Origin of the sequence: Flavobacterium sp. CG_23.5, assembly GCF_017875765.1 — a bacterium.
Classification (GTDB): Bacteria; Bacteroidota; Bacteroidia; order Flavobacteriales; family Flavobacteriaceae; genus Flavobacterium.
The window spans coordinates 2,920,757-2,978,427 of record NZ_JAGGNA010000001.1 but is presented as its reverse complement, the minus strand read 5'-3'; the positions used below and the strand labels follow the sequence as shown (position 1 = coordinate 2,978,427).

56 protein-coding genes and 1 tRNA gene (1 of these 57 cut by a window edge) are annotated in these 57,671 nt (G+C 33.9%); 19 read left to right on the top strand and 38 right to left on the bottom strand.

The window, feature by feature from the left end; all coding sequences use genetic code 11:
* Positions 1-99: 99 nt before the first annotated feature.
* The 7 genes from miaB (at position 100) to groL (ending at position 6,856) form a co-directional block, all read left to right on the top strand.
* Positions 100-1,545 carry a tRNA (N6-isopentenyl adenosine(37)-C2)-methylthiotransferase MiaB gene (gene miaB, locus H4V97_RS12910; protein ID WP_209549913.1) on the top strand — a complete coding sequence of 482 codons (1,446 nt, stop codon included), beginning with the start codon at positions 100-102 and terminating at the stop codon, positions 1,543-1,545.
* Positions 1,546-1,630: 85 nt separating this feature from the next.
* Positions 1,631-2,890 (top strand): sigma-54 interaction domain-containing protein, encoded by a 1,260-nt coding sequence (locus H4V97_RS12905; protein ID WP_196849829.1) that lies wholly within the window; start codon positions 1,631-1,633, stop codon positions 2,888-2,890.
* A 71-nt stretch (positions 2,891-2,961) separates the two neighbouring features.
* On the top strand, positions 2,962-3,465 hold the full coding sequence (locus H4V97_RS12900; RefSeq protein WP_209549912.1) for an LptE family protein: 504 nt from the start codon (positions 2,962-2,964) through the stop codon (positions 3,463-3,465).
* A gap of 81 nt (positions 3,466-3,546) precedes the next feature.
* Positions 3,547-4,398, top strand: a complete 852-nt coding sequence (locus H4V97_RS12895) for a tetratricopeptide repeat protein (protein WP_209549911.1) — start codon at positions 3,547-3,549, stop codon at positions 4,396-4,398.
* A 3-nt stretch (positions 4,399-4,401) separates the two neighbouring features.
* Complete coding sequence (secG, locus tag H4V97_RS12890) at positions 4,402-4,746, top strand: preprotein translocase subunit SecG (RefSeq protein WP_196849826.1); 345 nt, start codon at positions 4,402-4,404, stop codon at positions 4,744-4,746.
* A gap of 137 nt (positions 4,747-4,883) precedes the next feature.
* Complete coding sequence (gene groES / locus H4V97_RS12885) at positions 4,884-5,159, top strand: co-chaperone GroES (protein ID WP_035670228.1); 276 nt, start codon at positions 4,884-4,886, stop codon at positions 5,157-5,159.
* 68 nt (positions 5,160-5,227) lie between these two features.
* On the top strand, positions 5,228-6,856 hold the full coding sequence (gene groL / locus H4V97_RS12880; RefSeq protein WP_209549910.1) for a chaperonin GroEL: 1,629 nt from the start codon (positions 5,228-5,230) through the stop codon (positions 6,854-6,856).
* 78 nt (positions 6,857-6,934) lie between these two features.
* Here groL and H4V97_RS12875 read toward each other — a convergent pair whose 3' ends face one another.
* From H4V97_RS12875 to xrtF, 8 genes are all read right to left on the bottom strand, one after another.
* A complete protein-coding gene (locus H4V97_RS12875) occupies positions 6,935-7,615 on the bottom strand; it encodes a DedA family protein (RefSeq protein ID WP_209549909.1) in 681 nt (226 codons plus the stop codon).
* Positions 7,616-7,912: 297 nt separating this feature from the next.
* Positions 7,913-8,254 carry a heavy-metal-associated domain-containing protein gene (locus tag H4V97_RS12870; protein WP_196849823.1) on the bottom strand — a complete coding sequence of 114 codons (342 nt, stop codon included), beginning with the start codon at positions 8,252-8,254 and terminating at the stop codon, positions 7,913-7,915.
* Between the two features lie 63 nt (positions 8,255-8,317).
* Positions 8,318-10,327: a TonB-dependent receptor plug domain-containing protein gene (locus tag H4V97_RS12865; protein WP_209549908.1), complete on the bottom strand. Its 2,010-nt coding sequence runs from the start codon at positions 10,325-10,327 to the stop codon at positions 8,318-8,320.
* Positions 10,328-10,399: 72 nt separating this feature from the next.
* The gene (locus H4V97_RS12860) at positions 10,400-10,801 is read right to left on the bottom strand and encodes an HYC_CC_PP family protein (protein WP_209549907.1); all 402 of its coding nucleotides are present in this window, start codon (positions 10,799-10,801) and stop codon (positions 10,400-10,402) included.
* 53 nt (positions 10,802-10,854) lie between these two features.
* Positions 10,855-12,210 (bottom strand): MBL fold metallo-hydrolase RNA specificity domain-containing protein, encoded by a 1,356-nt coding sequence (locus H4V97_RS12855; protein ID WP_209549906.1) that lies wholly within the window; start codon positions 12,208-12,210, stop codon positions 10,855-10,857.
* A 41-nt stretch (positions 12,211-12,251) separates the two neighbouring features.
* The gene (locus tag H4V97_RS12850; protein WP_209549905.1) at positions 12,252-13,082 is read right to left on the bottom strand and encodes an ATP cone domain-containing protein; all 831 of its coding nucleotides are present in this window, start codon (positions 13,080-13,082) and stop codon (positions 12,252-12,254) included.
* A gap of 60 nt (positions 13,083-13,142) precedes the next feature.
* Positions 13,143-13,583, bottom strand: coding sequence for an exosortase F system-associated membrane protein (locus tag H4V97_RS12845; protein WP_209549904.1), 441 nt, complete (start codon positions 13,581-13,583; stop codon positions 13,143-13,145).
* Positions 13,561-14,109 (bottom strand): exosortase family protein XrtF, encoded by a 549-nt coding sequence (gene xrtF, locus H4V97_RS12840; RefSeq protein ID WP_209549903.1) that lies wholly within the window; start codon positions 14,107-14,109, stop codon positions 13,561-13,563. The genes H4V97_RS12845 and xrtF overlap by 23 nt, the downstream gene beginning before the upstream one ends.
* Positions 14,110-14,183: 74 nt before the next feature.
* Between xrtF and H4V97_RS12835 the strand changes: the two genes are divergently transcribed.
* The 5 genes from H4V97_RS12835 (at position 14,184) to rpe (ending at position 19,492) form a co-directional block, all read left to right on the top strand.
* On the top strand, positions 14,184-14,645 hold the full coding sequence (locus H4V97_RS12835) for a GAF domain-containing protein (RefSeq protein ID WP_209549902.1): 462 nt from the start codon (positions 14,184-14,186) through the stop codon (positions 14,643-14,645).
* 128 nt (positions 14,646-14,773) lie between these two features.
* Positions 14,774-15,040 (top strand): 30S ribosomal protein S15, encoded by a 267-nt coding sequence (gene rpsO / locus H4V97_RS12830; RefSeq protein WP_196849815.1) that lies wholly within the window; start codon positions 14,774-14,776, stop codon positions 15,038-15,040.
* Positions 15,041-15,189: 149 nt separating this feature from the next.
* On the top strand, positions 15,190-17,331 hold the full coding sequence (locus H4V97_RS12825) for a polyribonucleotide nucleotidyltransferase (RefSeq protein ID WP_209549901.1): 2,142 nt from the start codon (positions 15,190-15,192) through the stop codon (positions 17,329-17,331).
* A gap of 164 nt (positions 17,332-17,495) precedes the next feature.
* Positions 17,496-18,359, top strand: a complete 864-nt coding sequence (locus H4V97_RS12820) for an RNA polymerase sigma factor RpoD/SigA (protein ID WP_007137700.1) — start codon at positions 17,496-17,498, stop codon at positions 18,357-18,359.
* Positions 18,360-18,829: 470 nt separating this feature from the next.
* Entirely contained in the window at positions 18,830-19,492 is a 663-nt protein-coding gene (rpe, locus tag H4V97_RS12815) for a ribulose-phosphate 3-epimerase (protein WP_196849813.1), read from the top strand.
* Positions 19,493-19,600: 108 nt separating this feature from the next.
* Here the strand turns inward: rpe and H4V97_RS12810 are convergent, their stop codons facing one another.
* The 16 genes from H4V97_RS12810 to mraZ form a co-directional block, all read right to left on the bottom strand.
* Entirely contained in the window at positions 19,601-20,407 is an 807-nt protein-coding gene (locus H4V97_RS12810; protein ID WP_196849812.1) for a zinc-dependent peptidase, read from the bottom strand.
* Positions 20,408-20,530: 123 nt separating this feature from the next.
* Positions 20,531-20,604 (bottom strand) — tRNA-Arg (locus H4V97_RS12805).
* Between the two features lie 49 nt (positions 20,605-20,653).
* Positions 20,654-21,103, bottom strand: coding sequence for a GatB/YqeY domain-containing protein (locus H4V97_RS12800; protein WP_196849811.1), 450 nt, complete (start codon positions 21,101-21,103; stop codon positions 20,654-20,656).
* 344 nt (positions 21,104-21,447) lie between these two features.
* Positions 21,448-23,394: a cell division protein FtsZ gene (ftsZ, locus tag H4V97_RS12795; RefSeq protein ID WP_196849810.1), complete on the bottom strand. Its 1,947-nt coding sequence runs from the start codon at positions 23,392-23,394 to the stop codon at positions 21,448-21,450.
* Between the two features lie 91 nt (positions 23,395-23,485).
* Positions 23,486-24,871, bottom strand: coding sequence for a cell division protein FtsA (ftsA, locus tag H4V97_RS12790; RefSeq protein ID WP_196849809.1), 1,386 nt, complete (start codon positions 24,869-24,871; stop codon positions 23,486-23,488).
* A gap of 6 nt (positions 24,872-24,877) precedes the next feature.
* A complete protein-coding gene (locus H4V97_RS12785) occupies positions 24,878-25,600 on the bottom strand; it encodes a cell division protein FtsQ/DivIB (RefSeq protein WP_209549900.1) in 723 nt (240 codons plus the stop codon).
* On the bottom strand, positions 25,587-26,936 hold the full coding sequence (murC, locus tag H4V97_RS12780; protein WP_209549899.1) for a UDP-N-acetylmuramate--L-alanine ligase: 1,350 nt from the start codon (positions 26,934-26,936) through the stop codon (positions 25,587-25,589). Before murC ends, H4V97_RS12785 begins: the two co-directional genes overlap by 14 nt.
* Before the next feature lie 36 nt (positions 26,937-26,972).
* Positions 26,973-28,061: an undecaprenyldiphospho-muramoylpentapeptide beta-N-acetylglucosaminyltransferase gene (gene murG / locus H4V97_RS12775; RefSeq protein ID WP_209549898.1), complete on the bottom strand. Its 1,089-nt coding sequence runs from the start codon at positions 28,059-28,061 to the stop codon at positions 26,973-26,975.
* A gap of 56 nt (positions 28,062-28,117) precedes the next feature.
* Entirely contained in the window at positions 28,118-29,407 is a 1,290-nt protein-coding gene (locus H4V97_RS12770) for an FtsW/RodA/SpoVE family cell cycle protein (RefSeq protein WP_209549897.1), read from the bottom strand.
* Positions 29,408-29,477: 70 nt separating this feature from the next.
* On the bottom strand, positions 29,478-30,809 hold the full coding sequence (gene murD / locus H4V97_RS12765) for a UDP-N-acetylmuramoyl-L-alanine--D-glutamate ligase (RefSeq protein WP_209549896.1): 1,332 nt from the start codon (positions 30,807-30,809) through the stop codon (positions 29,478-29,480).
* A gap of 1 nt (position 30,810) precedes the next feature.
* Positions 30,811-32,040: a phospho-N-acetylmuramoyl-pentapeptide-transferase gene (gene mraY / locus H4V97_RS12760; RefSeq protein ID WP_209549895.1), complete on the bottom strand. Its 1,230-nt coding sequence runs from the start codon at positions 32,038-32,040 to the stop codon at positions 30,811-30,813.
* A 22-nt stretch (positions 32,041-32,062) separates the two neighbouring features.
* Entirely contained in the window at positions 32,063-33,526 is a 1,464-nt protein-coding gene (locus H4V97_RS12755; protein WP_209549894.1) for a UDP-N-acetylmuramoyl-L-alanyl-D-glutamate--2,6-diaminopimelate ligase, read from the bottom strand.
* Positions 33,523-35,526, bottom strand: a complete 2,004-nt coding sequence (locus H4V97_RS12750) for a penicillin-binding protein (protein ID WP_209549893.1) — start codon at positions 35,524-35,526, stop codon at positions 33,523-33,525. The genes H4V97_RS12755 and H4V97_RS12750 overlap by 4 nt, the downstream gene beginning before the upstream one ends.
* Positions 35,517-35,864, bottom strand: a complete 348-nt coding sequence (locus H4V97_RS12745) for an FtsL-like putative cell division protein (protein ID WP_209549892.1) — start codon at positions 35,862-35,864, stop codon at positions 35,517-35,519. The genes H4V97_RS12750 and H4V97_RS12745 overlap by 10 nt, the downstream gene beginning before the upstream one ends.
* Before the next feature lie 14 nt (positions 35,865-35,878).
* Entirely contained in the window at positions 35,879-36,787 is a 909-nt protein-coding gene (gene rsmH / locus H4V97_RS12740) for a 16S rRNA (cytosine(1402)-N(4))-methyltransferase RsmH (RefSeq protein WP_209549891.1), read from the bottom strand.
* Positions 36,762-37,235: a division/cell wall cluster transcriptional repressor MraZ gene (gene mraZ, locus H4V97_RS12735; protein WP_209549890.1), complete on the bottom strand. Its 474-nt coding sequence runs from the start codon at positions 37,233-37,235 to the stop codon at positions 36,762-36,764. Before mraZ ends, rsmH begins: the two co-directional genes overlap by 26 nt.
* 372 nt (positions 37,236-37,607) lie before the next feature.
* On the opposite strand from mraZ, the gene H4V97_RS12730 reads away from it, so the two are divergent.
* The 3 genes from H4V97_RS12730 to H4V97_RS12720 are packed head-to-tail and all read left to right on the top strand — an operon-like array spanning position 37,608 to position 39,694.
* On the top strand, positions 37,608-38,384 hold the full coding sequence (locus H4V97_RS12730) for an alpha/beta fold hydrolase (RefSeq protein ID WP_209549889.1): 777 nt from the start codon (positions 37,608-37,610) through the stop codon (positions 38,382-38,384).
* Positions 38,385-38,408: 24 nt separating this feature from the next.
* Entirely contained in the window at positions 38,409-39,029 is a 621-nt protein-coding gene (yihA, locus tag H4V97_RS12725; protein ID WP_209549888.1) for a ribosome biogenesis GTP-binding protein YihA/YsxC, read from the top strand.
* A gap of 20 nt (positions 39,030-39,049) precedes the next feature.
* A complete protein-coding gene (locus tag H4V97_RS12720) occupies positions 39,050-39,694 on the top strand; it encodes a hypothetical protein (RefSeq protein ID WP_209549887.1) in 645 nt (214 codons plus the stop codon).
* 128 nt (positions 39,695-39,822) lie between these two features.
* Here H4V97_RS12720 and gldC read toward each other — a convergent pair whose 3' ends face one another.
* Complete coding sequence (gldC, locus tag H4V97_RS12715; protein ID WP_073204010.1) at positions 39,823-40,158, bottom strand: gliding motility protein GldC; 336 nt, start codon at positions 40,156-40,158, stop codon at positions 39,823-39,825.
* Entirely contained in the window at positions 40,158-41,114 is a 957-nt protein-coding gene (gldB, locus tag H4V97_RS12710) for a gliding motility lipoprotein GldB (RefSeq protein WP_209549886.1), read from the bottom strand. Before gldB ends, gldC begins: the two co-directional genes overlap by 1 nt.
* A 97-nt stretch (positions 41,115-41,211) precedes the next feature.
* Between gldB and nadE the strand changes: the two genes are divergently transcribed.
* Both nadE and H4V97_RS12700 read left to right on the top strand, forming a co-directional pair.
* Entirely contained in the window at positions 41,212-42,003 is a 792-nt protein-coding gene (nadE, locus tag H4V97_RS12705; protein WP_209549885.1) for an NAD(+) synthase, read from the top strand.
* A gap of 101 nt (positions 42,004-42,104) precedes the next feature.
* Positions 42,105-42,734 (top strand): response regulator transcription factor, encoded by a 630-nt coding sequence (locus H4V97_RS12700; RefSeq protein ID WP_196849793.1) that lies wholly within the window; start codon positions 42,105-42,107, stop codon positions 42,732-42,734.
* A 1-nt stretch (position 42,735) separates the two neighbouring features.
* On the opposite strand, the gene dnaG is transcribed toward H4V97_RS12700, so the two are convergent.
* From dnaG to H4V97_RS12675, 5 genes are all read right to left on the bottom strand, one after another.
* The gene (gene dnaG, locus H4V97_RS12695) at positions 42,736-44,712 is read right to left on the bottom strand and encodes a DNA primase (protein ID WP_209549884.1); all 1,977 of its coding nucleotides are present in this window, start codon (positions 44,710-44,712) and stop codon (positions 42,736-42,738) included.
* A 131-nt stretch (positions 44,713-44,843) separates the two neighbouring features.
* Complete coding sequence (locus H4V97_RS12690; protein WP_196849791.1) at positions 44,844-46,439, bottom strand: hypothetical protein; 1,596 nt, start codon at positions 46,437-46,439, stop codon at positions 44,844-44,846.
* Positions 46,440-46,487: 48 nt separating this feature from the next.
* Positions 46,488-47,228, bottom strand: coding sequence for a hypothetical protein (locus H4V97_RS12685; protein ID WP_196849790.1), 741 nt, complete (start codon positions 47,226-47,228; stop codon positions 46,488-46,490).
* Positions 47,215-47,775, bottom strand: coding sequence for an RNA polymerase sigma factor (locus H4V97_RS12680; protein ID WP_196849789.1), 561 nt, complete (start codon positions 47,773-47,775; stop codon positions 47,215-47,217). Before H4V97_RS12680 ends, H4V97_RS12685 begins: the two co-directional genes overlap by 14 nt.
* 256 nt (positions 47,776-48,031) lie before the next feature.
* A complete protein-coding gene (locus H4V97_RS12675; RefSeq protein WP_196849788.1) occupies positions 48,032-49,009 on the bottom strand; it encodes a polyprenyl synthetase family protein in 978 nt (325 codons plus the stop codon).
* A gap of 227 nt (positions 49,010-49,236) precedes the next feature.
* On the opposite strand from H4V97_RS12675, the gene H4V97_RS12670 reads away from it, so the two are divergent.
* Positions 49,237-50,121 carry a hypothetical protein gene (locus tag H4V97_RS12670; RefSeq protein ID WP_196849787.1) on the top strand — a complete coding sequence of 295 codons (885 nt, stop codon included), beginning with the start codon at positions 49,237-49,239 and terminating at the stop codon, positions 50,119-50,121.
* Between the two features lie 53 nt (positions 50,122-50,174).
* Here H4V97_RS12670 and rlmN read toward each other — a convergent pair whose 3' ends face one another.
* The gene (gene rlmN / locus H4V97_RS12665; protein ID WP_196849786.1) at positions 50,175-51,218 is read right to left on the bottom strand and encodes a 23S rRNA (adenine(2503)-C(2))-methyltransferase RlmN; all 1,044 of its coding nucleotides are present in this window, start codon (positions 51,216-51,218) and stop codon (positions 50,175-50,177) included.
* 80 nt (positions 51,219-51,298) lie between these two features.
* On the opposite strand from rlmN, the gene H4V97_RS12660 reads away from it, so the two are divergent.
* Complete coding sequence (locus tag H4V97_RS12660) at positions 51,299-51,940, top strand: O-methyltransferase (RefSeq protein WP_196849785.1); 642 nt, start codon at positions 51,299-51,301, stop codon at positions 51,938-51,940.
* Between the two features lie 156 nt (positions 51,941-52,096).
* Here H4V97_RS12660 and H4V97_RS12655 read toward each other — a convergent pair whose 3' ends face one another.
* From H4V97_RS12655 to H4V97_RS12630, 6 genes are all read right to left on the bottom strand, one after another.
* Entirely contained in the window at positions 52,097-52,666 is a 570-nt protein-coding gene (locus H4V97_RS12655) for a phosphatase PAP2 family protein (RefSeq protein ID WP_196849784.1), read from the bottom strand.
* Positions 52,666-52,992, bottom strand: coding sequence for a twin-arginine translocase TatA/TatE family subunit (locus H4V97_RS12650; RefSeq protein WP_196849783.1), 327 nt, complete (start codon positions 52,990-52,992; stop codon positions 52,666-52,668). Before H4V97_RS12650 ends, H4V97_RS12655 begins: the two co-directional genes overlap by 1 nt.
* 110 nt (positions 52,993-53,102) lie before the next feature.
* Complete coding sequence (locus tag H4V97_RS12645; protein WP_196849782.1) at positions 53,103-55,346, bottom strand: M1 family metallopeptidase; 2,244 nt, start codon at positions 55,344-55,346, stop codon at positions 53,103-53,105.
* A 65-nt stretch (positions 55,347-55,411) separates the two neighbouring features.
* Positions 55,412-55,915 (bottom strand): DUF6702 family protein, encoded by a 504-nt coding sequence (locus tag H4V97_RS12640; RefSeq protein ID WP_196849781.1) that lies wholly within the window; start codon positions 55,913-55,915, stop codon positions 55,412-55,414.
* Positions 55,916-56,217: 302 nt separating this feature from the next.
* Positions 56,218-56,973, bottom strand: a complete 756-nt coding sequence (locus tag H4V97_RS12635; protein ID WP_231385425.1) for a carboxypeptidase-like regulatory domain-containing protein — start codon at positions 56,971-56,973, stop codon at positions 56,218-56,220.
* Positions 56,963-57,671, bottom strand: partial view of a carboxypeptidase-like regulatory domain-containing protein gene (locus H4V97_RS12630; RefSeq protein WP_196849780.1) — the 3' portion only. The gene runs 20 nt beyond the window's last position; only the last 709 of its 729 coding nucleotides appear in the window; its start codon lies beyond the right edge, outside the window; the stop codon is at positions 56,963-56,965. The genes H4V97_RS12635 and H4V97_RS12630 overlap by 11 nt, the downstream gene beginning before the upstream one ends.

Genomic DNA, 57,671 nt, shown 5'->3' with positions numbered 1-57,671 from the left:
AATACAACTGCGCAGAATGCCTAAAACAATGTTAAATCTTAGTCTGACATCTTGTCATATTTATTGGAATTGCGTTATCTTTGCACTTTAAATTAAGTAATGGAGAAGATTATTGAAGAAAGCAAACAAGGCGAAAGTCTCGTTCTAGAACATAAACCCGAGAATACAAAGAAACTTTTTATCGAGAGTTACGGCTGTGCAATGAATTTTTCGGACAGTGAAATTGTAGCTTCTATATTATCCGGAAACGGATATAATACGACGCAAATTCTGGAAGAAGCCGATTTAGTTTTGGTGAATACCTGCTCGATTCGCGACAAAGCAGAGCAAACGATTCGTAAACGTTTAGAAAAATACAATGCTGTAAAACGTATTAATCCAAAGATGAAAGTTGGGGTTTTGGGTTGTATGGCAGAACGATTGAAAGACAAATTCCTAGAAGAAGAAAAAATTGTAGACCTTGTTGTAGGTCCTGATGCCTATAAAGATTTACCGAACTTATTGGCGGAAGTCGAGGAAGGACGCGATGCCATCAACGTGATTTTGTCGAAAGATGAAACCTATGGTGATATATCGCCGGTTCGATTGATGAGCAACGGAATTACGGCATTGGTTTCTATCACGCGTGGTTGTGATAATATGTGTACGTTTTGCGTGGTGCCTTTTACCCGCGGACGGGAGCGCAGCCGGGAACCACAAAGTATAATGAAGGAAATTCAGGATTTATGGGATAAAGGTTTTAAGGAAATTACCCTTTTAGGTCAAAATGTCGATAGTTATTTGTGGTACGGTGGCGGATTGAAGAAAGATTTCGAAAATGCCTCTGAAATGCAAAAAGCTACTGCAGTTGATTTTGACCAATTACTAGAAATGGTAGCGGTTGGTTTTCCAAAAATGAGAATCCGATTTTCGACATCCAATCCTCAGGATATGCACGAAAGCATTTTGCATGTTATCGCTAAACATCCAAATATTTGCAAGCACATTCACTTACCGGTACAATCAGGAAGCAATAGAATCTTGAAGGAAATGAACCGTTTGCATACGCGCGAAGAATACATGACTTTGATTGATAAAATTAGAAGCATTGTTCCCAATGGTTCTATTTCGCAGGATATGATATCGGGTTTTCCTACCGAAACGGAGGAAGATCATCAAGATACGTTGAGTTTGATGGAATATGTGAAATATAATTTTGGTTATATGTATTCGTATTCAGAACGCCCGGGAACTTTGGCAGGAAGAAAAATGGAAGATGATGTTACGGAAGAAACCAAAGCCAGAAGATTGCAGGAAATTGTCGATTTACAGCAAAAACATGCTTGGTTGCGTTCTGAGGAATTCATCGGGCAAACGGTTGAAGTTTTGGTAGAGAAAGTTTCAAAAAAATCAACTGAAGAATTTTCCGGAAGGAATTCACAAAGTATCACTGTGGTTTTCCCAAAAGAAAATTATAAAATTGGGGATTTTGTGAATGTAAAAATTATAAGTTGCACTTCAGGCACACTTAAAGGTTTGGCTGTTGGATTATCTGAAATGAATTAAAAAAGTGTAAAGTTTAAAGTTTAAAGTTTACCTCAATTGGCTGACTTTAAAATTTAAACAAAAACAACTTTAAACAATATAGAACATGGATACAGTTCAAAACATAAAACAACGATTTGAGATTATCGGGAATGACCCGAAGCTCAATCGTGCAATAGAAAAAGCCATTCAGGTTGCTCCTACTGATATTTCAGTATTAGTGGCAGGGGAAAGTGGTGTTGGGAAAGAAAACATTCCCAGAATTATTCATTCGCTTTCGCATAGAAAACACGGAAAATATATCGCTGTAAACTGCGGGGCCATTCCGGAAGGAACTATTGACAGTGAACTTTTTGGACATGAAAAAGGAGCATTTACAGGAGCAACCGGAACACGTGAGGGGTACTTTGAAGTGGCTGACGGTGGAACCATTTTTCTTGATGAAGTAGGTGAATTGCCTCTGACCACTCAAGTTCGATTGTTGCGCGTATTAGAAAATGGCGAATTTATAAAAGTCGGTTCTAGTCAGGTACAAAAAACGGATGTTCGAATTGTAGCTGCGACCAATGTCAATTTATTTGATGCTATTCAAAAAGGGAAATTTAGAGAAGATCTGTATTATCGATTAAGCACGGTGGATATTAACTTACCGCCTTTGAGAGATAGAAAAGAAGATATTCATTTGTTGTTTAGAAAGTTTGTTGCAGATTTTGCTCATAAGTACAAAATGCCTCCTTTAAAATTAGATGAAGTTGCCATTCAGTTGTTGCAAAAATTCCGTTGGAGCGGAAACATTCGTCAATTGAGAAACGTAGCGGAACAGATTTCCGTTTTGGAAACTAATCGTGAAATTACGGCGGCAACATTGCAGTCTTATCTACCACAAGAAGGAACTAATTTACCATCTGTGATAAAAGATAAAAAAAGTGATAGTGATTTTAGTAACGAAAGAGAAATTTTGTACAAAGTGCTTTTTGACATGAAAAGTGACTTGCATGATTTAAAAAAACTTACTTTAGAGTTGATGGAAAACGGCAGTTCTAAAGTACAGGAAACCAATAAAAAACTAATCACTAAAATTTACGGTTCTAAAGAAAATGACAGTGAGATAGATTTTGAAGAAGAACCTAGAACCAATCTGATTACAGCACAAAATAAAGAAGAACAATATCAGGAGAATGACGATAATTACTTGTTTGCAGAAACTATCGAAGAGGAAGAAGAAATATTGAGACTGGAGCAAAAAGAAATTGAAATGATTAAAAAATCATTGGAAAAAAATAAAGGAAAACGAAAAGCTGCAGCTGATGAATTGGGAATTTCCGAAAGAACTTTATACCGAAAAATTAAACAATTTGATTTGTAATTTTTTCAATAAGTTATAAAGTCACGAATGATTTGCCTAAAATGAATATCTTTGGTTTTTTAAAATATAAAATGAGACACTTACATTACATCTTCGCTATTACAATTATTTTCACATTAAACAGTTGTTCGGTTTATAACTTTACTGGGACCGGAAAAATTGACGCCAAAACTTTTCAAGTCAATTTTTTTCAAAATAATGCTGAAATAATTGAACCTGGAATAGACAGAACATTTACCCTCGCCTTACAAGATTTAATTCAGAATCAAACCAATCTAAATTTGGTGAAAAACAGTGCTGATTTAACTTACGAAGGGGAAATCATAGATTATCGAATAAGTCCGATGACGGCTACCGCCGACCAAAAAGCGGCACAAAACCGTTTAAAAATCAGAATAAATGTCCGTTTTACCAATAAAAATAAAGAAAAGGATGATTTTGAAAAAACATTCGAATTTTACTATGATTATCCTGCTGAACAACAACTGGTAGGATCTACTTTAAACAATGCTCTAAAAGAAATTTTTGACCGAATTACGCAAGATATCTTTAATGAATCTTTGGCCAAATGGTAAATAAGGTTTTGATTCAGTCATTTGTTGATTCCGTTAATCGAAGAACAAATAAACGAATAACCAAATAAACGAATAACCTTTATGAATGTAACCGATTATACTTATTTGATTAATAAACCAAATGCTGTTAATGAGAAGCAAACGGTCGTATTGGAAAAAGTACTAGATGAATTTCCTTATTTTCAAAGCGCCAGAGCATTACAATTAAAAGGGCTTTATAACCAAAATAGTTTCAGGTATAATTTTGCTTTGAAAGTTACTGCAGCGCATACAACAGATAGAGCAGTGCTCTTTGATTTCATTACATCAGATACTTTTACTGCGATACAAAAAGAATTCTACGATAAAAAAACGCTTGAACTTCTCGAGATCAATGTAATCGATAGTGAAATAATTGTTCACGAAGAAAAATTGGAACACAAAACAAATACATTAGAGCGCTCCATTCTTACTTCTATAAGGGAAGCTTTACCATTAGAATATGATGACACTAACAAAACTGCAGAAGAAAAATTAGCTATCGGTCAACCTTTGGATTTTTCTGTAAATGAACAACATTCTTTTCAAGAATGGCTACAACTATCGCGAACGCTACCTATTAATAGAGAATCTGAAAATAAGATTAGCCCAAAAACGCTGCCAATAGATGAGAACAAAAAGAAAAAAGCGGAATTAATCGACAAGTTTATAGAAACTAGTCCTAAAATTTCGCCAGTGAAACATGGCGTTCCCTCTACCGTAACTTTCGACCTAAATAAAGATGACAACTCCTATTTGATGACCGAGACTTTGGCGCGAGTTTATTTGGAACAAAAAAAATATCTAAAAGCGATTCAAGCTTATCAAATATTAATTTTGAAATATCCAGAAAAAAGTAGTTTCTTTGCAGACCGCATAGCGGATATTAAGATTTTACAACAAAATAATAATTAAACAATGAGCACATTTTCAATTTTTTTAGTTTTAATAACAATAGTTTGTTTTCTATTAATCGTAGTTATAATGGTTCAAAACCCTAAAGGTGGTGGATTGTCTTCTACAATAGGTGGCTCTCAAATGTTAGGTGGTGTACAGAAAACAACTGATTTTTTAGACAAAAGCACATGGACACTTGCTACTATTTTAATTGTACTGATACTTCTTTCAAGTTTAAGCTTTACTGGAGCATTAAGTGATAACGATTCAAAAATTATTGAGCAAACAGAAACTACTGCACCAACTACTGCTGCTCCAGCTTCTCCAGTTCAAAATACACCTGCTGCAACAAATCCAGCAAAATAAATTATTTCCCCTTATTCTAAATGCCAGCCTGTCAAAGCTGGCATTTTTTATAAGAAAATGTGTCAGTTTTAATAGGCTGGCACAATTTCTGAAATCCTATTAGCATTCATTAAAAAAATAATTTAAAACATAAAATCATGGCTTTAAACATCAAACCTCTTTCAGACAGAGTTCTTATCGAACCAGTTGCTGCTGAGACTAAAACTGCATCAGGGATTTTTATTCCGGACACAGCTAAAGAAAAACCACAAAAAGGAACTGTTGTTGCTGTAGGAAACGGTACAAAAGACCATACAATGACTGTTAAAATTGGAGATTCTGTCCTTTATGGAAAATACGCTGGAACAGAATTGAAATTGGAAGGAAAAGATTATTTGATAATGAGAGAAGACGATATTCTTGCAATTATATAATTAGAATTAAGATAAAAAAGTATTAAGTATTAAGATTTTAAAACCTTAAACACTAAACAAAATTTAAAATGGCAAAAGATATAAAATTCGATATAGAAGCACGTGACGGATTAAAACGTGGCGTAGATGCATTAGCAAATGCTGTAAAAGTAACCCTTGGACCAAAAGGTCGTAATGTAATTATTGGAAAAGCATTTGGTGGACCAACCGTTACTAAAGACGGTGTTACAGTTGCAAAAGAAATTGAGTTAAAAGATCCCTTAGAAAATATGGGTGCTCAAATGGTTAAAGAAGTTGCTTCAAAAACTAATGATTTAGCTGGAGATGGAACAACAACTGCAACTGTTTTAGCTCAAGCTATCGTAAAAGAAGGCTTGAAAAATGTAGCTGCAGGTGCAAATCCAATGGATTTGAAACGCGGTATTGACAAAGCGGTAGAAGCAATAGTAGCTGACTTAGCTAAGCAGGCAAAAGTAGTAGGAAGTGATTCTGAAAAAATAAAGCAAATTGCTTCGATTTCAGCTAATAATGACGAAGTAATTGGTGAATTAATCGCTGCTGCTTTCGCAAAAGTTGGAAAAGAAGGTGTCATCACTGTTGAAGAAGCCAAAGGAACAGATACCTATGTAGATGTTGTGGAAGGAATGCAATTTGACAGAGGATATCTTTCTCCTTATTTTGTTACCAATCCAGAAAAAATGGAAGTGGAATTGGAGAATCCTTACATACTTTTGTACGACAAAAAAGTATCTTCATTAAAAGAATTATTGCCAGTATTGGAACCTGTTGCACAATCGGGTAAACCTTTATTGATAATTGCTGAAGATGTTGATGGTGAAGCGTTATCTACATTGGTAGTAAATAAATTACGTGGAGCATTAAAAATTGCTGCAGTAAAAGCACCTGGTTTTGGAGACAGAAGAAAAGCAATGTTAGAAGATATTGCCATCTTAACAGGTGGAACTGTAATCTCAGAAGAAAGAGGTTATACTCTTGAGAACACTACACTAGAAATGTTAGGAACTGCGAAAAAAGTTACTATCGACAAAGACAACACGACTATTGTAAGTGGTGCTGGTGAAGCTGATATGATCAAAAATCGTGTGAACCAAATCAAAGGTCAAATGGAAGCTACCACTTCTGATTATGACAAAGAAAAATTACAAGAACGTTTGGCTAAATTAGCTGGTGGTGTAGCTGTACTTTATGTTGGAGCTGCTTCTGAAGTGGAAATGAAAGAGAAAAAAGACAGAGTGGACGATGCGCTTCATGCAACTCGTGCTGCTGTTGAAGAAGGAATAGTTGCTGGTGGTGGTGTTGCGTTATTAAGAGCCAAAAACGTACTAAGCGCTATTAAGGCTGACAATGCTGATGAGGCAACAGGAATTCAAATTGTTTCTCGTGCTGTAGAATCTCCTTTGAGAACTATTGTTGAGAATGCAGGTCTTGAAGGTTCGGTAGTTGTTGCAAAAGTGGCTGAAGGAAAAGGTGACTTTGGATACAATGCTAAAACAGATGAATACGTTGATATGCTAAAAGCTGGTATTATTGACCCTAAAAAAGTAACTCGTGTAGCATTAGAAAATGCAGCATCGGTTGCGGGGATGATATTAACTACTGAATGTGCTTTGATCGATATTAAAGAAGAAAATGGTGGCGGAAACCAGATGGGTGGTGGTATGCCAGGAATGATGTAAAATCTGTTCCAAGTTAAATAAAAAACTCCGTCTCGTTATTGCAACGAGACGGAGTTTTTTTATGATTAGGATTCAGGATTATTTTAAATGTATATTTTTTTTCAAAAGCTTGAATAAAACGGGAACCGTAGTTATCAAAACAATTATTATTATAATATATTCTATATTCTTTTTTAAGTCAATTCCAAATTCATCCAAAAAGATGCCATACAAATAATGACCTGAAAAAATTAAAATGAATGACCATAAAAAAGAACTCAAAATATTAAAAAACATGAATTTGCTCTTATCCATAGATACTATTCCGGCAACAATAGGTGCGAAGGTTCTAAAAATAGGTAGGAAACGGGCAAATATTATAGCTTTTCCTCCATACTTCTCAAAAAAATCTTTGGACTGTATCAAGTATTTCTTCTTAAACCAGAAAGTATCTTCTTTTTTAAATAAATAATAGCCACTTTTCGCTCCAAACCAATAACCGACCGTATTCCCAAAAATCCCTGCTATTGCAACCAAAAGAGATAATATGGTAACATTTATGAAATCACTATCGATAGATATTAAATTTTGAACTAAATCTCTACTGTAGATTCCCGCAAGAAAAAGCAAACTGTCTCCAGGAAGAAAAAAACCGGCGAAAAGACCAGTTTCGGCAAAAATTATAAATAAAACTATATATAAACCTATTTGAACTCCTCCTATTTGAAGGGTAATATAAAATTCTGGATTAAGTAATTGTGTCCAATCAAAATTATTCATAGAGCAGCTTTGTAATTAAATTTATTGGTCGTGAAAGTAAGAATAATTTACCTTAACCGCAATTTATTGATATACTTTAAAGTTTAATTAACGCTCGAAAGCATTATAGCGACGATCATAATTAACAACATAATCCAAATATAGCTTTCAATTCATATGTAATTTGCCGATGGTAGATTTAGTCAAAAAAAATATTTATTAGAAACGCTACCTCTTGTCAGTAATAAAAAAATTCACTTTAAATTCCATCTAAATAACAAAATTAAAAGCCCAAAGCTTTCACTTCGGGTTTCAAAATTATTTGCGCTCATATAAGCAGCAACTATGAAGACTTTCATAATCTTCTTTTGTTGCCTTCACTTCATCAGTATCATGGCCAACTTTTGCAATCGCTTTTTTTACATCTAAAGGAGTAGTTTTCTCTTCATTCATAATCAAAGCCAATTGATGTGTTTCTATACTCCAAACTGCCGATTTCACTCCGACCACTGAATAAGCTGCTTTTTGAATTCGCTTCTGGCATTGTTCACAATTGCCGTTTACTTCAGTAACGTACTTAGCGTTTTTATTCTTTTTATCTTGGGCATGAGCCGAAAACCCAATAAATGTTACAAGGAGAACTACAATTATATTTTTCATATTTTCTTTTTTAATATTTATATTTTTGACCTTTGAAATTGATTTTTGAAACTGACTTTTGAATTATTTTATTTTAAATCGCAATCCTGCATAATACATTTGTCCAAAAACTGGTGCATATACAATTGATGCATCAAAATTAGAGCCAAAAGGGTTTTCACTTCCAAGAATAGCTTTTTCTTGGGTATAATTTCCAATATTCTCTCCTCCAATATACATTTCAAATGTAGAAGAAAAAGTTTTGGTAATTTGCGCATTCATTAAAGAATACGATTTTGAAAATTCAGGTAATCTATCATTTACAGGATTTGAAGCTGTAGTAGGCAATTGTTGCTGACCAATCCAATTGAAAGTGTAATCAAATTTCCACTGATTTCCATTTTCACCAATGTGTGTCTCATATTCTAAATTACCAAAAAAACGATGTTTCGCCTGTAATGGCTTTTGGTAATTCCCAGAAAGATAATCGGTTCTCACATCATAAAATTTATAGGCTGAACGTAAATTTAAATGTTCCACAAGTTCATAATTGAATTCCAATTGCAAACTATTGGCAAAAGATTTTCCTTTCAAATTATAGAACAAAACCTGTTGAGCACTTTGCATCACATCGACCACAGCCTGATTTTGAAAATCGGTTCTGTAGAAATCAAATCCAACATCAGCATTTTTACCAAAGAGAGAGAATTTTTGCGCAAAGCTAAAACCGTAATTCCACGCAATTTCAGGATTCAAACCATAAATTTTTCCGTTGGAATCTAAAATGTCAAAGGTTCTCGAACTGGCAAACAGCGGTTGGTTTTCGGCAAAAATATTCGCTGAACGCTTTCCTCTTCCTGCTGAAAATCGCAAAACTCCTTTTTCCCAAGGATTGTATCGAACATGTAATCGTGGTGTTAGAAATGTACCTAAACGATTATGATTATCAACTCTTCCGCCAAGAATTATACTAAAATCATCTGCGTTATCATAAGTGTATTCAAAAAAAGCACCAACTGAATTATCAATTCTGCTATAATCGTTTATATTAACAAATTCTTGGTATTTGTCATAGGTAAAATTCAAACCCGCCGAAAATTTATTCATGGTATTATTGATAATCGAATTGAAAATCAAATTCGAATAATAACTGCTTTGCTTTATATTATATTGGTTTAAACCAAAGTAAGAACGTTGATCATGACTGTTAAAAGCATTTTGAAAACCAATACTTTGATATGGTAAATCTTTAAAAACATATCCTACTTTTGTGGAAACATCTAAACGTTCGGTATTGATTTCAGAACCCCAATAATTGGTTGTTCCTTTATCTCTTTCGGGACTGAAATTTAATTCTCCTGTTTGTTTTTTATCATTCATATATCTGAAATTGATAAAACTTACCCAGCCTTTTTCCGCATTATAATACTGGTATCTATTGAGAATATTAATTTGTTTTGCCAACGGATTATCCAGAAAACCATCGTCATTCATATCGAGTTTAGCCAAGCGCGCATTCCCGTGAAGAAACAAACTACTACTCCATTTATCCGAAAGTTTAGTATTGAAATGGGTATTTAACTCAAATCGGGAATCAGTCGAACCATAAGCATTCAAGAAAAATGGAATGTCGTTAATGGGTTTGATTAACTCCGTATTAATTTGACCAGAAATACTTTCGTATCCATTGACCACACTTCCTGCACCTTTTGTGATTTGGATACTTTCAACCCAGGTTCCAGGTGTAAATGACAAGCCATACGCTTGTGAAGCTCCTCGAACCGAGGGAACATTTTCTTCGGTTATCATTAAATACGGACTTGTCAATCCGAGCATTTTGATTTGTTTTGTTCCTGTTAAAGCATCCGAAAAATTGACATCGATGGATGGATTTGTCTCAAAACTTTCGGCGAGATTACAACAAGCAGCTTTCAGCAGTTCTTTGCTCGTAATGAGTGTAGTGTTTCCTGTTACTGTAAATGATTTTTGAATTCCTTTTCGTTTGTTTACGACTTTGACCTCTTGTAGATTTTCTTGCGAAAAAACAGGAACCGACATCAAAATCGCTAGAAAAAGTATTATTATTTTATGCATGATGAAATATTTAATGTTTATAAAAAGTATATTCAAATCACAAGAAATGATTTGACTTTTAAAACATTAATATCAGGCGTAGAAAATATATTGGTTGTACAGCTTAAAAAGTGGCGGCGCATTAGCATCGCAGAAAAAAGAAGTAACTTGGGTAGTTTTGAAATTTCTATTTGAAGAAATTACAATCGTTTGCCATTCCTGTATCAGAAAAGAAAAATGGGAATCAAAGGAAAATGCTTTAGCGGTTGCGTTATCCGATTTTTTTTGAAAGTTAACTACTTTATCTTTACAACAACTATCCTTTTTGGCAACGATTTTTTCGCAACAGCCTTTATCTGATTGTTGAGAAACAATTGTATTTAAGGAAACCGAAGCAATTTCTTTTCCACAATAATGCACATTAAAAGCCAACCCTACATTGGAAACCAATAGTAGAAAGGCCAAAAATAAACTAGTGCATTTTTTAATATTCATGACACAAAATTAGTTAATAAAGTGACTCTTAAATCTAAAAATAGTGTTAAAAATCACAATTCAAATTCTTGTCCCATTAAAGGAATTTTACAATCAAAATGATATTGTTCATTAATTTTTATACGAAGTTCATCCAGCGGCTCATTTTCGCCATGAACCAAAAATACTTTCGTAGGTTTATTTTCTAATGCCGATAGCCAGTTAAGCAAATCCTTTTGGTCTCCATGAGCCGACAAACTTTCAATTTCGACAATATTTGCCAATACCGGATAATATTTACCATGAATTTTAATTTCTTTGGCTCCTTCCAATAATTTTCTTCCACGCGTTCCTTCGGCTTGAAAACCAATAATAATTACAGTAGTTTCCGGCAAACCTATATATCGTTCTAAATAACTCAACACTCTACCGCCAGTAATCATTCCGCTGGCAGCAATTACCACTTTAGGTTGTTTATTGTAGATAGCTTCAATAGTTTCCTGATAATCTGTAATCATGGAAAACATTTTACACATGGCAATGTATTCATGCTCGGGCAATTTATGCCATTTTCTATTGTTTTCGAAAATTTCCAAAACACTTATTCCCATTGGTGTATCAATAATGTAAGGAATATTAGGAATTCTATTTTCTTCTTTAAGTTGCCATAATAAATACATAACGGTTTGCGCACGCTCTACAGCAAAACTGGGAATAATGATGGTTCCGCCTTTCTCAACCGTATTGTTAATATACATTTCCAGTTCCGCTTTGACATCCGTATCAGGATGAAGACGATCTCCGTAGGTGCTTTCCAAAAATATATAATCGCCTCTTTTGGGCTTGGTTGGCGGATACATTAGCACATCATTATCACGGCCAATGTCTCCTGAAAAAACTAAGATTTTATTTTCAAGCTGCAATTCAATGGTACATGCTCCAAGGATGTGTCCAGCATTCGTATAAACCGCAGTAATTTCGGCATCCAAAGGAATTGATTCGTTCGTTTTTATAACTCTAAAAAGAGGAAAAACTTTTTCGGCTTGAGCAACATTATAAAGCGGTTGGGCAATTTCGTGTTTAGAAAATTTTCCTTTATTGGCTATATTTGCTTCTTCCTCTTGAATTTTAGCACTGTCCAATAGAATCAGTTTTGTTATATCTTTAGTGGGACTCGTGCAATAAATTTTACCTTTAAAACCCTGATCAACTAATCTGGGCAACCAGCCACAATGATCTAAATGCCCGTGAGTCAGCAAAACAAAATCTATTGTGGATGGCAAAATGGGCAATGGCTCCCAATTGAGCTCTCGCAAAGGTTTAATCCCTTGAAATTGTCCACAGTCTATCAATATTCTAATCCCATTGCTTTCAATTAATGTTTTCGAACCGGTAACGGTTCCCGCTCCACCAATAAATTTGACTTTCATTTTCCCAGATTTAAAATTAAACAAATCAGTAATCTCTATTTCTAAATGTATCTACATAATTCAGAAGCTTCTTTTAAAACATTCTTTATGCGATTTGAACTCAATCCAATTCTTTCCAAAGAATCAGGATTATTTACTATTTCTTTTACCAAAATCACATCCAATATCAATAATTTATCTTTTTCGGCGAGGGTTAAAGTGGTTAAACAAGTTACTGGATAAAGAAAATTATTGTCGTTTTTTGTTTTTAAATTATTGTCCGCCGGATAATTCCAACTTAACAAATTTAAGCCAGAACATTTTGCAAAATCAACTGCATCGGACGTAAATCGGTTATTAGTGACAATCCAACAACTGGAAACCATATCTTTCATTGTAAAAATAGGATGCTTTCTATCTTTCAAATCATTAAATCGAGATAAAATATACATGGGAATTTTCACATCGGTTGCCAAATCTCTTCCTACGTGAAACTTACACTCCACCATCGAAATAACATCATTCTTTTTTATCAATACATCAATTTCATGGGACACGCACTTTCCAAACAAAGTCAAATTAGTCACTGTAGTATAATGCTCTGAGGCGAAAAGTCGGGCAATATATTTTTCAAAGAAAAAACCTGCAGGACCTAATAATCGGATTGCTTCCCTTAAATTATAACGTGCTGCATGAGAATTAGCCGTTTTTTTCAATAATCCAAAAGCCATTTTGTAAATTTGCTTAGTGGAAATTCCTTCGTAGATCTCGTTTTGAATCGATTGCAGAATAATTTCAACCACGTTAACACTTGCCCCAGATTTCAAAAGCGAACTTTTAAGTTTGTCAGGATTAAAATCAACAATAACCCCAGAATGTTTGACTATCTTCATCTTATTATTTATTTGATAATAAACAAATTACACAAACTAAAGATACAGATAAAAGACTACTTAATTTTGTTTTTGATAAAAAAATCCAGGAACAAACAACAAAACAAAAATGGGTTGAATGAGAAATCTTCGAACATAAAAAAGGGTTAAATAATGATGTTCTACATTAATGAAGAGAATAGCGAAGAAAATAATAATTAAAATCAAAAAGAAAACAATATATAAAATGGAAGCAAATTTGACCATTTCGATTTCTTTAAAAAGAACATAAATAATTCCTAATGATATTATGGAATTCAAACCATACCGAAACAATAATCCACCAAATAATAGAAGAGAATCATAGACTGGCAAAGGCAAATTTGTAAAATCATTTTTAAAAAAATCCAAAAAAGGGTCATAGAATAATTGATCTTCAAATGCACGAATAAGCACCAACAATCCTACCAAAAGAAGGAATAAGGCTAATCTGATTTTATTATTTAATATTTTTCGAAGCATATTTTGAAAAATTACGTACCCATATTACCCATAAAATAAAAACTACCCCATATATAAATAACGGAAAAAGTACACCGTGTAAAATTTGCTTTTGATTTGGAAAATGAAATATCAACATGCACAGTAAAGCTATTCGAATCACATTTAAAACATATATAAATAGGCTTCCGCCAAAAATAAACAGCAAAGTAGGCTTTAGCTTCCCAGAAAATGAGACCACAAAAGAAACAAACAAAATAATTACGCTGATTGCATTACAACCTTCAATAATTCGAGCTACATATTTTTGATTATATATCAACTTAATAAAGGAATGGGATTGATTATCTTCAATTGTAAAATTAACACCAAAAAATTGCAATAATTGATTCGTGTTCTCGCCGACCATTCTTGTAATAGTATCTAATTTATTTTCTCCAAAACTATTTAGATACCCCTGATAAAGCACAGTTAATACTATATAAGTAAAAAAAAAGGTGCCTAAAAAAAGCAAAAAAGGTTTATATCGAATAAAATATTTTTTCAAAATCAATTTTTTAACAAATTTATACAAATTTTAAAACCGGCTTTAAATACTTTTGCATAAATAAAAATAAAACCATGACATTTCAAGAATTACAACCAAAAGTAATCGAAATAACATTAGATACAACTTTTTCAAGAGACGAAAAACTAAAAGCTATTTGTCAGCTTTTAAGCGACTCAATAGAATATTACAATTGGGTAGGATTCTATTTTGCCAATCATGACACTAAAACACTACATCTTGGACCTTATGTTGGCGCCGAAACGGATCATACGGTAATTCCTTTTGGAAAAGGGATTTGTGGACAAGTGGCGGTTTCTAATCAGAATTTTGTGGTGCCAGATGTTTCGGCTCAAGATAATTATATTGCTTGTAGTTTTACGGTAAAATCAGAAATCGTAGTTCCGCTTTTTGTAAACGGAGAAAACATAGGACAAATAGATATTGACAGCCATGTTATCGATCCATTTACAGAAGTTGACGAGAAATTTTTAGAATTTGTAAATCAAGAAGTTGCAAAATTATATACAGTATAACACACTGCAAATTAAATTCTTAAAGCTTAGAGAAATTTTCTCTTGCCTTTTTAAAAATAAAGATTATCTTTGCACCCGTCTTACAATGGATGTATGACATACATAAAAATCATTAAACAAATATTGGAATGTATTTAACTAAAGAGATTAAAGAAGAAATTTTCGCTAAACACGGAAATGTTACAGACACAGGAAAATCAGAAAGTCAAATTGCTTTGTTCACCTTCAGAATTAGCCACTTAACTGAGCACTTGAAAAAAAATCGTCACGATTATAACACAGAGCGTTCATTAGTATTGCTAGTTGGTAAAAGAAGATCTTTGTTGGATTACTTGAAGAAAACAGAAATCAACAGATATCGTGAGATTATCAAAGTATTGAATATCAGAAAATAATCAATACAAAAGAGGTGCGAAAGTGCCTCTTTTTGTTTTTACATACAATAATAAAAAAAGTTTGGTTTTTCATTGGGTTTTAGGCATTAACTACGCAAACAACAACTACAACACAACTAGAACCCATGTTTAACTAAAAAATTAAATTTATGATTCCACAATTATTTGTAGAAAGTATCGATTTAGGTGATGGCAGAAACATCACAATCGAGACAGGTCGTTTAGCCAAACAAGCGGATGGATCTGTAGTAGTAAGAATAGGTAAAACTGTTATTTTAGGAACAGTTGTATCTTCAAGAAAAGCAAGTCCAGGTATCGATTTTCTTCCGCTTACGGTAGATTATCGTGAAAAATTTGCTGCAGCAGGACGTTTCCCAGGTGGTTTCTTCAAGAGAGAAGCGAGACCAAGTGATAACGAAGTATTAACAATGCGTTTAGTTGACCGTGTTTTACGTCCACTTTTTCCAGATGATTACCATGCAGAAGTTCAGGTAATGATTCAATTAATGTCTCATGACGAAGACGTAATGCCAGATGCATTAGCAGGTTTAGCAGCATCAGCAGCTTTAGCTTTGTCTGACATTCCATTTGAAACGTTAATCTCTGAAGCTAGAGTTGGTCGAGTTGACGGAAAATTCATTATCAATCCAAGTCGTGCTCAATTAGAATTGTCTGACATCGATATGATGATTGGGGCTTCTATGGATTCTATCGCAATGGTAGAAGGAGAGATGAAAGAAATTTCAGAAGCAGAAATGCTTGAAGCAATTAAATTTGCTCACGAACATATTAAAAATCAAATTTCTGCTCAATTACGTTTACAAGCTGCTTTTGGAAAAAAAGAAACTCGTACTTACGAAGGAGAGAGAGAAGACGAAGCAATTTACGCTAAAGTAAAAGCTGCATCCTACGATATGTGTTATGCTATCGCAAAACAAGGTACAGCAAAACAAGAAAGAACAGCTCAATTTGCAGCAGTAAAAGAAGAAGTAAAAGCTTTATTTACAGAAGAAGAATTGGCTGAAAACGGCGATTTAGTTTCTAAATACTTTTATAAAGCAAATAAAGAAGCAGTTCGTAATGTAACCCTAGATTTAGGAACACGTTTAGACGGAAGAAAAACTACAGAAATCAGACCAATCTGGTGTGAAGTAGATTATTTACCATCTGTACACGGATCTGCATTGTTTACACGTGGAGAAACTCAAGCATTGGCAACAGCTACTTTAGGAACCTCTAGAGAAGCAAACCAAATTGACTCTCCATCTCAACAAGGTGAAGAGCGTTTCTACTTACACTATAACTTCCCTCCTTTCTCAACTGGTGAGGCACGTCCTTTAAGAGGAACTTCAAGAAGAGAAGTTGGTCACGGAAACTTAGCACAAAGAGCCTTAAAAAACATGATTCCTGCTGATTGTCCTTACACAATCCGTGTTGTATCTGAAGTATTAGAATCTAACGGTTCATCTTCTATGGCAACAGTTTGCGCTGGAACATTAGCATTGATGGATGCTGGTATCCAAATGATTCGTCCCGTTTCTGGAATTGCAATGGGATTGATTACTGACGGAGAACGTTTTGCAGTATTGTCTGATATTCTTGGTGACGAAGATCACTTAGGAGATATGGACTTTAAAGTAACTGGAACTTCTGAAGGAATTACTGCTTGTCAAATGGACATCAAGATTGACGGATTGAAATATGAGATTATGGAAGCAGCATTGGCGCAAGCTCGTGACGGTCGTTTACATATCCTTGGAAAATTAATTGAAACTTTGGCATCGCCTAAAGAAGATGTTAAAGCTTACGCTCCAAAAATTATTACAAGAAGAATTCCTAATGCATTTATTGGTGCGTTGATTGGACCTGGAGGAAAAGTGATTCAAGAATTACAAAAAACAACAGGGACAACAATTGTTATCAACGAAGATCCAACTACTGAAGAAGGTGTTATCGAAATCTTAGGAACAGATCCTGCTGGAATTGAAGCAGTATTGGCTAAAATCAAGTCAATCACTTTCAAGCCACAAATGAATGAATCCTATGAGGTGAAAGTAATCAAAATGCTTGATTTTGGTGCAGTAGTAGAATACCTAGAAGCTCCTGGAAATGAAGTATTACTTCACGTTTCTGAGCTTGCATGGGAACGCACAGAAAATGTTTCTGATGTTGTGAAAATGGGTGATGTTTTTCAAGTGAAATACTTAGGTATGGATCCAAAAACAAGAAAAGAAAAAGTGTCAAGAAAAGCACTTTTGCCAAGACCTCCACGTGAGGAAAGAAAAGAGTAATCAGATCTTAGTTTACTAAAGGTTTATTTATAGAAAACCCCAATTCATTTATTTGAATTGGGGTTTTTCGCTTCTAATTAAATTATTTTCAAAACAATTGTAACTTTTTTGAAACCCTATACGTATAACCATTTGTACACTTAAAAAATTGAGGAGACAAAAACATGAGACAACTTAAAATCACCAAGCAGGTTACGAATCGTGAAACTGCATCATTAGACAAATATTTACAAGAAATTGGAAAAGTTGACCTTATTACCGCTGACGAAGAAGTAGAATTAGCACAAAAGATTAAAGCTGGGGATCAAAAAGCCTTAGAAAAATTGACAAAAGCTAATTTACGTTTCGTGGTTTCGGTAGCAAAACAATACCAAAATCAAGGACTTACACTTCCTGATTTAATTAACGAAGGAAATTTAGGATTGATTAAAGCAGCACAACGTTTTGATGAAACACGTGGTTTCAAATTTATCTCGTATGCCGTTTGGTGGATTCGTCAATCGATATTACAAGCATTGGCTGAACAATCTCGTATCGTTCGTTTGCCTTTGAACAAAATTGGTTCTATCAATAAAATCAACAAAATGTACGCTTTATTAGAGCAATCTAACGAGCGTCCACCATCTGCTGAGGAAATTGCAAAAGAGCTTGACATGACCGTAAATGACGTAAAAGAGAGCATGAAAAACTCTGGTCGTCACTTATCAATGGATGCACCTCTTGTAGAAGGAGAAGATTCAAACCTTTATGACGTTTTACGTTCAGGTGAATCTCCAAATCCGGACAGAGAATTAATCCACGAATCATTGCGTACTGAAATCGAGCGTTCATTGGAAACATTGACTCCAAGAGAGGCTGATGTAGTTCGTTTGTACTTTGGTCTTGGCGATCAACACCCAATGACTCTTGAGGAAATCGGAGAAACTTTCGACCTAACGCGTGAGCGTGTGCGTCAAATCAAGGAAAAAGCAATCCGTAGATTAAAACACACTTCAAGAAGTAAAATACTAAAAACCTATTTAGGATAAAACAAATCCCAATATTTGAAATTCCAAATCCCAATTTATCTTTTGGAGTTTGGAATTTCGAATGTTGAGATTTTACAGTAAACAACAGTTTGATTGACTGTTCGTTTTTTGATTGATGATTGAAACTCCGGCTGATTACCGGAGTTTTGCTTTTTAGCCCCCTAACCCCCGAAGGGGGAATTAGAAACTTCTAATCTTTCTTTCTATTAAAAAAAAAATGCTTTTTGGATTTGATTTGGGCGTGCCCCTTCGTAAAAACTTCGGGTCGGGCTTTCGGCTTTATCTCTCCGCTACGCTACGAGGATACCACCTCTATCCCTCACGCATATATAGTACGGACAGCTCGAGCTGTCCCTAACGAGCCATCCCGATAAAAAAACTTTCGCATTAATTGTAAAAAAGTTACTTTTGCAGAAACTACAACTTTGTAAAGACGCACTGCAGTGCATCTCAACGTAACAAACAACACAATGAAAAACACAATAATTGCGCCATCAGTACTTGCAGCTGATTTTGCTAATCTGCAACGCGACATCGAAATGATTAACAACAGCGAAGCCGATTGGTTTCACATTGATATCATGGACGGCGTTTTTGTTCCCAATATTTCTTACGGAATGCCAGTTTTGGAAGCGATTACAAGACATGCTAAAAAAACAGTCGATGTTCATTTAATGATTATTGACCCGGACCGCTATATTAAAACTTTTGCTGAATTAGGAGCTAATATTCTAAGCGTACATTACGAAGCTTGCACGCACCTTCACAGAACCTTACAAGCGATTAAAGCCGAAGGTATGAAAGCCGGTGTTGCCATTAATCCACATACTAATATTGACTTATTAGAAGATGTAATCAATGATATCGATTTGGTTTGTATCATGAGCGTAAATCCAGGTTTTGGAGGTCAATCTTTTATTGAAAACACCTACGCAAAAGTTAAAAAGTTAAAAGACTTAATCAATATAAAAGGGGCGACTACACTTATAGAGGTTGACGGTGGCGTTACTAATAAAAATGCAAAACAATTGGTAGAAGCAGGAGCAGATGTTCTTGTTGCTGGTAGCTTTGTATTTAAAGCGGAAAATCCAACAAAAACGATTGCTGATTTGAAACAATTGACAGCTTTGTAGAAAGACTAGTCTCCAATAAAAAAGTCCCGTTCTGCTAAATTATCAGAACGGGACTTTTTTTATTGTTATAATATTCTAAAATGAGGACACAACAAATCCAGAACTCGATTATTTATCCGTGTAATTAATCATTGTTCTTACTTTTTCAAAAAGTTCAGGAAATTCTTTGTTGAAAATATGAGGTGTTTCGAAAAAATGCTCTAAAACTACGGCCATAAATTCTATCTGATTAGTGTAAGCGTAAATCCTGAAATAATTTGATGCAACAAGATTATTAAGAACATAGGGTTGGACTAAATATTCTTTTATTTCAACATAAGCATCCGAAAAAACAATGCTACTTTGATCCCTTCCTTTCAACCCATGAAAATATAAAGCGTGTGAAAACTCATGCAAGCCAAGATTCAGATTGTCACTTTCAAATTCAAATCCTTCCAAGAAATCCTTCCAGGACAAAACTACGGTTTTCATTCTCGGATTAAATTCTCCTTTATGGTATTCTTGATTAATGGTAGAAAAATAGGATTCCGGATACACAATAATTCGATCAAAAACATTGATTAAATAATGCCGCATTCCAAAAGTCAGCATTACGAAAGTAGCAGAAATGAGTATCCTCACTTGATCAGTAACAAAAAAATCTCCTTTCCCTACAAAATCGTACTTGGCAATAAATGCCGCCACACGATGCTCAAAAAATTGCTTTCTTTTAATGGATAACTTTTGGTAAAAGGTAAATTCCTGTTCGAGAATATATTTTTGTGAAGGAGTAAGTTTGCGCGCTATTGGGTACCAATGAATGTAAAGCGGTTTATTAAAAACAAGCACATACAAAGGTTCGATGATAATACTAAAAGCCCATCCAGCTATCAAAATGCTGAAAAATACTATCATGAAAATTTGAAATGTATCCATCTGTTTTATGGCCTAGCATAGGTTGACACACCTAAACTACAAAACTCTAGTTTGAAAACAAAAAAAAGCCACAAAACAGCTAAAGCGAGCTTTACTATTTTATGGCTAATCAAAGTTTATTAGTGGCCGCGACAGGGTTCGAACCTGCAACCCTCAGAGTCGAAATCTGATATTCTATCCAGTTGAACTACGCAGCCAGTTGATTTAAGATTGTTGATATAAAATCGTCAACCTTAAATCTAAATTTTATGTCAATAGCTTTTTTACTATTGTAGAAATGGTTTTCCCTTCGGCAGTTCCTCCTAATTGTGCAGAGGCCAATCCCATCACTTTTCCCATCGCTGCAATACCTGACGCTCCAGTTTCCGCAATGATTTTTGCAATTACAGCTTCAACTTCTGCTTCGCTTAATTGTGCTGGCAAGAATTTTTCGATTACTGCGATTTGTGCCAATTCTGGTTCAGCTAAATCCAAACGATTTTGTTCTGTAAAAATTCTAGCACTTTCCTTACGGGTTTTTACCAATCTCTGAAGCAATTTAACCTCGTCGTCTTCCGTAATTTCTTCTTTTGAACCTGTAGCCGTTTGTGCTAAAAGAATTTCAGATTTAATAGCTCTTAGTGCTTCCAATGCAACAGTATCTTTGGCTCTCATGGCGGCTTTAAGCTCGTCCATGATTTTTATTGATAAACTCATATTAATTTTAGATATTAGATTCTTGATATTAGATTTCCCATTCCACCTGAAAAACTGAACACTGCAACAGAGCACTTAAAAATTGCCCCAGATGGTAGTAAAAAGCCTTTTTGGGAGAAATTGTATTTTTTCTTGAACTTAAAAAGCGACAAGCGGAAGCTCTTTTAAGGGCTTAGAAAAAACCATTTTCGAGAAAAAGCTTGAAACGACAGCTGGATTAAGGCCTGACAAATTTAAAGAAATTAACTGGAATTAACAATAGATTGCTTTCATCTCGTTACACAAAAAAAATAACCCGAAAATTAAATTGAATTTTCGGGCTATCTCATTTTGGTTTGAGTTAGTTAATCTACATTGTCATGTAAATACGAATTGTTTGAACGCAACTGTAAATCATTGTTGCTGTCTGTCCCCACAGAAATTCTCGAATTTGTATTGTTTGGTTGATTGTTTGAGATATCAATACCTAATCTTTTGTAGGCAGGTTCTTTCTCATACTCATCAATTTTAGAAACATTATTATGAAACTTGTAATTGAATTCTTTTAGTTTTTTTCTTCTTTCGTCCGCTCTAAGTTTCAACGTTTCCTCAATTGTCATTTCCATTGGAGAAATACTTTCGAAATGAGTTGGTGCATTTGTAGATGCGTCTACTTGTTTCATCGTGATATTTAACTCGGCTGGAACAGGAACTTCAACTGCTTTCGCAATTGGTTTGGCTGCAAAATCATTCTCAACTTCCATATACTCTTCAAGAGAATATTTGATAATTCCTCTGTCAGACAATTCTGTTACTGGCACAAATTGAACTGCTTCGTTTACTTTAATCTCACGAGTTTCATTCGTTAGTTCAAACAAAACTTTATTTTCTTCCACTTGAGCTACTGGTTCCGTTTTGAAAAGTGGCAGGTCAAAAGAGAAAGCAGTTTGTTCTTGTCTTTCTATAATTTTTGGTTGTACCGCTTTAACTTCTGGTGCAGTGAAAGTAAATTCAATATCCTTAATTGGTGAAACGATTTCAAAAGTCACATCTAAATTTTTTATAAATTCAGACATAACCGTCAATTCTTCTTTATTAATTGTTGGAGCCGTAACGACTGGCGCAGGAGCTACTACTGGTTCAGCAACTAAAGTTGTATCTTCTAATAAATCAAAAACAATTCTTTCGTTAGAACTAGATGCTGGCGTTTCGCTATTTAAATCGAATGCAGCAACTGTTTTATTACTTAGATTATGAACACTTCTTTGCTCGTCCTCTAGGGTATGAATAATTTTTTTAGGTTCTGTATTTACAATTTCATTTTGTTGTTCAATATCAAATCCTGTCGCAATTATAGTAACTGCGATAGCATCCCCAAGTGATTCGTCTTCACCAACCCCCATGATAATATTGGCATTATGACCTGCTTCGATTTGAATATGATCATTAATTTCTCCAATTTCGTCAATTGTAATTTCATTAGTTCCAGAAACGATAAGCAACAATACGTTTTTGGCACCGGTAATTTTATTATCATTTAACAAAGGAGAATCCAAAGCAGAAACAATTGCTTCTTTAGCTCTATTCTCGCCTGAAGACACAGAAGATCCCATAATAGCCGTTCCGCTATTATACAATACTGTTTTAGCATCTCTTAAATCTATATTTTGAGTATAGTGATGTGTAATTACTTCAGCAATTCCTCTTGAGGCTGTTGCCAAAACTTCATCAGCTTTTGAGAACCCAGCTTTGAAACCAAGATTTCCGTACACTTCTCTTAATTTATTATTATTGATAACAATTAACGAGTCGACTTGTTTACGCAATTTATCTATTCCGATTAAGGCTTGTTCCTGACGCACCTTTCCTTCAAATAAGAAAGGTAAAGTCACAATTCCTACCGTAAGAATATCTCTTTCTTTAGCCAATTGCGCAATTACGGGAGCTGCTCCAGTTCCAGTTCCACCACCCATTCCTGCAGTGATAAAAACCATTTTAGTATTGCGATCCAACATTTTTTCTATTTCGGCAATACTTTCAATAGCGGATTGTTGACCTACATCTGGGTTTGCTCCAGCACCAAGTCCTTCAGTCAAATGCACTCCTAATTGTATTTTATTAGGAACTGAACTACTTTGGAGGGCTTGTGAATCAGTATTGCAGACGATAAAATCTACGCCTTTAATCCCTTGTTTGAACATGTGATTTATAGCGTTACTACCGCCTCCACCTACACCAATTACTTTTATTACATTTGATTGATTCTTTGGTAAATCAAATGAAATACTTCCAAATTCTGAGTTGCTCATCATTTTATTTGGTTTTTAAATTCTTGTTTAATTCTTTTTTCTCTACTAAAAGCTTGGGGCAAAAAGGAGATTTAAAATATTATTTATTTTGCTGTTATTCTGCGTTATCTAAGAAATCTTTAATTTTATCAACATATCTGTCAAAAAACGATCTTTGGATTTTATCCCCGGTAGACTCTTCTTGTTTACCTCTAAAGCTTTTTACTTCCTCTTCCATCTCTATTCTAGGAACTTCCACCTCAGTATTTTGCATAACTGGCGGTCTGTAAACAATAGTTTTTGGAGGCTCAATAGCATCCATTCGTACTGCACTTTGAGAATTATTTTGAATGCTATTCATCACCAATCCTACTGCCGTTGCATATAAAGGACTTGAAATCTCCTCATCAGAATCTCCAGCTAAATGCTCGTTTGGATAGCCAATTCTGGTATCCATTCCAGTAATGTATTCCACTAACTGCTTGATGTGTTTCAATTGAGCACCACCACCGGTAAGCACAATCCCAGCAATTAATTTTTTACGAGGATCTTCATGACCGTACGCTTTTACTTCGGTGAAAACCTGATCTATAATTTCTACTACACGAGCGTGAATTATTTTAGACAAATTCTTTAAAGAAATTTCTTTTGGTTCTCTACCTCTCAATCCTGGAATAGAAACAATTTCGTTGTCTTTATTTTCTCCTGGCCAAGCAGATCCAAATTTAACTTTCAATAACTCCGCTTGCTTTTCAATTATAGAGCAACCTTCTTTAATATCATCTGTAATTACATTTCCTCCAAAAGGTATTACAGCAGTATGACGAATAATACCATCTTTAAAAATGGCCAAATCCGTTGTTCCACCACCTATATCGATAAGTGCAACTCCAGCTTCTTTTTCTTCCTGACTTAAAACAGCATCAGCAGACGCTAATGGCTCCAATGTCAAACCTGACAATTCAATTCCCGAACTTTGAATACATCTTCCTACATTACGTATCGATGATGCTTGACCTACCACAACATGAAAGCTCGATTCTAATCTTCCGCCATACATTCCAATAGGCTCTTTAATTTCCGATTGCCCGTCAATTTTAAATTCCTGTGGTAATACATGTATAATTTCTTCGCCAGGTAACATGGCCAATTTATTTACTTGGTCAATTAAAAGCTGAATATCATTCCCTCCAATTACTTCTTCGGGATTATTTCTGCTAATATAATCTGTATGTTGAATGCTACGAATATGCTGACCAGCTATCCCAACAACGACATCTTTAATCTTATAACCTGAATTATTTTCAGCTTCCTGAATTGCTTGTTGGATAGATTGAATAGTTTGAGTAATGTTATTCACAACACCTCTTGCCACACCCAAGCTTTTGGATTTTCCAATACCCAAAATCTCTAATTTTCCGTACTCATTTTTCTTGCCTATCATGGCAACTATTTTGGTTGTCCCAATATCTAGACCTACTGCAATATTCTCTTTTTCCATTATCTATTATTTAGTGCAAACTACTTGTTCCGTAAATCTGAGATCTATTTTTTTATATTTATACAACGAACTATCTAAAACTGCTTTTTGAAAAAAAGCTTTATAATTTTTAAATTTACGCTCGACATTTATCATTCTGCCAAAATCAATTTGGTAATCAAAATTTCTGTTGAGCATTAATAAGCTACCATTCGGCATAATTTGAATCCCAATGATGTTTTTTTTCAAAAACGCATCGTCATAGATTATGCGAAATAAATCGGCTAAATCTTCGTTATTTTTTTTATTAATCCCCCCCGAAACAAGTGGAACTCTAGCTGTAAAATTTGCTGACAATGGCATTCTACTTCCTTTGTAATCAATATAGAAAGACCCTTCATCATTAAAAACTCTGGCTATAGGAGTCTTTTGTTTCACCACTGCTTTTAGAACACCGTCTATACTCACAAATACATCTGATTTTTCAATCATTTCTTGTGCATCTAGAATTCTTTCCAGCTTATTCAAATCTAAATTAACTTTTTGAATGCTCGATGCATCTTTTTTATTTTCTATTAACAATTTATTAACCGTTTCTTGTCTTACAAAAGGAGCGTCATCTCCTACAAAAACAACGACAGATTTACTCACTTTTCTATTCGCGTTTCGATTTGACGTAAACGAAAACAGAAAAATCACCAATGCAAACATGAGTACTAATCGAATATTTGTCCAATTAAAGAGTTTCATTTATCGCTTTTTTAATTGTTGGTACCATTTCTCCAATATCTCCTGCGCCAATAGTTACAATAACTGTTGCATCGCTGGCTAAAATGGTTGGAACTAAATCATTTTTATTTACCAATTTTTTATTATCATTCGTCATTTTATCCATCAACCATTGCGATGTTATCCCCTCCATCGGTACTTCACGAGCAGGATAAATATCCAACAAAACGACTTCGTCAAAAGCAGATAAACTTTTCGCAAAATCGTTTGCAAAATCTCTGGTTCTGCTAAATAAATGGGGTTGAAAAATAGCCAAAACTTTTTGATTTGGATACAATTCCCGAACCGCCTGATGCACTGCATTTATTTCCGTTGGATGATGCGCGTAATCATCAATGTAAACTAAATTATCTGTTTTAATTTGGTAGGAAAACCTTCTTTTTATTCCTTTAAATGATGCTATGGCTTTTGCAATGGCATCGGTTGGGGTGCCGAATAATTTTGCCATTGCCATAGCCATTAATGCATTCATTAAATTGTGTCTTCCAGGTAATCCAAATTGCAAATCTTTTATAATTTCGGTTGGAGTTTGCACATCAAACACATAACTTCCATTTCCTATTCGAACGTTAAAAGCCTTATAAACAGCCTCTTCATTGACCGCACAGGTTATACCTTCAATAGGCAATTCCTTCGTTATAAAAAGATTGCTTTTATCCTCTACTTTAGATGCAAATTCTATAAATGATTCTTCTATCGCTGCTGTTGTTCCATAAATATCCAAATGATCGGCATCCATCGAGGTAATACAAGCAATATTAGGATGCAAATGCAAAAACGAACGATCAAATTCATCTGCTTCAACAACAGTGACTGTTTTACCGCTTCCTATTAAATTTGAATTATAATTCTCTACAATTCCCCCAATAAAAGCAGTAACATCAGCACCACTTTCATATAAAATATGCCCTAAAATACTTGAAGTTGTTGTTTTACCATGAGTCCCGGCTACTGCAAAGCAAAAAGTGTCCTTAGTAATTATTCCTAATACCTCTGCTCTTTTTTTAACATTATACTCTCTTTCCAAGAAATAATTCCACTCGGAATGAGCTTTAGGAACTGCTGGAGTAATAATAACTAACGTGTTTTCCAAGAAGTAATCTTTTGGAATCAAATCAATATTATCTTCAAAATGAATTGAAATACCGCTTTCTATTAATTCATCGGTAAGCATAGTTGGTGTTTTATCATACCCCGAAACTTGCTTTCCGATATTTTTGAAATAACGAGCCAAAGCACTCATACCGATGCCTCCAATTCCTATAAAATAGACGTTATGTATTTGATTTAAGTTCATTTATTTAGGTCTTTAATCTATTATCTATTCTTTTTTTTATCTAATTAACTTTACAATTTCATCAACAATTTGTTTTGTTGCTTCAGGCATTGCTAATTGTTTTATATTTTCACTCAGTTGATTTTGTTTTCCCTGGTCTTTGAGTAAGGCTTCAAAAACAAGACCAAATTGCGAATCAAGTTCACTTTCCTTCAACATAATCGCTCCTTTTTTCTCAACAATTGATTGGGCATTTTTAGTTTGGTGATCCTCAGCAACATTAGGCGAAGGAATAAAGATTACAGGTTTTCCCACAATGCACAACTCCGACACTGAAGATGCGCCTGCACGAGAAATTACGATATCAGCGGCAGCATAAACTAAATCCATTCTTTCGATAAAAGCAATTACCTGAACATCACCTTCATTATATTTATTATAATCGTCAAAATATAATTTCCCGCATTGCCAAATAACCTGAACATTCTGAGAAAGTAAATTATTTAATTCTTTTTCAATTAATTGATTTACTCTTCTCGCACCCAAACTTCCTCCAAGAACCAACAATGTTTTTTTGTTGGTATCCAAATTAAAATTCAGTATTGCTTCTACTCTTTTGTTTTCAATTCCAATTAAATCTTGACGCACCGGATTCCCTGTCAAAATCATTTTGCTTTTAGGAAAAAAACGTTCCAGATTCTCATAAGCAACACAAATTTTGTTTGCTTTTTTACTTAGCCATCTATTTGTAATTCCCGGATACGAGTTTTGTTCTTGAATCACGGTGGGAATTTTAGCAATCGCAGCGACTTGTAATAATGGTCCGCTTGCAAAACCTCCAGTTCCTATAACAACATTAGGTTTAAACTCTCTGATTATTGTTCTGGATTTTAATAAACTTGCAAATAACTTAAGTGGAAAAAGTGAATTGTCAAATGTCAATCGTCGTTGAATACCAGAAATCCAAAGTCCTTTAATTTTATAACCAGCTTGAGGGACTTTTTGCATTTCCATTTTATCCTGAGCTCCTACAAAAAGAAATTCAGCATCTGGAAAACGAGATTTTAATTCATTGGCAATCGCAATCGCAGGATAAATATGTCCTCCAGTTCCGCCGCCACTTAATATGAATTTGTATTGTTTCATTTTTATAATGTTACTGAGTTCCTACGTTTTCAAAAATTATTTAATCCTAAAATTGATTACTTATTTAAAACTGCATTCATTGGATTCTTAGCCTTATCCACAATGGAATAAACATTATTTGTAGTCTCCTCCTCCTCTAATTCTCTGTCAATTAATTTTTGAAGCGCTTCTTCTCTCAACGCAGAATCTTTTAGTTCCTGAGCAATTTCTTCTTCTTTTTTGGTTACACTTATTATTATTCCAAGTGCAAAACAAGTCATCCAGATGGAACTTCCTCCACTACTTATCAACGGCAATGTTTGTCCCGTAACCGGCAATAATTCTACTGCAACTGCCATATTAATCATCGCCTGAAATATCATCGGAAAACCTAATCCTATAACTACTAATTTGCCAAACAACGTATTCGCTTTATGAGATGCAATAACAAATCGAAACAACAACAATAAATATAAAGCAAGCACTCCTAAACCTCCTAGTAGTCCATATTCTTCCACAATAATGGCATAAATAAAATCCGAAGAAGATTGTGGTAAGAAATTCTTCTGAACACTTTTACCTGGACCTAAACCATATATTTTACCAGATGCAATTGCGATTTTAGCCTTCTCGATTTGATAATCATCTTCATCGGGTTTATCCGTGCTAAAATTATCTATTCTGCTTTCCCAAGTATGGACCCTACTAAAAAACCTGGAATCTGGAAAAGCCTTAGAAAGCAGTACAAAAAAAGCAAGAAATATTATTCCTGTTCCTATAATAATTCCAATATATTTTAAAGGATATTTACCTATAAAAGCCAACATCAATATCATTGAGAAAATCAGTGCTGTTGTAGAAAAATTGGCAGGTAAAATCAAGATTAAAGTAAAAAATACGGGCAACCAAAGTTCCCATAAAGAGGACTTGAACGTAATAGGTTCTTCTCTAGTTTTGGACAAATAACGAGCTACAAATATAAATAACACAATAGAGGCTAATGTCGACGTTTGAAATGTTATCCCAATAAATGGTACTTGAATCCATCGACTGGCATTGGCGCCAGCTATAACTGTTCCTTTAATTAATGTATAGGCTAATAATATCCAAACAACAGGTAATCCTACTTTAGAAATTGCTCTAAAATAATGATACGGCACTTTATGAACCAAGTAAATAATGGTAAAACCAATACAAATGTGAGCCAGATGTTTTACCAAATACCCCAATGTATTTCCGTTTCCTTGACCTATATAAGCCAAATTACTACTCGCACTAAAAACAGGCATAAACGAAAACAAGGCCAATAAGGCCACAAATGACCAAATCCCTTTATCTCCTTTTAAATTGCCTATTAGTTTTTTCATTCTTTCTTTTTGTTTAAAGTTTTTTTCGTTTAAAGTTTAAAGTTGGCCAACTTAGAACGAAGAAACTTTTTTATAAATTCTTAACCGCTTGTTTAAATTGATTCCCTCTGTCTTCGTAGTTTTCAAACAAATCAAAACTGGCGCAAGCCGGCGACAATAATACCGTATCTCCTTTTTCTGTTAGACGTTGTGCCATTTTTACTGCATCATTCATGTTATCCACTTCAACCATGATATCAACGACATTCCCAAAAACATCTATGATCTTTTTATTGTCAACTCCAAGACAGATAATTGCTTTTACTTTTTCACGAACTAAAGACATCAATTCGTTATAATCATTTCCCTTATCAACACCACCCACAATCCAAACTGTAGGTGTATTCATGCTGTCTAATGCAAAAAAAGTTGCATTGACATTGGTTGCTTTGGAGTCATTGATGTACTGCACATTTTGAATTTTCAAGACTTTTTCAAGACGATGCTCTACTCCTTGAAAATTAGATAAACTTTCACGTATTGTAGATTTTCTAATCTGCATCAGTTTCGCTACAGAGGTTGCTGCCATTGCGTTTTTCATGTTATGTTTTCCTTCTAAGGCAATATGCTCTGTATCCATTTTAAACTCTTCTTGATTGATGGTTATTTCCATTTTGTTGTTTTTTATATAAGCTCCTTCGCTGAAAGTTTTAGTCAATGAAAAAGGAATTAATTTAGCTTTAGTTGTATGCGTTTTAAACCATCCCGCAATGGCTTCATCATCTGCGTCGTATATGAGGTAGTCTTCCTCCGTTTGATTCATAGTAATTCTAAATTTTGAATCAATGTAATTTTCATATTTATATTCATATCGATCCAAATGATCCGGACTGATATTAGTAATAATTGCAATATGCGGTTTGAAATCTTTGATTCCATCTAACTGAAAACTGCTCAACTCCAAAACGTATGAATCAAATTTATTATCAGCGACCAGCCAAGCAAAACTCTTTCCAATATTTCCTCCCAATCCTACATTTAATCCGGCAGATTTCAACAAATGGTAAGCCAGCATAGTAGTGGTGGTCTTCCCGTTACTTCCTGTTATTCCAATAATTGTCGCATCCGTAAAGGGTGCTGCGAACTCAATTTCTGATATCACTGCAATTCCTTTCTCAATAAGTTTTTTTACTATTGGAGATTTTTCAGGTATTCCAGGGCTTTTCATGACCACATCAGCATTTAGAATCAGAGCTTCCGTATGCTGCTCTTCCTCCCATGCTATTCCATTAATAATAAGAACTTCTTTGTAATTTGCTTTTATCTTTCCAAAATCAGATACGAATACATCATATCCTTTTTTCTTACCCAGGATAGCAGTACCTATACCGCTTTCTCCTCCTCCTAAAACAACTAATCTCATACTATCTTAGTTTTAAAGTAACAATTGATAATATGGCGAGCATGATAGCAACAATCCAAAATCGAGTGACTATTTTACTTTCGTGATAGCCTTTTTTCTGATAATGATGATGCAATGGTGACATTAGAAAGATTCTTCGGCCTTCACCAAAGCGTTTTTTAGTGTATTTGAAATAGCTAACTTGTAATACGACAGATAGATTTTCGACAAGAAAAATTCCGCATAATAGAGGGATTAGCATCTCTTTTCGAACAGCAATTGCCAAAACGGCAATAATTCCGCCTATTGTTAAACTTCCCGTATCGCCCATAAAAACCGAAGCCGGATAGGAATTATACCATAGAAAACCAATTAATGCTCCCACAAACGAAGCGATAAACACCGTCATTTCCCCCGAACTCGGGATATACATAATATTCAAATAGTTAGAAAAAATAATATTTCCAGAAACGAAAGTGAAAATCGCAAGCGCCAAGACAGAAATCGCTGAAGTTCCCGCGGCTAACCCATCAATTCCATCGGTTAAATTAGCACCATTAGAAACCGCAGTAATAATAAAAATAACTATAGGAATAAAAACTAACCACGCCCATTTTTCATAACCTTCGCCTGTCCATGCCAATAATTCAGCATAATCAAATTCATTGTTTTTAAAGAAAGGAATAGTCGTTGCAGTAGATTTTTCTTCAACTGGTGCCTGAACAATCACATTTTCTGTTGGTGTTTTAAAAATATCCGTTTTACCAGTATCTTGTCTTACCGTAACTGCCGGACTAAAATAAAGTACCGAACCTACAATTAATCCCAAACCAACTTGTCCAAAAACTTTAAAGATTCCTTTCAGCCCTTCTTTATCTTTTTTGAAAATTTTAATATAATCATCTATAAAACCAATTGTTCCCATCCAAAGCGTAGTAACAATCAATAAAACAATATAGATATTGTGCAGTTTTGCAAAAAGTATAACAGGGACCAAAGTGGCAAATATGATAATCAAACCTCCCATCGTAGGCGTACCTGCTTTTTCATTTTGACCAGCTAAACCAAGCTCACGCACTGTTTCTCCCACCTGTTGTCTTTGAAGGAATGCAATGATTCTTTTCCCATAAATCGTGGACAATAGTAGCGAAAGCATAAATGCTAAAGCGGATCTAAAAGTTATGTATTGAAAAACACCCGTTCCAGATACATTTAATGTTTTGTCTAAATATTCAAATAAATAATATAGCATATTCGGTTATGTGTTTATTTGGTTATTTATTAAGTTGTTCTAAAATTTCCTTAACCGTTTCCATGTCATCAAAATGTTGACGAATGCCTTTAATCTCTTGGTAAGTTTCGTGTCCTTTACCGGCAATTAATATAATATCATTTGGCTGAGCCAATTGACAAGCTGTTTTTATAGCCTGTTTCCTATCGCTAATCGTTAGCAATTTTTTATAGTTTTGAGGCGCAACACCTTGTTCCATTTCGCTAATGATAACATCGGCATCTTCATCTCTAGGATTGTCCGAAGTGAGGATTGCTTTATCACTAAGTTCAGATGCAATTCCTCCCATAATTGGGCGCTTCGCTTTATCTCTATTTCCTCCGCAGCCTATAACTGTAATTAATTGTTCGTTTTTTGTGCGAATATCATTTATAGTTTTTAGTACGTTTTCCAAAGCATCCGGCGTATGAGCATAATCCACAATTGCAGTAATATTGGTTGTAGAAACAATAAATTGGAAACGACCTGAAACACTTTCTAAATCAGATAACAATCGCAACACTTCTAAACTTTCTAAACCCAATTGAACTGCAGCTCCGTAAATAGCCAATAAATTATACGCATTGAATGTACCTATAAGCTTAACCCATACTTCATTTCCATTTATTTTCAACAACAAACCTGACAATTGATTTTCCAGGATTTGCGCTTTATAATCTGCATACGATTTTAAGGCATACGTAAGTTTTTTGGCTGCTGTATTTTGCAACATTACTTGCCCATTTTTATCATCAATATTTACTAATACAAAAGCTGCTTTAGGCAAATTATCGAAAAACGACTTCTTAACATCCCTATATTCTGCAAACGTGGGGTGATAATCCAAATGATCGTGAGATAAATTGGTAAAAATACCTCCAACAAAATGTAATGCTTCTGTTCTTTTTTGATGAATCCCATGTGAACTCACCTCCATAAAACAATATTCAACACCGTTTTCCACCATTTCTTTCAGATAATGGTTAATTGTGATTGAATCCGGAGTGGTATGTGTCGCTTTATATTCTTTCTCATCCACCAAAATTTTTACAGTAGATAATAATCCAACTTTAAAACCTGCTTTTTTAAACAATTGATACAACAACGAAGCAATTGTCGTTTTACCATTTGTTCCTGTAATACCAACTAATTTCAGCTTTTCAGAAGGGTCACCAAAATAATTTGCAGCCATATATGCTAGGGCTGAATTAGTGTCTTTTACCTGAACATAGGTAATTCCTTTGACAAGAACTTCTGGAAGTGTATCGCAAATAACTGCCGCAGCTCCTTGCTGAATTGCTTTTTCTATATAATCATGTCCGTCTGAAATAGAACCGCGAATCGCTATAAAAACATCATTTTTTTCGATTTTTCTAGAATCGAAATCCATTTTGTCAATAGCAATATCTGTCGAACCATTAACGGCAATGATAGCTACTTTGTATAATATGTCTTTTAAAATACTCATGATAATTCTAATAGTATAGTTGCGTTTTTCACAATGTTTTGGCCAGCCTGAAGCGATTGTTTTTTTACTTTTCCTATTCCGACAACTTTCACTTTTACACCTAAATTCTCCAATAAAGCTAAGGCGTCCATTCCTGACATTCCTTTTACATCAGGTATGAATTGAGACTTATTTTGTGATTTTACAAAATAAGAGTCATAATTACTTTCCTGCTTTGGTATCTTTCTGTCTAAATTCTTAATCTTATTAGTCGAAGGAGCATCAGTAAAAATTTTTTGCGCAATCCTTTTAAAAACAGGACCTGCCACATCCGCACCATAATAATTGTTATTTACCGTACTAGGCTTATGAACGACAACTATACAAGAATATTTTGGATGCTCTGCTGGAAAATAACCAACAAATGAAGATGCGTAATATTTTCCTGCTCCACCATCTTTTGCATAATTTACTTGGGCCGTTCCTGTTTTACCCGCCATAGAAAAATCTTTAGAGTAAAGCTTAGCACCCGTTCCTTTTTTAACAACATTCAACAAAACGGCTTTTAGTTTCAAAATAGTTTCTTGCGAGCATACTCTTGGATTTAAAACGACTTTGTCAATTTTTTTGATTGTTTTATTCCATTCTTTTATTTCCGAAACAAACTGAGGTTTTACCATCACACCGTTATTGGCAACTGCATTATAAAACGTAAGCGTTTGCATAGGTGTTACCGAAACGCCGTAACCAAAAGCCATCCAAGGAAGCGAAATATTAGACCAGTTTTTATCCTTTGGCTGGGGAATTCTGGGCATTCCTTCTCCTTTTAAATCAAGACCTAATTTTCTGTTCAAACCATATGAATCAACATGATTTACAAATTTTGAAGGATTATTTTTATAGTTATTATAGACTGCTTGTACCATAACTGTATTAGATGAAATTTCAAATCCTCTTGCTAACGAAATTTTTTGTGGTCCGCCTCTATGAGAATCTTCAACCTTTTTACCATAATAAGTAATTAACCCTCCTTTTCTATCATAAACAGTGCTCGTATCCGCCACTTTATCTTCAAGAATAGTCATTAAATCAACCAATTTAAACGTAGAACCTGGCTCGTGAGACTCGGCGACTGCATAATTAGTAGTTTCATAATAGGTTCCGTCCTTGCCTCTTCCTAAATTCGAAATTGCCTTAACTTGTCCTGTACTTGTCTCCATAACTACTACACAACCGTGGTCTGCCTGATAATCTTCTAATTGTTTTAATAATGCATGATGCGCAATATCCTGGATAAAAACATCAATTGTAGAGATCACATCGTAACCATCCTGTGGATCAACTTCGTTAATGTCACGCAACGGTTTCCATTGTCCTTTTGCAATTTTTTGTTTTAAAATGTTCCCATCTTTACCATTAAGATAATTACGGTAAGCCCATTCTATCCCTTTACCGTCTGAAGATCCGTTTGAATTTCTTCTTTCATAGCCAATGGTACGTTCTGCAATTTTTCCTATTGGATGTTTCCTAACCGTTTCTTGTTCAATGATAATTCCACCTTTGTTGCTTCCCAAATTAAACAATGGAAACCCTTTAATTTTAAAATATTCTGTGTAGCTTAAATTTCGTGCAATCAAATAATATCTATTTTTGTTTGCTCTTGCTTTTCTTAATTCATTTTGAAAATAACTAGACGGTTTTCCTAAAATTAAAGCTAATGAATCCGATAATGGTTTAACATTTTTTTCGAATGATTCCGCTTTTGGAGTAACAGCATCAAAACGTATTTCATAATTAGGAATAGAAGTCGCTAAAAGACTGCCGTCGGCGGAATAAACATTTCCTTTATTAGCAGGAATTAGAAAATTTCTAACCGTTCTTTCTTTGGCTAGCTTTCTATAATAATCCCCTTCTACCCACTGAATATTTGTCAACTTAACAGCAATCGCAATGGCCATCAAAAAGATAGCGAAAGCGACCAGATAAATTCTGTACGATATGTGTTTATCTTCTACTGCCATATTTTTTTAAAGAAACTTTTTTCTTCTTCTTTTTTAACTTCTATTTTAACTGGAGGAACTGTTGATGGAAAAATGTTTTTTTCTACCATTTTTTCAGAAACAGTCGATTCCATTTTCAGTTTCATTAACTCTGATCGTCTGTCAACAAATTCTGAACGTAATTCTTTTACTTGATTTGTTAATTCAGCAATCTTAAAAACTTTTTGCTCAAAACGCTGTGTATTTGCAATCATAACTATAGCCAAAACAATAACAAAGACAATGAAACGCCAATTCTTAACAGCATCATCATCTATAAGAAACCTCGCTTTTAATAGACTATAAACTCTGTTTTTCATTTTCATATAACTAACTATCTCTTTTCAGCTATTCTTAATTTTGCACTTCGAGCTCTATTATTAATTTTTATCTCAGCTGCATCCGGAACTATTAATTTTCCAATAGTTTTAAATGGAACAGAAAAATTACCGAAAAAATCGCGCTCAGGTTCTCCTTCAAACATTCCGTTTTTCACAAATCTTTTCACTAATCGATCTTCCAATGAATGATACGATATGACAGATAATCTTCCGTTTGGATTCAATATTTCTAACGATTGTTCCAAAAACTCTTTCAAAACATCCATCTCTTGATTCACTTCAATTCGGATTGCCTGATAGATTTGAGCCAATATTTTATTTCTGACTCTTTCCGGTAAATATTTCGTTAAAACCTCTTTCAATTCATCTGTTGTTTTGATTGGACGCTCCTCTCTGGCTTCTACAATCGTCCTTGCCAAAGCTGGTGCATTTTTCAATTCCCCATAATCCAAGAAAACTCTTTTTAGATTTGCTTCATCATATTCATTAACCACACGATATGCATTTAAATCATTTTTCTGACTCATTCTCATATCTAATTCGGCATCAAAACGAGTAGAAAAACCTCTTTCTGGCACATCAAACTGATGTGAAGAAACGCCTAAATCCCCTAAAATTCCATCAACACTTTTTACACCATAAAAGCGTAAAAATCTTTTTATAAATCTAAAATTTTCATTTATTAGCGTGAACCTTTCGTCTGGTAATGCATTCGCTAATGCATCTTCATCCTGATCAAAAGCAAATAACTTTCCGTTTGGACCAAGTCTTTTTAAAATCTCTTTTGAATGACCACCGCCTCCAAAAGTCACATCTACATAAATGCCGTCTGGTTTAATATTTAAACCATCTACTGATGCTTGAAGCAAAACCGGATTATGATATTCCATACTCATTGTCATTTATATTTCCCATTACTTCCTCTGCTAAATCTGCAAAATCAACATCGTCGCCGCTTATTGATTTTTCGTACAAATCTTTATCCCAAATCTCAACAATATTTACTGCTGATGAGAATACAACGTCTTTTGCAATAGTTGCAAATTGCACTAAATCTTTTGGCACTAATAATCTACCCAAAGCATCAATATCAACCACCTTGACTCCGGCGGTAAACCTTCGAATAAAGTCATTATTTTTCTTTACGAACTTATTCAGCTTGTTGATTTTTTGCATCACCAAATCCCATTCTTTCATAGGATATAATTCTAGACATGGCTGAAAAACGGAACGCTTCAAAACAAAACCGTCTTGAAGAGAAGAAGCCAATTGCTTTTTTAAAGGCGCTGGCAAAAGCAGCCTTCCTTTAGCATCAACTTTACATTCATATGTTCCAATAATTGTGTCCAAGCAAAATGTATTAAATGGTGTAGAGCAAAAATAGAAAAAAAACTACCACATTTTACCACTATATACCACTTTGTTAATAAGTTTCACCACTTTAGACTAAAAACCCTTAATTTTTGGACAATCAGAACGTTAGACCTATTTTGTTTTATTTGTAAGAAAGATAACATCAATAAAAAAGAAGCCCATAAAACATTATACGAATTCAATTTTACTTTTGGCAAAAAGAGCAAATAATTAACAATTCGCGCCTTAAAAAACCAAATAATAGCAAAATTAACTGACGATTTAAAAACAATTAAAATTGTTGTAAAAAATTATATTTATTTATTAAATCATATATTTGTCAAAATTGAAAATCCGCATTCTAGAAAAATGGAAAAACACTATAAAAAAGAAGGTAAATACAGCTATTATGAAGCTGGAGAAGGAATCCCAATCGTCATCCTTCACGGCTTGATGGGAGGATTAAGTAATTTTGACGCCGTTGCTAGTTATTTTTCTACCAAAGGATATAAAATAATAATCCCTGATCTTCCAATATACACACAAAGCATTTTAAAAACTAACGTTAAGGCTTTTGCTCGTTACGTTAAAGATTTTATTACATTCAAAGGTTTAGAACGAGTAATTCTTTTAGGAAATTCGTTAGGTGGTCATATTGCACTTTATCATACAAAAATGTATCCTGAAAAAGTAGCGGGTCTTGTAATAACCGGAAGTTCTGGTCTTTACGAAAGTGCTATGGGTGATAGTTATCCAAAAAGAGGTGACTATGAATACATCAAGAAAAAAGCTGAAGATGTTTTTTACGATCCAAAAATCGCTACTCCGGAACTTATTGACGAAGTGTATGCTTCCGTAAATGACCGAATAAAATTAATAAAAACATTGACGATTGCCAAAAGCGCCATTCGTCATAATATGGCAAAGGATTTACCAAAAATGCATGTTCAAACCTGTATTATTTGGGGCAAAAATGACAAGGTTACTCCTCCTGATGTCGCTATAGAATTTAATAAACTATTACCCAATTCAACCTTGTATTGGATTGACGAATGTGGTCATGCGGCCATGATGGAAAAACCCGAAGAATTTAATCGTTTGTTGGAAGAATGGTTATCCGTAACTCATTTACAAGTACACGCTTAAAAAGAATAATTACATACGCAAATCATGAAAATTAATACTGCCGAATTTATTATCAGTAACTCCGATGTAACAAAGTGTCCCAAGGAATTTTTGCCGGAATATGCTTTTATAGGCCGATCAAATGTTGGAAAATCCTCCTTGATAAACATGCTAACGAATCACAAAAAATTAGCCAAAACATCCGGAAGACCTGGAAAAACCCAATTAATTAATCATTTTTTAATTAATAGCAATTGGTTTTTAGTCGATTTACCAGGTTATGGCTATGCCAAAGTTTCTAAAAAAACAAAATCTGTTTTTCAGGAATTTATCACTGATTATTTTGAAACAAGAGAGCAATTAGTTTGTGCTTTTGTGTTGATTGATATTCGTCATGAGGCACAAACCATCGATATTGAATTCATGTCCTATATGGGCGAAAGTGAAATTCCTTTTTGTATTGTTTTCACCAAAGCCGATAAAATCAGCAAAGTGAAAATCGATTCTCACGTTGCGGCTTACAAAAAGAAAATGTTCGCAAACAACTGGGCCGAAATGCCTCAATATTTCGTTACCTCCGCTACAGAATCAACAGGAAAAGAAGAATTACTTTCCTATATAGACGACGTAAATCAGGAAGTTTTCAAAAACAACAGTCAGTTTTAAAACGTTCTAAACACACGAACATGATTAAAAAAAACAGCACATTAATCCCTGTTTTAGTTGTTATTTTAGTATTATTTGCTTCTTGCAAAAGCAATACTTATATCCTCACCAATACTAGTTATAAAACTGGTGTTGATTTCACAAAAGGGAAATGGCTACTTAATCAATTAGATAGTCCAAGTTACAATACCGAAAAACTAACCGATCAGGCTACTGCTTTTTTTAAAGACAATTTAAAAGACCGCTATTTTTACAGAGACAACGTTGACGGTTTATTAATATCTTATCAAATCCCATTAAACCCAAATAAACAAAAACTTAAAGAACTAAAAATTGGGACGGGTTTTGATTATTTTATTAATATCTCTTCTAAAAAAAATAAAAGCGAAATAGGCACAATTGGCTTATATGAAGACGAAAATTCAATCGGCTCCAATCAAAGCGAGGTAACATTAGAAATATATGATTTGAATTTACAAGAAATAATCTATTCCCAAAGAGCGATCGGAAAGGTCTCAGCAAGAAAAGAAAAGTCAGTCTGGGAAACCAAAAAATCTGATAAATTAATCGACAACATTTCTTTTCACAAAAGTTCAAATGCGCTAATGACTGGAAGTTTGAAGAAAATTTTAAAAGATCTAAAAAAGAAATCCATAAAAAATTAAAATTATTTCAGTCTTAAAGACCATATAACAACAAAAAAAACTGCAATTGAAACGAATCATATTGCAGTTTTTTTTGTTTAAATTCTAGAGTTAAAATTACTTTATAAAGATTTGAGATCAAAAATCCGTTATTTCGTCAACTCCAATTTCTCTGCAAAATAATCACAGAAATCCTTCATTGTATCCGCCATTTTCTCATCATCTGTGGCACGTTTAAAAGTTTCAGACATAGCCACTAAAGTTTGATGAAAGAAAATTTTCATTTCATCGACCGGCATATCTTTAGTCCATAAATCAATCCGCATGCTTTCTTTAGCTTTACTGTCCCAAATAGACAACATAATAGCTTTAGCTTCCTGCGCTTCCACTCCGCCGTCTTTAGCAGACCACATTAATTTTTCCGGAACACGGTTATCGTCTAATTCGATTAGAAATTTAATTTCTGATGTATTTTTATCTGACATTACTTTTTAGGTTTGTATTTTGATTTTTCAAATATTTCTTTTGCATCTGTTTTTAATAACTCGGTGATAGGTACCTCATTATTTTTCATGTAAGAACGAATAATTTGCCAGCCAATCCAAGCGCCAACACGTCCCGGTGACTCATTATCAATTTCTAAATAAAATTTAGAAAACGGAGCCGGACTGATAAATCGCGGCAGCAGCTTTTGATCATCACTGTAGAGCATTTCCTTTTCTATAAAATACCGCCACATATAACTTTCATTTTCTTGACACCATTTTATTTGTTCGGGTGTATAACCCATTTTGTCTGCGTCACTATAATTTGGCAATAGTAAGTCTTTTAAATATAGCTGTTTTCCAAAATAAACCATTTGATTCAGCAAATTTTTATCTGAAGCAGGGGCTATTTTACGTGCCGAAAAACTTGAAACTATATCTGGCATTATTTGACTTTGTTCCAAATTCTGCTTTATATAATTTGGAAATTGATAAAATTTATGTTCTTTTCCCAAATACAGTTCAAGAGAAATAATTACCAAACTATCAGCATATATAGCCTTATTGTTATAATCCATTTCAGAAATTATGGTAACAACTTTTGGCGTTTTAGTGTTAGGAAAATAATATTTAATATGTTTAAAAAGCTCCTCAAGTTCCACTTTTACGGGTTCGAAATTTGAATATTTCTTTTCAACTTCGGTATATAACTCGCGCCATAAGGGATCTTGCATCTTATTTAACCAAACACTATCATCATTGCCTTGAGGGAAAAAATAGGGATACTCTTTTTTCAAATTCCCCAAATCTTTGGAAGGAGTTTCAAAAAATATTTTGTCAAATCGTTCAATTTTAAGTTCTAAAGGAATCGCATCAACTGCTTTTTCTGTTTTACTTTTTTTATCACAAGATAAAAAAAGTAAACAAAAGGCTATGGACAATAGATGTATTTTCATATTTATTAAGTAAATTTGTAGCCAAAGTAATAGTAAACTAATAAACTACGAATTGATTTGCAAATATACATTCCTACTTTTTAATACCTAAACTATTATGATTAAAAATACCACTATGCAAGTTGAAAAAATAAATACACATATTGTAAATTGGTTAAAAACATATGCCGAAAATGCCAATGTCAATGGATTTGTTATAGGAATCTCAGGCGGAGTTGATTCAGCGGTGACCTCAACGTTATGTGCACAAACCGGGTTGAAAGTTTTATGTGTGGAAATGCCTATACATCAAGCGCATAGCCATGTTACCCGCGGACGGGAACACATTGACCAATTAAAAATGAAATTTCCTAATGTGAGCAGTATTGAAGCTGATTTAACTTCGGTATTTGAATCATTTAAAAAAGTAGTTCCAGATGATGTTGAAACACATAAACTTCATTTATCCTTAGCTAATACTCGCGCTCGTTTACGAATGACCACACTGTATTATTTTGCAGGCATTTATGGATTATTGGTTGCTGGAACTGGAAATAAAGTGGAAGATTTTGGTGTTGGTTTTTATACCAAGTACGGCGATGGCGGTGTCGATTTAAGCCCAATTGCCGATTTAATGAAATCCGAGGTATATCTTTTAGGGAGTTATTTAAAAATACCGAATTCGATCTTAAACGCGTCGCCATCTGATGGATTATTTGGAGACGAAAGAACAGACGAAGATCAACTAGGAGCCAGTTATGACGAGCTGGAATGGGCGATGATTCAAGACGAATCAGGAAAATCAGCCAATAATTTTTCAGGAAGAGAACAAACCGTTTTCGAAATTTACAAACGATTGAATACAATTAATCAACATAAAATGAAACCAATACCCGTTTGTTTAATTTAAATGAACAAAATATTTACATTTTATGCTGATTTTCAGTTATTTACAGAAAATATTTATTAAATTTACTATCCAAAATATAAACAACGCTAAAAATTAAAACTATGATTAAAGTATGTGTTGCCGACAATTATCCCGTAGTGCATTTTGGAGTAAAATCTTACTTTAAAGATCACGCAGAAATATCAATAGTTGCTAATGTAGGTAATTTTTTGATGGTTCGGGATATACTCCTTACTAAGGACATTGATGTATTAATAATAGACCTGGAATTGGAAGGTCTGTCGAGTATTTTTGAAGTTAAAAATGTCTTGAAAAACTTCCCTAAGACTAAGATTATTATTTTCAGTGGTCTTTCAGAACAAATTTATGCACCTAATGCTATTAAAGCCGGTGTTTCTGGATTTATTCACAAAAAAGAAAAACTAGAAACTTTAGGCATTTCGATTATTAAAGTCCACCAAGGTAAAATAATCATGAATGAAACGGTTAAGAAAAACCTAGCATTAATTGCAAAACAAAGTAAGAGCGAACGATTATATCGAAAGCTTTCTAACCGTGAAGTAGAAGTTTTACGTTATTTAAGTGATGGAAAAAAGAATCACGAGATTGCTGAAATTCTAGGTCTTAACGAAAAAACAATAAGTACGTATAAATTACGTCTTTTGACAAAATTAAATGTCACAAATTTAGTCGATTTGGTAAACAAAGCGAAAACACTAGAAATAGTTTAGTCTAGTAATATCTAGACATTACTCTTCCTAATTTTTTGGAAAACGAATGGATTAATGTGTTGTAATCCATTGTTAAAGAGAGAGGCTCTGTATTATCTGAACCAGGTTCCGATGATAGAGAGCTTTTTAATTCTTCGATAATTTTGCCCACAAGAAACCATCGTAATGTTAGAATCGTTTCGGACACATTTTGACTTATAGATTCGCTTTTAGACTTTGGAAAAATATTCTGTCCTTCCCAGTTATGCAAAACTATTCTTTCATCTTCCATTAAAATATCAGTAACTTCCTGTGCAAAATCCGGTTGTAAATGCATTAAGTATTTCTCTAAACTGAAATTTTCGTTTTGATGGTAAAAGTTAATTATATCGTTAAATATATCTCTAAATAAAGGATTTGCAAGCTCAACCTCATCTTCCTGCAAGCTTAAATAGATCCTTTGATATACTTTGTATTCTTTCTTTTCTATAACATTTTCGATTTCACCTTCTGCATTTGTTTTCAAAAATGCGTCTTCAAATTCTTCTGTTTTATTTCCGTACAACAATAGAATTTCAATAATTTTTCTTTCCAAACGATATAAAACATCAACTTTTTCTACATCTGTAGGATTTTCTGTTTTTACAATTTCTAGTGCTTTATATTCTTGAATTTTCTTTTTACCAACCTCAGAAATATCTTTTTGAACTAATTGTGCCAAAGTGCTTACCAAAACCTGTTCTGAAATATCCATGATTCTGGAACATTCCTGAATATAGATTTCCCTCTGAATTCTATCCGGAATTTTAGAAATACTCACGATCATATCCCGAATCAAATCTGCTTTTTTAATAGGATCATTCTTGGCTTCATTCATCAAAAGTGAAGCTTTAAACTGAATAAAATCTTTTGCATTATTTTCGAGATAAGCCACCAAATCGTCGTAAGACGTTTTCTTAGCAAAACTATCTGGATCTTCACCATCAGGAAAAGTACATACTTTTACATTCATTCCTTCCTCGAGAATCAAATCGATTCCACGAATAGAAGCGCGTAATCCAGCAGCATCACCATCAAAAAGAACAGTAATATTTTTTGTAAGTCTGTTTATTAATCTTATTTGATCAGGTGTCAATGCGGTTCCAGAAGAAGCTACTACATTCTCAATTCCCGCTTGATGGAACTGAATCACATCCGTATATCCTTCGACCAAATAACAATTATTGAGTTTAGCAATAGACTGTTTGGCCTGATAAATACCGTACAACACTTTGCTTTTATGGTAAATATCACTGTCGGGAGAATTCAGGTATTTTGCCGCTTTCTTATCATTAGTAAGGATACGACCTCCAAAACCTAGATTCCTTCCGGACATACTTTGTATAGGAAACATCACCCGTCCTTTAAAGCGGTCAAATGGCCGGTCTTCTCTGGCTATTGTTAAACCGGTACTTTCAAGAAATTCCATTTTATATCCATTTCCTAATGCTTCTTTTGTAAAAGCATCCCAAGTTTCAGGAGAATAACCCAAACCAAACTTCTTTATCGTTTCATTAGTAAAACCTCGTTCTTTGAAATAAGAATAACCTATAGCTTTCCCTTCCTCCGAGTTTAAAAGGGTATTATGGAAATACGTTTTTGCAAACTCAGAAACCAAATACATACTTTCTCTCACATCAGTATTGGCTTTCTCTTCATCTGTCTGCTCTGTTTCTTCAATTTCGATATTATACTTTTTGGCTAAATATCTAATGGCTTCCGGATATGTAAATTGCGAGTGTTCCATCAAGAAAGCCACTGAATTACCTCCTTTACCAGAACTGAAATCCTTCCAAATTCCCTTAGCGGGAGAAACCATAAACGATGGCGAGCGCTCTTCAGAAAAAGGGCTTAATCCCTTGAAGTTGCTTCCCGCACGTTTCAATTGTACAAAATCACCGATAACCTCCTCTACTCGAGCAGTTTCGAAAACAGTATCTATAGTGGCTTTTGAAATCAAAATATAATAAACAATTTAAGAATTGAAAGAATGCAAAAATACACAAATCAAACTTCTTAAATCAACTTCTTAAATAAAAAAGCACCTCTCTCGAAGTGCTTTTTAAAGTACAAAACTAACTAAACCAATTTTTAATTGAAATCGAAACGTATTCCTAAAGAAACATTATTTTGCTTTACTACATTATCTTTAAATAAAGGGTTAAAGTCATATTTCATGTATAAACTTGCGGTTTTGTAACCAAAATAAGTACTCAAACCATAAATAAAATTAGTGGTATTGAAATCTCCTTTTGATATTTCTATTGAATTATACCCATCAATATCATACTTTACATATTGTTTCGATTTTAAATTTGTGCCAACATATCCTCCTAATCCGAAACGGAAACTATCATGCGATTTAAAATACGTTTTCCCATCTCTTTCTCTGGTTTTTGTGAAGTCAAACTCTAAGTGTACTGGAAATACTAAATTTACATTCTTAAAACGAGAGTCCTCTTGATGCACGCCATTTAATTCTAAATTAGTCTGATTTCCATCCACTACAAAATTTCTATTATCGGTAGTACGCAAATTATTGTACATCACTGATAAACCATATTTTGCATGCAACAAATTATTTTTATTTAAAATTCTTGTATTATACGTAAACCCCCATTCATAGAAATGAGAACCTAAATATCTAAAATCTGATTTGTTAACAGATCCCTTTGTTAAAACATTATTCAAGCCTGCAGCAAAAACCAACTGACTAGTGGTTCTTTTTGATTGACGATTCTCTTTATCTTTCTGGCCATTGTAAACTTTCATTGAGGTGATGTTTATTTCTCTCTGACTGGTTCCAATAGAATCTGTATTATTTCCTAACACAATCATTCTTCCGCCACCTTTATGGTCCTTCTCATCCTCAAACTTTCCATCCACGTTATCTTGAACTAATTGAATTAACTTCGCTTCCTCAATAGCGACTTTTGTCTCAATTGCATTTGCGCGTTCTTCTGCTTTTTTTAGTTTAAGGGCATCCGCTTGTTCTTTGGACATTATTTTTTTCTCAACTTCTTTATCAAGAACTTCTATTTCTACTTTTAAAGCACTCTTTTGGCTCTCTGATATAGCTTTAATTTCATTGCCGATAGCTTTTGCTTTTGTTTCAAATGAAATTACTTTATGATCTCTTCCTTTCGTAACACCCGTTTCAGTTACAGAATCATCAACTACTTCTAGCGTTACATCTTTAAACCAAATCTTTCCCGTTCCTTGCAATAAAACACCGAAAGAAATAGATGTTGCTTCAAGAGGGACAAATAGAACAACTTCATATTTTGTCCAATCGGTAGTTCTTTTTATCGCTCTCCTTTGCATGTTATCAAATGCCAGAACAGCTGCCGTGTAATAATCTACTCGCATCCAAAGTCCAGCCCACGACTTTACATTTTCACTTTTTACATAACCCGTCATTTTAACTGTTTTTCCCAAATACGCATCAGGTTTTATCGTTTTCATAATGGTTCCAAAGCCATTAATTTTACTTTGAAGCGATTTAATTTTAAAAACATTTTGATTGTTTAGGTCATTACCCGTCTCTGGTCCCATTTCATAACTATCTGGCATAGAACCTCTATAATTCCATTCGGAGCTATTTTGTATCGCATCGACGCCTTGAGCATTTACCTTACTTACCAAAGCAAGTAACATAATCGTTGTAATTAAAATAATTTTTTGCATGATTTTCGTTTTTTGATTGATGATTGATGATTGATGATTGATTTATATTTATTCTTCGTAATTTCTATTCACTAAAACTGTTTTGATAGCATTAAAATTTTTATTCAACCTCTGTAGTGCAGAATCTCTAAAAGATTGATCTAATTCTGTTTCAGCATTTGACAACAAACTATTTGCATTTACTTCAATACCTTTTCTAGTTCTTTCCGTTGTTTTATCATAAGCTTTTGTTTCATATTTAGTATTACTAACTTCTGATAATAACTTTTCTGCTGAAATGTATTTGCATTTGGTTGTTAATTCGTAATTCTTATTTGCAGAAGCACTAACTATTGAATTATTCTCTATTGAATGATCTTTAATTGAAGCTTGAACAACTTGATTTTGATTTGAATTGTTGTTTACGAGTTTTACTTTTAAAATTGAAATTCTATTAGTTCCAGAAATTAATTTTGGCGCAACGATGGGAACTAAGCCCTTTTCTTTCTCTTCCTTAGCTTTTAAACTCTTAACAGGACTATTAGTGCTTTGTGGCTCAACTTCATTTTCGAGAACTACTTCATTGCTCTTGATTTCTATGGCATTGTCTTTTTGATTAAAGTAAAAAGTTCCAATCAATAAAAAACCTACAAAACTCGCCGCAATATAAATCCAAGTAAAATTTTTACGCTTTGGTTTTTCAGAAACGGAAAGCATCGCATCCAATTTGCTCCAAGCCATTTCTGATGGTTTGATCTCTCGAGAATTCAACTTCTCTCTGAATTGTGTTTCAAATTTATTCGGTTCCATTACTGTTATTTTTTAACTTGTTGATCTGTCTTTGCAGCATCTTTCTGGCATGCGATAATTGCGATTTTGACGTTCCTTCATTAATCCCTAACATAATTGCAATTTCATGATGTTTATACCCTTCGATTGCATATAAATTGAAAACCAATTTATAACCATCCGGCAAATTATCAATCAAAAACTGAATATCATCTAATGAAAATTGACTTTCGATATCATTAAAACTTTCCTCGAAAAAGTCTTCATCCTCGATATATTTTATCTTTTTTTGCACTCTAATGAAAGAAATGCATTCATTCACCATAATTCTTCTAATCCAACCTTCGAAACTTCCATTGTGTTGAAAATTTTTCAGATTGACAAACACTTTCATAAAAGCCGTAATCATAATATCTTCTGCTTGATGAATGTCTTTAATGTATTGGCGGCAAACACTCAACATTTTTGGAGAAAACTGCGAATAAATCTTCTGTTGCGCCTGCCGATTACTTTCCACCGCTAACTGGATTATTTCATTTTCCTGTTGATGTAAGTTGATTACTTTCATAAATAATTTCAATGGTAAAATTCAATTTCAATTTCAAAGCTCAATGGCAATTTCAATGATGATGGAAAATTTTTTATTTTTATTAGTATTGATTTTTGAAATTGTTATTTACATTGAATCAGTCTTCTATTAGCATAGACGAGTGCGGAGGCAAAAAGGTTGTATCTAATTTTAATTCTTTTTATTTAAAAATTAAATTCTATAAAAAAAGCTAGTAAATTCAATGGTTTGCGAAAGAACAAAAAAATAAAAAAAATTATTTTTTTCTTTCAATTACATAATTAACCATCAGAATCAGCGCATCTTTGAACTCAGAATTAGGATAATTATCCAAAAGTAAAAGTGCCTCTTGCTGAAATTCGACCATCTTATTTTCGGCATAAAGCAATCCATTATTATTCTTTACGAATGCAATAACTTCTTTAACTCGTTTTTTGTCTTTATTGTGGTTTTTTATGGAATTGATTAACCAGCTTTTTTCTTTTGGGGTACAAGTATTCAAAACGTGGATAAGTGGCAAAGTCATTTTTTGTTCTTTGATGTCAATTCCTGTTGGTTTTCCAATGGCTTCATCCGTATAATCGAATAAATCATCTTTTATTTGAAAAGCCATTCCGATGAGCTCACCAAATTTTCGCATGTTCTCTACCTGAACTTCATCTTCAATAACTGATTTTGCACCAAGAGCACAACAGGCAGCAATAAGTGTCGCTGTCTTCTTTCGAATGATTTCGTAATAAACATCTTCTGTGATATCTAGTCTTCGGGCTTTTTCTATTTGAAGTAATTCGCCTTCGCTCATTTCGCGTACAGCGACCGAAATAATTCGAAGCAAATCAAAATCGCCATTATCGATAGAAAGCAATAAGCCTTTTGACAATAAATAATCGCCAACAAGTACTGCAATTTTGTTTTTCCAAAGTGCATTGATGGAGAAAAAACCCCTTCTGCGATTGCTGTCATCCACAACATCATCATGAACCAATGTTGCGGTATGAATCAGTTCTATAACGCAAGCGCCTCGATAGGTTCGCTCGTTTACAATCCCGCCGGAGACCATTTTAGAAGTTAGAAAAACAAACATAGGACGCATTTGTTTCCCTTTTCTATTGACAATATAATAAGTGATTCTGTTAAGCAAAGCCACTTGTGAAGTCATTGATTCATAGAACTTTTTTTCAAAAAGTTCCATCTCATCAAAAATGGGCTGTTTTATTTTAGAAGTGACATTCATTTGCCTTTCAAAGATACTATTTTGAAACAAAAAAAACGTTATCAAATTTAAGGAAGTATTTTATTTAGGAATTATTCTTCTTTATTTCAGTGAAATTATTTCTTTCTACTATTGATTACACACTTATTTAACCTTTTATTTGTACTTTTAACAACCATTTTAACATTTGAATTAAACCTTTTCCCCAAATACCTATCAAATTTAAATAAACCTAAAACCACGTTATTATGAAATCAAAATTTTTATTACTCGGAATGACTCTTAGTATTCTTGCATTTACAAGTTGCACGAACGAATCGAATTCTTCAACATCAGAAGCAATGGTGACTACAAATGATGTTGCAGTTACACAAAAAATGGATATTGCCTTCGATGATGTTTTGCTTATTGTTGACGATCAATATGAAGTAAGCGAAGGATCGTTAACTGGTAAAAGCACCGGGAATTATTATTCGTTATTACCTGCCTGCGCCACAATAAGTGAATTAGGATCAACAACTACCGTTCGCAAAATAACGATTACCTTTGGAAACCCAAATACTCCTACTTGCTCATTTAGAGGGCATTCATTAAAAGGACAGATCATTATAACACGAACCATAGGAACTACTTTCCCTAAAATTATGACCGTTACTTATAATAATTTCTACATAAATGATAACAAACTGGACGGAACTTCAACTTGGAAGAGAGAAATGATTGGAACAGGAACCGCCTTGCATCCTAAAACCACCTTTACGATGACAAGTATGACATGGACCACGACTGCAGGAGTTTACACTCGTAACGGAGAAAGAACAAGAGAAATGACTGCTGGTTTTGCCACACGTTTGAGTCCTACTGACGACATCTATTCCACTTATGGTACCTTTACAACGGCGCACCCAAATGGATCAATTTTCACTTCCTTAATCGAAATGGCAACTCCATTAATCAATAAAACTGCTTGTAGTTTATCTGCAAATCCAATGCCTTTTCCAGTATCCGGTAAATTAAAATTAACTAAAAATTCTCATTACGCCACAATTGACTATGGAAATGGAGAATGTGATAATTTAGCGATGCAATCTATTGATGGCGGTACAGCAACACCAATTGTCTTAGGAAATTAAATTATAGAAAAGATTAAAACTAAAAATGGAGTTCAATTATGAACTCCATTTTTTTATGCTTCTTTATTTGCCAGTTGACCACAGGCGGCATCAATATCTTTTCCGCGACTTCGTCTCACTTTTACAACAATCCCATTCGATTCAAGAGCTTTAATATATTCATTTATTGATTCTTCGGAGGCTTGTTGAAATTCACCATCATCAATAGGATTGTATTCTATCAAATTTACTTTGCAAGGAACATATTTACAGAATTTCACAAGAGCATCTATAGAAGCTTTATTGTCATTAATATCTTTCCAAACAACATATTCGTAGGAAATTTTACTTTTAGTTTTTCTGTACCAATATTCCAAAGATTCCCGTAAATCCGCCAAAGGGAAATTCTCACTGAAAGGCATGATTCGAGAACGAATTTCATCGATCGCAGAATGTAGCGAAACAGCCAATTTAAATTTCACGTCGTCATCAGCGAGTTTTTTAATCATTTTTGGCACTCCTGAAGTAGAAACCATAATACGTTTTGGTGACATCCCTAAACCTTCCGGCGAGGTTATCATTTCAATCGCTTTCAAAACATTGTTGTAATTCATCAGCGGTTCGCCCATTCCCATGAAAACAATATTTGATAGCGGATGGTTGTAATACAACCGACTTTCTTTGTCTATCGCAATTACCTGATCGTAAATTTCTGCGGGTTCCAGGTTTCGCATTCTTTTTAATCGCGCTGTGGCGCAAAAGTTACAATCTAAACTACAACCAACTTGGCTGGAAACACAAGCAGTTGTTCTGGTATTTGTCGGGATTAAAACTGATTCTACCACTAGACCATCGTGCAAACGAACCGCATTTTTCACCGTTCCATCTTCACTGCGCTGCATGGTATCCACTTTGATATGATTGATAACAAAGTTGGTTTCAAGCATATTTCTTGTTTCTTTAGAAACATTCGTCATGTCTTCAAAACTATGTGCGCCTTTGCTCCACAACCATTCATAAACTTGATTTCCACGAAAGGCTTTATCGCCATTGGTAACAAAAAAATCTCGTAATTGGTCTTTGGATAAGGCTCGTATGTCTTTTTTCTCGATTTGCATGGTGCAAATTTAATGACTTTTTGTTGATTTGTTGATTTGATAATTTGATAACTTTGTTCCAAATTGAAAAAACAACAAAAATGCATTTCATTTCTCAAGAATTAGAAGATTATATCGAACAACATTCACAAAAAGAGCCTGAATTATTAGCCGCGTTAAACAAAGAAACCTATCAAAAAATTCTGCTGCCTCGTATGTTGAGCGGACATTTTCAAGGTCGCGTTTTAAGCATGTTGGCTAAATTGATTCGGCCAGTAAATATTCTTGAAATTGGCACTTACACGGGTTATTCGGCACTGTGTTTGTGCGAGGGAATGCAGGAAAACGGTCAACTTCATACGATTGACATCAAGGAAGAATTGGTGGATTTTCAGAGAAAACATTTTGACAAATCGCCTTGGGGAAAGCAAATTGTACAACATCTTGGAGAAGCGATTGATATTATTACAACACTTGACTTAAAATTTGATTTGGTTTTTATTGATGCCGATAAAGAAAATTACCTCAATTATTTTGAACTGATTCTTCCAAAAATGAATAAGGGCGGGATTATTTTATCCGATAATGTTTTGTGGAGTGGAAAGGTTCTGGAGCCTTTACAACCCAATGACCTGAGCACCAAAATAATAATGGAATACAATGACTTATTAAAAAACGATCGTAGAGTAGAAACCGTTTTGCTACCTATTCGTGATGGATTGACGGTGAGCAGGGTGCTTTAAATTTAAGATCAGACAATGTAAAATTAAAAAGACATTTTGGAAACTGATGCCCTAGCCCTGATGGAAGCGGCATCCTTTTTATTGTTATTCTGACGAAGGAAGAATGACAATAAAAAGATATAGCGAACAGCGGGAAATAGCTCCTAAAATTGCTAATTATTTTGACTGTGGAAAATATTTTTGCTGTACAAGTCCATAGATATTGAACATCATAAATCCGAAAATAAATCCGAAAAAGTACCCCGTAAGAATATCTATTGGGTAATGTAATCCTAAGTATATCCTACTGTAAGCAAATATTAACGGCCATAAGAAAAGAAAACCGAAGTATTTAATTTTAGTCCTAAAATTAAAATATAAAAAAGTAGCTACAGCCATTGTATTAGCGGCGTGACCGGAGAAAAAACTAAAGGAATAGCTCTTTTTTACTACTCGAATAAAAGTGTTTATATCTGGATTATTACAAGGCCGCAATCGGTGAAATCCGTTTTTGAATAAATTGGTCGTTTGGTCTGTAAAAGTTATTAAAACAGCCACAAACAAAAGTAAAATCAAGCTTTGTTTTGTTCCTAACTTTTTAAAAATTAAATAAGCCAAAAGTAAAAAAAATGGCAACCAATTGAGTTGTTTGGTAATCATTAACCAAAGCGGGTCAAATGTTAAAGAACCTAAACCATTCAAATAGATAAATAATTCCGTGTCAAGAGAGAGTAGTTTTTCCAACATTACATTTGGCGTTTTATTGGACCTGTAATATCGCCAATTGCCTCTTTTGTTTTTTCAATTTGGGATGCTGTTTCTCCTAGCATATTCTCCTTAGCTTTGTTGATTTCTGAATTGATATTTCCTGTAATATCCGTCAATGATTTAGCATCAAATCCGTTAGCCTCAGCTCCTTTTTGAATTTCGCTTTTTATGTCATTCGTTGCATTTTTCAACTGAGCCATTGCTTTGCCCATAGTACGTGCTATTTCAGGCACTTTATCAGAACCAAAAAGCATGAGTACAATGAACATGATAAAAATTAATTCTCCTCCCCCGATGCCAAACATATTTCTTGTTTTTTAATGTTACAAAGATATATTTTTTTTAAATCTTTGTGTTTTAATTTTTTCATAAAAAAAAGACTCCCAATGGAGTCTTTTTTTATTTTTAATATTTCTTAATCAAATTTAGATTTTACTTCTGTTTTTGGCCAAGTATTATTGGTCACATCAATATCAGCTGTTTCCAATTTTGGGTCAACCTGAATCTTCTTGATTGCTTTTTGAGTTGCATAGACTTTCTTAGCCGTATCGTTGCTTTTTCTCCAAATTTGTGCTGGATATTTGAAAGTCTCCTTTGTATCATCGTCATATGTAATTTCAACGATAATAGGCATTAGCATTCCTCCCGGTTTATTAAATTCTACTTCGTAGAAATATTTCGGTGTTTTTAGGTTTGCTTTTTCTTCGGCTGTCAATTTTTGATCCACATATTCTGATAATAATTTTACTTCTTCAACTTTCATTGGTTTCTTTGAAGAGGAATTTAATTCTTTACTTGTGTCTGAAACTAGATATACAAATGGTCCTTTATCTAAACCAAAACGTCCTTTTCTTACCTTAACCTCTTTCAATTCCGCAGTTGGCGTTTCAGTAACATAATATTGTTTTACTTCATTTATTCCAATGTCAACAAAATCAGTAGAGTAAAACCAACCTCTAAAGAACCAGTCTAAATCTACAGCCGAAGCATCTTCCATGGTTCTAAAAAAATCTTCAGGAGTAGGGTGTTTGAATTTCCATCGGTTGGCATACACTTTAAATGCATGATCAAACAATTCTCTACCCATAATTGTTTCTCTAAGAATATTTAGTCCAGTAGCTGGCTTTCCATAAGCATTGTTCCCAAACTGAATAATACTTTCAGAGTTTGACATAATAGGCTCCAACATTTTTTGATCACCGCTCATGTATGGTACAATGTTTTTTGGAGGACCACGTCTTGATGGGAAATTTGTACCTAATTCCTGCTCCGCCATAAATTCCATAAATGAGTTCAATCCTTCATCCATCCAAGTCCATTGACGTTCATCAGAATTGACAATCATAGGAAAAAAGTTATGCCCTACTTCATGAACAACCACTCCAATCATTCCGTTTTTCGTTTGTTCACTAGTCACTCCATTTTCATCTGGACGACCAAAATTCCAACAAATCATAGGATATTCCATTCCTTGATCTTCTGCCGATACTGATACGGCTTTTGGATAAGGATAATCAAATGTGTGAGACGAATAACTTTTCAAAGTATGAGCAACGGTTCTGGTAGACGTTTCTCCCCAAAGCGGATTAGCCTCTTTAGGATACACTGATTCTGCCATCACCACTTTATTAGACAACTGCACTGCCATTGCATCATAGATAAACTTTCTTGAGGTAGCAATACCAAAATCTCTCACGTTTTTAGCGCTAAATTTCCATGTTTTTTTCTTATTAGAAAAACCTTTCTCATTGGCTTCAGCCTCCGCTTGAGTTACAATTACAACCGGTTTATCAAATGATTTTTGCGCTAACTGGTATCTTTTTACTTGCTCAGGTGTAAACACTTCGCTTCTATTCATTAGTTCTCCTGTCGCATCCATAATATGATCCGCCGGAACGGTGATGTTCACATCAAAATTTCCAAAAGGCAAAGCAAATTCTCCACCTCCCCAAAATTGCATATTTTGCCAACCTTCAACATCATTATAAACCGCCATTCTTGGATAAAACTGCGCGATTACGTACAATTTGTTTCCTTCCTTTTCAAAAGGCTCATAACCAGAGCGACCTCCATCCTGTATGTAATTATTAATGTTGTACCACCATTTTGTAGAAAAAACAAACTTTTCACCTGGTTTCATAGGAGTAACCAGATTGATACGCATCATGGTTTGGTTGATGGTATAGGATAAAGGATTGCCTTTGGCATCTTTTACATATTCAATGTTAAATCCACGATCCATTCCTTGTTTCAAATACTGATTTGCGAATTTTTCCGCAGGCAATACTTGTTCTATTTTTTGACTTTCTGCTAATGGCGACTGAGAATTTTTAGCTGCCTGATTTTGATCTAATTGCACCCATAAGTACTCTAAACTATCGGGAGAATTGTTATAGTACGTCACAGTTTCAGAACCACTCAATTTTGCGTTTTTATCGTCCAATTCCACATCTATTTTATAGTCTGCTTGTTGCTGATAATAAGCGGGTCCTGGAGCTCCAGATGCCGTGCGAAACATATTAGGCGTTGCTAATAAATCGTACATCTGGCTAAATTTATTGGTGTCGTATTTTCCTGTTTGTTTTGGTGTTACTGCAGGAGTTTTTTCTTGTGCAAATATAATTGCCGGAAGAAAAAACAATAAAGATAATTTTTTCATAAATGTAAATGGTGGTTATTTCAGTTTGTGAAAATAATGCTTTTTAACAAAACATTCTCGCTATATTAATACTTTAACATTCCAGATCTGGAAGAATCAGTAAAGAGTATGCTCTTTTTTGTACCAAACACCGTGACATGTGTAATATTTTGTTGTTCTGAGTTCCAATCCATCAAAAGGGAATTAGAAATACCTAGAGAATTAATTTTGGAAATTCCAGTGATATTGGAATAACATACAAGCACATCGCCGTCCAACTCTTTACTCAAAAAAGTCATAGGTTTGGATTGCCCGTTTACTTTAATGGAAAAATTTTCTGCAAGATATTTTTTCAACAAGACGACCTCTTCAGCTGTTTCTTTTTCAGTTCCTAAATAGAGCTTCTTCTTGTTCTTTTTTTCAAGTGCTTTGTTTAAATCATCCAAAAAAATGCGGGAGGTAATTTGCAACATTTTCTTTTCGGGCGCATAATTTACCTGATATATTCCCATATAGAATTTATGGAAATTAAAAGCTGATGTTGTTAGAAATAAAATTCCTAAAAAGGCAAACAAGATTGTTTTTTTCATTTTTCAAAAGTAGTAATTCTTTTAAACTCTTCGTTTTTTGTAATCAAAAAATCAATGAGTTATAATTTATTTTCAGATTTAAAAAAAGATTGAGATTTAGAAACACTTTTTACAAAAAATTATAAAAAAGCCCCAATTCTTCTTTTTAAAGCTTTACGGTTCAAGTAAAAAAAAATTATGGTAATACATTTATAGACTTTTTGGTGAAAATTTTCATGAAATTAGATTTATCCATCTTTACAGGATTTTCTATGTAACAACTTCGCAATCGTTTTATAGATTTTTGCAAAATCCATGCCGATTTAGTTTTCAAAAGCGGTAATTTTTTTATATTCCTTATTTTTAGTAACCAAGAAATCCATCAATTGAAATTCATTTTCAGGTTTAAGAAGCATTTTAGATTTGGGATCGTTCTCACAAAAAATAAGAAAAAGTCTAATTTCATCATCATTTAATTGCAATGTAGTGGAAAAAAAATCATACCCAATTCTTTTCAAAGCAACTTCGGTAAAACTTTTATTTTGAGTAAAATCTATTATCTCCGGATTGTTTTTTCTTAGTATTTTTATAACATCTTTATAAAGGCGTACAAAGTTTGTTCCGTTTTCTATTGTTCCATCGGAAAGCATTGTTCTATTCTTTGGCGAAGACTTTTCATCATCAAAATATTGCTTGTCAACAATTGCCTGCGTGTTTGCGCTTACTGGTTTTATGATTTTTTTTGGAGGCACAATCACTTCGCCCAATAGATTTGTAAAAGCATCCAATTTCACTCTTAAAATGGGCGCCGAAATTTCTCGTTCAGTAAGAACAATTTTTTTCGATTTGAATGTTAAACTCGAAAAAACCAAGGTGTCATTGACTTTTGCCAAAATACTAAAAAACCCATTCGAACCAATAAGAATTCCTGTTTTTGAATTTACATTAAAAACAACGACATTTTCTAACTTAATAGAATCATTTACGATCCGACCATGAACCGTTTTTCTTGTCAATACCTGACCCAAACAAAATTGACAAAATAAACACAAAACTAGGATTGCTATTTTATTTTTCATTTTCAATAGTTTTATTGTACTTTTCAGCTAGAGTGACAATCAAAAACATGACTAAGGTTTTGTTTTTCGTTTCCAATGCCTCTGAAAACCTAGCATCTTCAACACAATAATATTGAAATCCCCGGATGTAATCATACGGAATTCTCAGGGTTTCAATATAATACTTATCATCAAAAAGGATTTCCATTCGAGCCAACGAATGTTCCTTTTTTTCCACCACAATTTCTTTTTTAAGCATTGCTTTGCGCCCGGAAATTGTGTTTAGTAAACCATCGATACCTCCCCCAGAAGTAGCAGTGTACAATTTTCGTTCTGCTGGGGTGTATTTTTTTTGTCCGTAAGGAATAATTCCAAGATTTTCTGCCGTGATTTGTGAATTCTCATTGACAACAACTTCTTTTAAAGCAATACTTTTGGATGTCATACGAATTTGAATTTCATTTGACACTAATTCTTTCTTACTGACTTTCCTACGTAAAGTTACGAGATTAACTGCTGAAATCACCAAAATATCGCCTTCTTTTACAAAAAGTGAAAAGAGACCGTTTTTATCAGAAGTAGTCGTTATTTGATTTGTTGAATTTGATATATTCACTCCTTCAACAGCAGTAGAATCAGCAATAATTCTTCCTTGAATTTCTTTTCCGTTGCTATTTTGCCCAAAAACAATTTGAGTCAGTAGCAATAAAACTAACAGT

Coding starts and splice junctions, on each gene's coding strand:
- miaB (WP_209549913.1), top strand. CDS start 100: ATGGAGAAGATTATTGAAGAAAGCAAACAAGGCGAAAGTCTCGTTCTA.
- H4V97_RS12905 (WP_196849829.1), top strand. CDS start 1,631: ATGGATACAGTTCAAAACATAAAACAACGATTTGAGATTATCGGGAAT.
- H4V97_RS12900 (WP_209549912.1), top strand. CDS start 2,962: ATGAGACACTTACATTACATCTTCGCTATTACAATTATTTTCACATTA.
- H4V97_RS12895 (WP_209549911.1), top strand. CDS start 3,547: ATGAATGTAACCGATTATACTTATTTGATTAATAAACCAAATGCTGTT.
- secG (WP_196849826.1), top strand. CDS start 4,402: ATGAGCACATTTTCAATTTTTTTAGTTTTAATAACAATAGTTTGTTTT.
- groES (WP_035670228.1), top strand. CDS start 4,884: ATGGCTTTAAACATCAAACCTCTTTCAGACAGAGTTCTTATCGAACCA.
- groL (WP_209549910.1), top strand. CDS start 5,228: ATGGCAAAAGATATAAAATTCGATATAGAAGCACGTGACGGATTAAAA.
- H4V97_RS12875 (WP_209549909.1), bottom strand. CDS start 7,615: ATGAATAATTTTGATTGGACACAATTACTTAATCCAGAATTTTATATT.
- H4V97_RS12870 (WP_196849823.1), bottom strand. CDS start 8,254: ATGAAAAATATAATTGTAGTTCTCCTTGTAACATTTATTGGGTTTTCG.
- H4V97_RS12865 (WP_209549908.1), bottom strand. CDS start 10,327: ATGCATAAAATAATAATACTTTTTCTAGCGATTTTGATGTCGGTTCCT.
- H4V97_RS12860 (WP_209549907.1), bottom strand. CDS start 10,801: ATGAATATTAAAAAATGCACTAGTTTATTTTTGGCCTTTCTACTATTG.
- H4V97_RS12855 (WP_209549906.1), bottom strand. CDS start 12,210: ATGAAAGTCAAATTTATTGGTGGAGCGGGAACCGTTACCGGTTCGAAA.
- H4V97_RS12850 (WP_209549905.1), bottom strand. CDS start 13,082: ATGAAGATAGTCAAACATTCTGGGGTTATTGTTGATTTTAATCCTGAC.
- H4V97_RS12845 (WP_209549904.1), bottom strand. CDS start 13,583: ATGCTTCGAAAAATATTAAATAATAAAATCAGATTAGCCTTATTCCTT.
- H4V97_RS12835 (WP_209549902.1), top strand. CDS start 14,184: ATGACATTTCAAGAATTACAACCAAAAGTAATCGAAATAACATTAGAT.
- rpsO (WP_196849815.1), top strand. CDS start 14,774: ATGTATTTAACTAAAGAGATTAAAGAAGAAATTTTCGCTAAACACGGA.
- H4V97_RS12825 (WP_209549901.1), top strand. CDS start 15,190: ATGATTCCACAATTATTTGTAGAAAGTATCGATTTAGGTGATGGCAGA.
- H4V97_RS12820 (WP_007137700.1), top strand. CDS start 17,496: ATGAGACAACTTAAAATCACCAAGCAGGTTACGAATCGTGAAACTGCA.
- rpe (WP_196849813.1), top strand. CDS start 18,830: ATGAAAAACACAATAATTGCGCCATCAGTACTTGCAGCTGATTTTGCT.
- H4V97_RS12810 (WP_196849812.1), bottom strand. CDS start 20,407: ATGGATACATTTCAAATTTTCATGATAGTATTTTTCAGCATTTTGATA.
- H4V97_RS12800 (WP_196849811.1), bottom strand. CDS start 21,103: ATGAGTTTATCAATAAAAATCATGGACGAGCTTAAAGCCGCCATGAGA.
- ftsZ (WP_196849810.1), bottom strand. CDS start 23,394: ATGATGAGCAACTCAGAATTTGGAAGTATTTCATTTGATTTACCAAAG.
- ftsA (WP_196849809.1), bottom strand. CDS start 24,871: ATGGAAAAAGAGAATATTGCAGTAGGTCTAGATATTGGGACAACCAAA.
- H4V97_RS12785 (WP_209549900.1), bottom strand. CDS start 25,600: ATGAAACTCTTTAATTGGACAAATATTCGATTAGTACTCATGTTTGCA.
- murC (WP_209549899.1), bottom strand. CDS start 26,936: ATGAACTTAAATCAAATACATAACGTCTATTTTATAGGAATTGGAGGC.
- murG (WP_209549898.1), bottom strand. CDS start 28,061: ATGAAACAATACAAATTCATATTAAGTGGCGGCGGAACTGGAGGACAT.
- H4V97_RS12770 (WP_209549897.1), bottom strand. CDS start 29,407: ATGAAAAAACTAATAGGCAATTTAAAAGGAGATAAAGGGATTTGGTCA.
- murD (WP_209549896.1), bottom strand. CDS start 30,809: ATGAGATTAGTTGTTTTAGGAGGAGGAGAAAGCGGTATAGGTACTGCT.
- mraY (WP_209549895.1), bottom strand. CDS start 32,040: ATGCTATATTATTTATTTGAATATTTAGACAAAACATTAAATGTATCT.
- H4V97_RS12755 (WP_209549894.1), bottom strand. CDS start 33,526: ATGAGTATTTTAAAAGACATATTATACAAAGTAGCTATCATTGCCGTT.
- H4V97_RS12750 (WP_209549893.1), bottom strand. CDS start 35,526: ATGGCAGTAGAAGATAAACACATATCGTACAGAATTTATCTGGTCGCT.
- H4V97_RS12745 (WP_209549892.1), bottom strand. CDS start 35,864: ATGAAAAACAGAGTTTATAGTCTATTAAAAGCGAGGTTTCTTATAGAT.
- rsmH (WP_209549891.1), bottom strand. CDS start 36,787: ATGACAATGAGTATGGAATATCATAATCCGGTTTTGCTTCAAGCATCA.
- H4V97_RS12730 (WP_209549889.1), top strand. CDS start 37,608: ATGGAAAAACACTATAAAAAAGAAGGTAAATACAGCTATTATGAAGCT.
- yihA (WP_209549888.1), top strand. CDS start 38,409: ATGAAAATTAATACTGCCGAATTTATTATCAGTAACTCCGATGTAACA.
- H4V97_RS12720 (WP_209549887.1), top strand. CDS start 39,050: ATGATTAAAAAAAACAGCACATTAATCCCTGTTTTAGTTGTTATTTTA.
- gldC (WP_073204010.1), bottom strand. CDS start 40,158: ATGTCAGATAAAAATACATCAGAAATTAAATTTCTAATCGAATTAGAC.
- gldB (WP_209549886.1), bottom strand. CDS start 41,114: ATGAAAATACATCTATTGTCCATAGCCTTTTGTTTACTTTTTTTATCT.
- nadE (WP_209549885.1), top strand. CDS start 41,212: ATGATTAAAAATACCACTATGCAAGTTGAAAAAATAAATACACATATT.
- H4V97_RS12700 (WP_196849793.1), top strand. CDS start 42,105: ATGATTAAAGTATGTGTTGCCGACAATTATCCCGTAGTGCATTTTGGA.
- H4V97_RS12690 (WP_196849791.1), bottom strand. CDS start 46,439: ATGCAAAAAATTATTTTAATTACAACGATTATGTTACTTGCTTTGGTA.
- H4V97_RS12685 (WP_196849790.1), bottom strand. CDS start 47,228: ATGGAACCGAATAAATTTGAAACACAATTCAGAGAGAAGTTGAATTCT.
- H4V97_RS12680 (WP_196849789.1), bottom strand. CDS start 47,775: ATGAAAGTAATCAACTTACATCAACAGGAAAATGAAATAATCCAGTTA.
- H4V97_RS12675 (WP_196849788.1), bottom strand. CDS start 49,009: ATGAATGTCACTTCTAAAATAAAACAGCCCATTTTTGATGAGATGGAA.
- H4V97_RS12670 (WP_196849787.1), top strand. CDS start 49,237: ATGAAATCAAAATTTTTATTACTCGGAATGACTCTTAGTATTCTTGCA.
- rlmN (WP_196849786.1), bottom strand. CDS start 51,218: ATGCAAATCGAGAAAAAAGACATACGAGCCTTATCCAAAGACCAATTA.
- H4V97_RS12660 (WP_196849785.1), top strand. CDS start 51,299: ATGCATTTCATTTCTCAAGAATTAGAAGATTATATCGAACAACATTCA.
- H4V97_RS12655 (WP_196849784.1), bottom strand. CDS start 52,666: ATGTTGGAAAAACTACTCTCTCTTGACACGGAATTATTTATCTATTTG.
- H4V97_RS12650 (WP_196849783.1), bottom strand. CDS start 52,992: ATGTTTGGCATCGGGGGAGGAGAATTAATTTTTATCATGTTCATTGTA.
- H4V97_RS12645 (WP_196849782.1), bottom strand. CDS start 55,346: ATGAAAAAATTATCTTTATTGTTTTTTCTTCCGGCAATTATATTTGCA.
- H4V97_RS12640 (WP_196849781.1), bottom strand. CDS start 55,915: ATGAAAAAAACAATCTTGTTTGCCTTTTTAGGAATTTTATTTCTAACA.
- H4V97_RS12635 (WP_231385425.1), bottom strand. CDS start 56,973: ATGAAAAATAAAATAGCAATCCTAGTTTTGTGTTTATTTTGTCAATTT.